This window comes from Collinsella sp. CLA-JM-H32 (assembly GCF_040098165.1).
Taxonomy (GTDB): domain Bacteria; phylum Actinomycetota; class Coriobacteriia; order Coriobacteriales; family Coriobacteriaceae; genus Collinsella.
Genome location: NZ_JBBNMZ010000010.1, coordinates 1 through 56,518, shown reverse-complemented (window position 1 = coordinate 56,518; position 56,518 = coordinate 1). Strand labels below are relative to the sequence as shown.

Here is a 56,518-nt window from a genome sequence, read left to right as displayed (position 1 = left end):
GCTGGTCGATGCGGGTCTGGAGCTCATCGGACGTCAGGCCGTCGAGGGTTGCGCGCCGCTTGGCCTGTGGGCGTTCGTTCGATTTGTCGGCACCCATAAAACTTGCGAAGGTGGCCTGCTTGGGCCGCGGTGCGGGTGATGCAAAGTTGCGATCGAGCGCATCTTGTACCGTGATGGGCTTGCCCCAAAGTGCAATGATGGACGAGGGGCTGAGCGGCTCTCGCGCCGTCGCCTGACGTTGCTCGCGCTGGGCAAGTCGACCGATAATCCAGGCGCTGTTGCGCTTCACAAACGCTTCGATACGCTCGCGGCTGGCGCCGAGCGGTGCGCTGGCGTGGACCTCACCGCTCGATGTGACGCGCAGGTTGAAGTTTTTGACGCGCTTTTTGGTAACGACGACGGGGATGGGAGTCCCATCCGGTTGGGGTAGGAAAAGCGTAAATTGCTGCGTCAAAAGTGGTCCTTCAGATTGGGGACGGGGGCCTGGAGTGGGAAGGATAAACTGGACTTTCTTTTAAGGATCCTCAAGCGTATTGCCGCTCGTATTCCGCTGGAGACATGTAGCCCAGGGTGGAATGCATGCGCACCCTATTGTAATAGAGCTCTATGTACTTGAAGATGTCCTGCTTGGCCTCGTCCCTCGTCCCATAGCTCCTCTCTTTCACCAATTCCCTTTTCAGCGTCTTGAAGAACGACTCGGCCACCGCGTTGTCCAGCGGCGTGCCGGGCCTTGATACCGACTGGACTATGCCATGCGAGTCCAGACACCGCTGGAAGGAACGGGAGGTGTACTGCGCGCCCTGATCGTCATGGAAGACGAGGCTGCCGTCATCTGGCGGACCCTCCCTGCCGACCGCCTGCTCCATCGCGTCGATCGCGACCTTCTCGGTGATGCGCTCGGACATCGACCAGCCCACGACCTTGCGGGAGAAGGCGTCTATCACGGCTGCGAGATAGAGCCACCCTTCTCTTGTGGGTATGTAGGTGATGTCGCCCACCCAAAGCCTGTTGCGCTCGCCCACGGTGAAAGCGCGCTCTACCAGGTTCAACCGAGGGTCTCCCGGCTCGACCTTCTTCTGGATGCGGTGTTTTCGGGTCGCGCCCTTTCCGGCAAGTCCGAGCTTCTGCATGATGCGGAGCACGCGCTTCTCGCTCACGACGATGCCGCTTTTTCGCAGTTCGCGGTTGATGCGCCGGTAGCCGTAACGGCCCTTATGCCGCTCGAAGGCCTCGACGACGAAACCTTCGATCGCCTCCCGCTCTATCTGGGCGTCGGACTTCTTCCGGCCGAGATACTCGTAGAAACCGGATTTCGAGACTTTCATCAGCCCGCATGCCTTCTTGATGGGGCCAATCTCGCCCCTATGCTCTTTGAGGAACTCGAACCTCACGCATGGTCTTGACTCAAGAAGGCCCGGAAATTTTTTAGTATCTCGTTCTCGCGCTCGAGCTCCTCGACCTTCTTCTTGAGCTTCACGATCTCGTAGTCCTTGTTGATCTTCGGGGAGCCGTTTCCGGGGAACGCGCCGTCTCCCATCTCCTCGTATTCGCGGGCCCATCTTCCCAGCGTCGAATCCTTTATGCCGAGTTCCTCCGATAGGCCTTTGACCGTCATTTCCCCGGACAGGACCACCTTTGCCGCCGAGACCTTGAACTGCCTGTCGTATCGCTTTCTTCTTTGGGTCATCTTGAACACCTTTCGCTCTTAACTAGGTGTCCAATTCATCATACCCACTCCAGGCCGGCATGTCGACCGTTCGGCATGCCGGCCCGCTCAGGGGATGTGAAATTAATAACGCTCAAAGAAGGCAAGGGCATTATCGCTGCAGAGCTTCTGCATCACGGTCTTGCCAAAGTGCTTGGAGAGCATGTTCTGGAACTCGGGCATCTTGCTGGCATCGGAGAGGAAGGCGGGCACCGTGGCACCGTCCCAGTCGCCGCCGAGCGCGATGACGTCCTCGCCGCCCAGGTCGAGCCAGTGCTCGATATGTGCCGCCAGCTGGTCGAAGGTGACGTCTGCGGCTGTCTTGTCGGTTGCGTCGTTGGAAAGGAACTCGCTGCAGTAGTTGAGGCCGACGATACCACCCATGTCGCGAATGGTGCGGAACTGGTCGTCGGTGAGGTTGCGCTTAACGCCGCAAACTGCACGAGAGTTGGAGTGGCTGGCGACGAAGGGACGTGTGGCGTGGGCGACAACCTCGTCAAAGCACTCATCGTTGAGGTGGGAGACGTCAAGCACCATGCCGGCGTGCTCCATCTGCGTAAGTGCCTCGATGCCGGCGGCGGTGAGGCCGGCGTGGGTATCGTGTCCGCTCGCGAGCGGTCCCTGCGCATTCCAGCTGAGCGATGACATGAGTACGCCCAAGCTCTTGAGCACCTCGATCAGCGCGGGGTCCTCGGCAAAGAACGTGGCGTTTTCGATGGTGTGGATGCAGGCGACCTTGCCGTCTTTGAGCGCGGGGCGAATGTCTGCCGCGCTGCGTACGTTGACCATGCGGTCGTGGTTGAGCATTGCCTGGCCGCTCATATGCGCCATGAGCTGCGCCTGGAAGCGCGCGGCGTGGGCGGTGGGAATCTCATCGGGGACAAACGTGGCGAAGCACTGTGCCCATGGCGTGTTGCCGATCTTTGCGAGCGAGATGGCGCAGGCGTTGCCCTCGATGAGGTCGAAATCTTGCGGATGCGTTTCGTCGCCGGGGAAATAACCGTCGGTGCCGGCGGTAAAGCGCAGGTCGAGATCGAGCGTGGCCCAGCCGATTCGGTCGGCGGTGTCGCAGTGTAGGTCAAATACGGGATATGCCATGGTTCCTCCGGTTGCAGCGTTTCTTTGCAAACTGTCTTCAAATTGTATGACTAGGGTATAGTTAGCGCCATATGTTCATGGCGGCCCGTGTTGTGCGCCGCCCTTATCACGGAGGTTTCCATGTCCAACCAGGGCAAGAAGGTCAAGACTCATTATCGCGGCACGCTCGACGACGGCACGCAGTTCGATAGCTCCTACGATCGCGGTGAGCCGCTGGAGTTCACCTGCGGCGCCGGCCAGATGATCAAGGGCTTCGACGCCGCTGTTGTCGACATGCAGGTGGGTGAGAAGAAGACCGTGCACATTCCTGCTGCCGATGCCTACGGCGAGCACAATCCCGAGATGGTTCTGACCTTCCCGGCCGAACAGGTTCCCAACATCGAGCAGATTGAGAAGGGCATGAAGCTCTTCTTGTCCACGCCGAGCGGTATGCCCGTCCCCGCCGTGGTCATCGATGTAACGCCCGAGGCCGTGACGCTCGACGCCAACCACGAGCTGGCCGGTAAGGACCTCAACTTTGATATCGAGCTCGTCGAGGTCGAGGGTTAGAGTATGCCTGAACGCTTGGTTTCGACGACATGCTTGGGAAATCTCAACGATCCGTCCTATGAACTCCTGCTTCGCCGGAAGTTGGGCGGCGTCTTTGAAGTTGACGATCTGCTGCTCGATTGGGACCAGGCTGATGTATACGCGTTTGTGGGCGTGACGGAGCTGGGGCGCACGGTCGATGTTCGGCTGGATACTGCCAACGGCGGTCGTCTTGCCGACGGCGACGTGCTCGCCATTGACCGTTCGGGCATGGTGCCCGTGGCGGTTGTCGTGCGCTTGCGCAGCGCCGAGGTTTATTTGGTCGAAGTTGACCGCATGGACCCGATTGCGCTCGCGCATTCGTGCTGGGAGATCGGCAACATGCATGCGCCGCTCTTCCGGGGCGACTCGGACGAGCATACTGTGCGCATGTATACGCCGGTGCAGCCTGTTTTGGGCCGCATGCTCCGGGGTGTCGAGGGTGTTCGGCTCTCGCTGGTTACCCGTGAACTCGATGCGGACCGGCGCTTTGCGTCGAGTGCGGCGGAGGTCGTCGTGAGCATGGCTCCCGACTTTACCATCGTAAAAAAGGCGCGCGGCTAAGCGCGCGTATGCGCAAGACGGGCTTTGAGGGGCGACCGATCAAGGTCCGTCTTGCTGTTGATATGAGGCTTTGGGGGAAGCATATGGGTCTTGAGGGAATCAAACTGATTGCATGCGATTTGGACGGCACGTTGCTGCATCCGGGGGAGCGCGAGCTGCGTTCCGAGGCCTTTGAGCTTATCGATGAGCTGCATCGTCGTGGTATCGTGTTTATGCCGGCGAGTGGCCGTCAATATGCGAGCTTGCGCTACCTGTTTGCCCCGGTGGCCGATGAGCTCGCCTATGTATGCGAAAACGGAACCCTGGTGATGAGCGAGGGGCGTGCCGTCGTCAAGCGTTCCATGGAGCGTAGCCTTGCTATGGTTATCGCGAATACCGTGGTTGCGTATCCCCATACCGACATGACCCTTTCGTGTGAGGGGCACATCTACACCATGAGCGGCAACGATGCGTTCGTCGACCATTTGCGCTATGTGGTCCACTGCGATGTGGCGGTGGTCGACCGTCCCGAGGACATCGACGAGGATGTCATTAAGATTGGCTTCCAGACGCCCGAGGTGGATTATCCGGCGGCCCGGGAGTATTTCGAGCGCCTCTTTGGCGACCGTGTCGATGTGATGACGTCAGGAACCGCATGGACGGACCTTATCGGTTTCGGTTCGGGCAAGGGCTCCGCGCTTGTCGATTACGGTCGTGTCCTGGGGATTTCGCCCGATGAGATGATGGCATTTGGCGACAATGAGAACGATCGCGACATGCTCAACGTCGTGGGCCATCCCTATCTGATGGAGAGCTGCAACCCCACCATGCGCGGTATCAACGATCGCGTCCGTTACGTGCACACGGTCGAAGAAGAACTGCACCGCCTGCTCGCCGAGTAGGTTTTCGGGACATGCCTAGAAATGTACTGTTTGCTGCAAAGCGCGGAAAGGTGGATTTTAAGGCATGTCCCGAACATCTACCGGCAGTCGGGGCAGAGACCCTCGAAGATGGTGTAGTGCGACGTGACGTGCCAGCCGATTTGCTCGGACGCTTTGGCGTCGAGCTGGGCATCGAAGGGGAGCGGTACGTCGATGACGCGGCTGCACGAGGTGCAGATGATATGCGCATGCGGCTCGATCGTGCGATCGAAGCGGCTGCCGCCCGGCGTCTTGATGGAGAGGATCTCGCCGGCGTCGGCCAAGAGATTGAGATTGCGGTAGACCGTACCGCGGCTGATTTTGTCATCCTGCGCGCGCACGGCGTTGTAGATTTCGTCGGCGGTGGGATGGTTATAGCTTTGGCGCACGACGTCAAGAACCAGCTTTCGCTGCCTGGTATTCCTTCTTTGCACCGCCATGCGCCTCGCCTCTTTTCTATCAACGGTCGTAGGTAAATGATACCGTATTTAGCACACAATACTAATAATGAGGACTGAAACCGTCTTCATTGGCAAGTGGGGCTCGGGCCTGAGCGTCTATGAGGCGAAAACGCGTTCCCATGCGCTCGTAGGAGGCATGAAGCGCCTCGAGATGAGATAGGATATTTGCCGGAGCTCCCTGTATCTCCATCTCGACTGAGCCGTCTTCCATGTTACGCACCCAGCCGGTGAGTGCGCGTGCCTGCGCGAGGTTGGTGTTGGTAAAGCGAAAACCAACGCCTTGGACTTGCCCCTCCCAGCGCAGGAAATAGCGCAGGGGAGTGTCTTGAGTGGCCTCGTCGCTTGCGAGCACAGTAAGCCTGCGGCGCAGCTCGAGCTCGACGTTTGATGGTTTTTGAGGCTCTCGACTGCCGCCGGTGACGCTGGAGAAGAACGTATCGAAGAGGCCCATCGCTATGCCTGCTTGCCTGCGTCGGCCGGGAAGGTAATGCCGGCCTGCTGGCGCACGGCATCCATGATGCGTAGTGAGACGAGCGTGACATCGCGGTAGTGGCCAAGCTCGTGGCGTCCCGCCGGGGTCTCCCAAATCTCTTCCTTGACGTTATCGATGCCGCCGATGGCGGTGATGAAGTCTGTGAGTTCGTATTCCATAGTGTTGCTCGATTTGGGCAGGTCGAGCACGCGGCCGTTGTCGCCCTGTTCGCGCGGCGCCTCGGTCGCCGAGCCGCGTACGACGTCGCCGCGATAGTCGATGCGGACGTTGCGGGGCGTGGACAGATGGTCGATCTGGATAGTGCCACGCTCGCCTTCGATCTGCGAGGGCAGCAGGTCATTCGTAATTTTGGAGTGCGCGAGCTCGACGGAGATACGGCCACCGCCGTAGCTGGCGAGGATGGAACCGCAGCCGTCGATGGGGCCGTGCGTGAGCTGTCGCGTGGTGGGATCGAGCAGGGTGGTCATGCTCGTAAGGCCGGAGGGCATGCCGAAAATCTCGACCATGGGCTCGACGGTGTAGACGCCAATATCCATGAGGGAACCCGAGGCCATATTGCAGTCGAAGATATTGGTGGCGCGTCCCGCGAGAATCTCGTTGTAGCGCGAGGAATATTTTCCAAAGCGCAATGAGGCGCGGCGGATGGGGGCGATCTCACCCAGGGCGTCCTCGATGGCGTGGAAGGCGGGATCGTGGAGGGGACGCATGGCCTCGAGGGCCACGACACCTGCTGCCTCGGCAGCGCGGAAGACTTCCAGCGCTTGCGCCTCGGTGGCGCAGAAGGGCTTCTCGACGATGACGTGCTTGCCACCGGCGATGCAGGCAAGGGCCTGCTCGTAGTGAAGTGCGTTGGGGCTGCCGATATAGACGGCGTCGACGTCGGCGGCTGCCGCGAGCTCATCGAGTGAAGTAAAGTTTCGCTCGCCACCGCGCTCGGCGGTAAAGGCAGTACCGCGATTGGCGTCGCGTGAAAGCGTGCCCACAAACGCGGCTTGGTCGTTGGCGTTGACGACCTGGATAAAGTCGTCGGTAATCATGGATGTGCCGATGGTTGCGATACGCAACATGTGTCCCCCTTGCGTTGTTTGGCTTACAGGACGAGTGTAGCGCGGGAGGACACAAAAGCGTGCGAAAACGCCGTTACAGGTCGCTCTCGTTAAAGCCGGCGTCGATATCGAGGTTGCTGCCGTCGGCCGCCGTGGTGGCAAGCTCGTCGCAGCGCTCATTGAGCTCATGGCCGGCGTGGCCCTTAACCCAGATGAACTCCACTTTGTGTTTGCTCTTTGCGGTGAGCAGGCGCTCCCACAGATCGCGGTTCTTGACAGGCTGCTTGTTGGCGGTCCTCCAGCCTCGTTTTTTCCAGCCGTCAATCCAGTGTTTGTTGAAGGCGTTAACGACGTACTGCGAATCGGAATGGACCTCGACCTCGCAGGGGCGGTTAAGTGCCTCGAGCGCCACGATGACCGCCATGAGCTCCATGCGGTTGTTGGTGGTCTTGGCGTAACCGCGCGAAAGCTCGGAGGTGAAGGTCTTGCCGGCGGGGTTGGTGTATTTGAGCACGGCGCCGTAGCCGCCGCGTCCCGGATTTGATCGGGCCGAGCCGTCGGTATAGATGATGACCTTCACGGGCTTCCTTTCGTTGGGTACGTTTCGTGTGAGTGACCATTGTAGCGCCATGCCCGCCGGGGGCTAGCAATCTACGATTTCTATCCCGTCTTCCGACAGTTAGTTGGCATGGACGATGCGGTTGAGCTCGTCGAGGTATTGCTGCAAGAGGGGAGAGGGCTTGCGCTCGTTGTGCATGATATAGCCTACGTGCATCGTTGGGGCGTCTGCTAACGGGATCGATGCCATACCCCATTGCATTTCATTGGAGAGGACACCGGTCGACAGGGTGTAACCGTTCGACGTGATAAGTAAGTTAGTAAGTGTTCCGCGGTCCGAGATTCGTATGTTGCGGTCGCAAGGGATATAGCTAAAAGGTTCCTCGGCGTAATAGAAGGAGTTTGAGGTTCCCTGCTCAAAGCTGTAGCGCGTATAGGGTGTGAGGTCGGCAAGGGACAGCTGCGGGCGGCGGGCAAGCGGGTGGCGCTCGCTAACGAAGACGTGGACCGTCGCGTCGAATAGGGGATGGAAGCTCGCGCGCGCATCGGCAAAAGCCTTCTGCAGAACACGGGCGTTAAAGTCGTCCAGATACAGGATGCCGATGTCGCTGCGAAACGCGCGGACGTCATCGATGATCTGCGATGTGGTAGTCTCGCGCATGATGAACTCGAACTTGCTGTCGCGGCAGCGCTCGACCACGTTGACAAAGGCCTCGACCGAAAAGGCGTAGTGCTGGGCGGAAATGGCGAGGCGGGCTTGCGGGGTGCCGCCGTCCTCGTAGCGCGCCTCGAGCATATCGGCCTGCTCTACGACCTGGCGCGCATAGCCCAAAAGCTCGGTGCCGTCGTTGGTGAGCGTGACGCCGCGGCTGGAGCGCGTAAAGATCTCCAGGTGGAGCTCCTGTTCCAGGCTTTTGACGGCGTTTGAGATGCTGGACTGAGCGGTATAGAGGCGCTGAGCTGCGGCATTGATTGAGCCGGACTCTGCTACGGCGATCAGGAAACGAAGCTGCTGGAGGGTCATCGGCGCCATCCTTTCGAGTGTTATCTATATAACCGATAACAGGTTAGCGCTTTTAAGTGATTGACCGAGGGAAACAATGCTCGTACTATTCAAAACACACAAAGGCGGTAGGTAATTAAGCCAAACACGGAACCGGGATGCGAAAGGAGGCCCGCATATGAATTGCTTACCAAGACGAATGCCGGGCTCCTGTTTGCGCCCGTCGGCGTGATCAGGAGACAGCGACTTACTTCTCTCTAATTTATTAACTTTTGTTCGATCAAGGAGATCATCATGAGCCAGTTCATCAACAACCCCGAGCACACCTTTGGTTTCGATACCCTGCAGCTTCACGTTGGCCAGGAGAGCGCCGATCCCGCATCCGACTCCCGCGCCGTGCCTATCTACCAGACCACGAGCTATGTGTTCCGCAACTCCCAGCACGCCGCCGATCGCTTTGGTCTTGCCGACGCCGGTAACATCTACGGCCGTCTGACCAACTCCACCCAGGGCGTCTTCGAGGACCGTATCGCCGCACTCGAGGGTGGTGTGGCAGGTCTTGCCGTCGCCTCCGGTGCTGCTGCCATCACCTATACCCTGCAGGCTCTTGCCCAGGCCGGTGACCACGTGGTGGCTCAGAAGACCATCTACGGTGGCTCCTACAACCTGCTGGAGCATACGCTCTCCCAGTTTGGCGTCGAGACCACCTTCGTCGATGCCCACAACCTGGACGAGGTCGAGGGCGCCATCAAGGACAACACCATGGTCATCTACCTCGAGACGCTTGGCAACCCCAATTCTGACATCCCCAATATCGACGCCATCTCCGAGATCGCCAAGAAGCACGGTTTACCGGTTGTCGTCGACAACACCTTCGGCACCCCGTATCTGTTCCGTCCGCTGGAGCATGGTGCCAACATCGTCGTCCACTCCGCAACCAAGTTCATCGGCGGCCACGGCACCTCGCTGGGCGGTGTGATCGTCGACGGCGGTAACTTCGATTGGAAGGCGAGCGGCAAGTATGAGCAGATCGCCGAGCCCAACCCCTCCTACCATGGCGTCTCGTTTGCCGAGGCTGCCGGTCCCGCCGCCTTCGCAACCTATGTCCGCGCCATCCTGCTGCGTGACGAGGGCGCCTGCATCAGCCCGTTCAACGCTTGGATCCTGCTCCAGGGCACCGAGACTCTGTCGCTGCGCGTTGACCGTCATGTCGAGAACACCAAGAAGGTCGTTGAGTTCCTGGCTGGTGACAGCCATGTCGCCAAGGTGAACCACCCGAGCCTGTCTGAGCACCCCGATCACGAGCTCTATCAGAAGTACTTCCCCAACGGCGGTGCCTCGATCTTTACCTTTGAGATTAAGGGTGGCCAGGAGGCAGCTTGGAAGTTCATCGACCATCTGCAGGTCTTCTCGCTGCTCGCCAACGTGGCCGACGTCAAGTCGCTCGTCGTGCACCCGGCTACCACTACGCACTCCCAGCTCTCTGCCGAGGAGCTCGCCGAGCAGAACATCACGCCCTCCACGATCCGTCTTTCCATCGGTACCGAGAACGCCGAGGATATCATTTGGGATCTGAAGCAGGCCTTCGCCGCGCTGGACGAGTAAGGCGACTTGTGCAAGGACCCCTTGCGACTCGATAGGTATAACTGCATAAAATGCCTGCTCAAGGCGCCTGTGCGAACAATGGTTGCACAGGCGCCTTTTTTGCATAGAGCGGGTGCAAAAACAGGGTTTTTGGCATGCTTTATGCAATCGAGATGTGGAAAACTCCTGTTAAGAGGATGTGAGTTTTACGCAATTGACGTGCGCCTTTTGAGTAAAACCGCAGGTCGCGATTTGCTCGGGGTACTATGCAGCGCGATCGAATCACACGCAGCTCAAACGCAGCAAAAACGCACTACGGAGGTTTCTAGCTACATGAGGATCGATTCACGAAAACCGAAAGCCGCCGCCCTTTCCGCCGCTCTGACCGTGGCACTTTTGGCGGGCGCCGGTGCAACCGATGCCCACGCGGCAACACTATCCGATACGGTTGGACCTACGCCGTCCGAGGCGACGCTGGTGCAGCCCGTTGACTATCGCGGCGATGGTTATGGTTCCATGCAGGAGTGGAACGCCTCGATGGAGGCCAAGCGCGATTCCCTTGAGATGCGCGCTCAGATCATTATGAATATGTATGGCGACTATGCTACCGATGACGAGCGTGCTGTGCTGCAGGGTTGCATCGACGGTGCGGGTAGCCTGTTGACGATGGGGGAGGTCGACGCCAAGTCGACCGAGCTCGATGAGCTGCGCGCTGCGCTTGAGGATGCCAAGCGCGAAGCGCTCGAGGCTGCCGCCGAGGCGGAGGCTGCCGAGGCCGCCCAGGCTTCGTACTACAACGCCGGTTACACTCCGTCTTACGCGTCTGCCGCGTCCTACGCGAACGGATCGGGCCTGACGCGCTCTGCGGGTGTCAATAACTACAACGGGCGCCGCGAGACCTATTACAGCAGCAATGTGCTTTATCACTATCGCACGGGCGAATGGACTCAGGATTCTGAGGGCTTCTGGCGCGATTCCGACGGCTATTACGTTGTTGCCGCGGGCGATATGGCCCAGGGCTCGACCTTTACGGGCTCCAAGGGTGATTGCAAGGTCTATGACTCCGGCTGCGCTGCCGGAACCACCGATTACTACATCGGTTGGTAATTTTTCTGCATCACGGATATTTGGCGGACGGGCGTCTTTACCGAGCTTTAGGGCAACGTAAAGACGCCCGTTCTATGTATGCGTTTGAGTTAACAGAGCCCTTACCGTGGCGGTACGCTGGGCGTATGGATGCGGGGCACACTGGTTCTTGAGAAATAAGGTCTTTCTCTTGGAGGAAGTGGTCTTGTGAATGCTCGAGATATTGCCGTTGCCGCCGTCGCGTTGATGCTTGGCTGCCTTGGTCCCACGGCCGCGCTCGTCGCGGGCATGCAGGGGACATGCGGGGCTGCTCCTATCGTGGTCGGCGCGCTGATCGCGGCCACGCTGCTGGGAAGCGCAGGCGTGGTTCTTTGCCGCGACGATGAGGACGAGGTGCCGGGGTCGCAACGCTAACTGTTGTGAGATCGGCCGCCGGTCATAGACGAAGATGAAGGCCGCCGCAGGGGAAAGGTTCCCTTGCGGCGGTTTTGCTGTTAAGGCTGTTGAATGCGGCGCGTCGGCGCTACCAGCTTTTCTCGATATCGCGGATGCGCCGATAGAGCCACTCGTTTTGCGGTGCCTGGATATCGTGTTTGGCTGCGAGGCGGCAGATGGTGCCCGCGAACTCATCAACCTCGGTTTTGCGCCTTGCGATGCGGTCTTGAGCCATCGAGGGCATACCGGCGGGGTCGATTCCCTCGATGAGGTGCATCATTTGCGTCAGGTCTGCCTCGGTCAGTTCAACGCCCTCGGCGTTGGCGACCGCAAGCGTTTCGCGCATGGCGGAAACAAAGCAGCGACGCTGCTCGGAGCCCGGCTCCGTGGCGCTTCCGTAGGTCCCGCCGTAGGCCATGCAGGTCTGGTTGATGCCGTCGTTGAGCATGAGTTTGGCCCACATGCGGTGGGCGATGTCGTCCTCGACGGTATGGGCGATGCCGCAGCGCGTATAGAGCTCGTCGATTGCGGTGATGGTTGCGGGGTTCGTGCCGGCCGCCGCGCCAAAGCGGATTTCGCCCGCATTGGTAAAGGTGAGCGCGCCGTTGAGAAACACGGCGTCCATGCCCTGGCAGATACCAAGAACGGTATGCTCCCAGCCAAAGCATTCGGCAATCTTTTGCTCGCTCGTAATGCCGTTGCACAGCGAGGCGATGAGCGTGTTGGGTCCCACGACGCGCTCCATAGTCTTGAGTGCTTGGTCGAGACCGGTGGTCTTGACTGTCAGGATGACCAGATCGGCGGGCGTCGCCTCGCTGGCACGGACGGACGTGAGATCGCAGGGCTTGCCGTTGACGGTGAGCGCGTCGTTCGCGTGACGCTCAAAACGGGTGTCATCCATAACGTATTCGACGGCGTCATTGCCGAGGGCCTTGGCAATCATGCTGCCGTAGAGCAGGCCGACGCCGCCCTTGCCGATAAAGGCGACCTTGTTGATCTGCATGTGAATCATCTCCCCATGTAAAAGGCGCCCGCGTAAGGGGCGCCTGATGGATTGTATGCTGCCAGGGTGATTGGTGGGTGCGCGGGGCGGCTGTTATGAAAAAGAAACTATTGCGCTGTGCGCTTATGCCGCGGGGCAGACCGCAAAGACGCGGGCGGGGTATCCGACGCCATCGCGGACCTTGGGGAAGGTGCAGAAGATGACGGCGCCTGTGGCGGGAAGCTCGTCCAGATGGTCCATGACTTCGATTTGATGGCGGTCGACCGAGAGGATGTATTGCTCGCCGGGGTAGGGGTAGGCGTCCTCGCACGTGGTGATGCCCGGCTCCTTTCATCGGGCTTTTTGCTGATGTTAAAGCGGTGCCGTGACGGCTCGATTTCTGCTGCGTTACGATACGTTCTCAATTGCGATTCCGATGTGTTTCGATGACGTGACGGGTTTGTTTCGCCTTGTCAGGGCTTCGATGGGAGGGGAGGGGCCGTGCAATACCGCGTTGACCCTAAAAGTGGTAACCGAATATCCGCTCTGGGTCTGGGCTGCATGAGGTTTCCCGGTGCGCCGGGACGTCCGGATGCGAAGACAGCCGATGCCATCATTTCCCGTGCGGTGGAGCAGGGGATTAACTACCTGGACACGGCCTATCTCTATCCCGGCAACGAGGCGTGCGTGGGTGCGTCGCTTGAGCGCCTGGGCTTGCGCGACCAGGTTTTGCTCGCAACCAAGCTGCCGCATGCTTCGTGCAAATGCGCGGAGGATTTCGACCGGTTCTTCGACGAGCAACTGCGTCGCCTACGGACTGACCATATCGACTATTACCTCATGCACAACATTACCTCGCCCGCCCAGTGGGAACGTGTGGTGGCGTTGGGCATCGAGGACTGGATCGCGCAGCAAAAGGCTGCAGGGCGTATTCGTCAGATAGGCTTTTCGTACCACGGCAGCGCGGCGGACTTCCTTACGATGCTCGATGCGTATGAGTGGGACTTTTGCCAGATCCAGTACAACTACGCTGGAGAACGATATCAGGCGGGAACGGCGGGGCTCATGGCCGCCGCCGAGCGAGGTCTCGCGGTGTTTGTGATGGAGCCGCTTTTGGGCGGACGCTTGGCAGGCAAATTGCCTCCGCGGGCGCGCGCTGTTCTCGATGGTGCATGCGATCGGCATTTGCATACGCCTGCCGCTTGGGGGCTCTCGTGGGTGTGGAATCATCCCCAGGTGACCATGTTGCTTTCGGGTATGACCGATACCGCGCAGGTGGACGAGAATTCGTCACTGGCAGACCTCGCGTTGCCGAATTCGATGACGGCCAACCAGCTCGACACGATTGCGCGCGTGTTGATGGAGTTTGAGAAATCGAACCGTGTGCCCTGCACGGGATGCGGCTATTGCATGCCGTGCCCTAAAGGCATCAATATCCCTGGATGTTTTGCCGCCTACAACGCAAGCTATGCGCACAGCTGGTTTACGGGGCTGTCTCAATACTTTACGGCGAGCGCGGTGCGCACAAGCGAGCCCAAGTTGGTGAGCAATTGCGTCAAATGCGGCAAATGCGCGCGGCACTGCCCGCAGCACATCGATATTCCCGAGCGTCTCGACGATGTGCGCCGACGTTTCCAGCCTGGTCCCGTGACGGCGGTGCTTAAGGCCTTCGGCAAAACGCGCTCCTCATGACCCTTTTATAACTTGCGGTGGAATAGTTCCTGTTTGCGGCAGAATAGGGGCCAAACAGGAACTATTTCACCGCAACTGAAGGGGGCTGTCGTGGGTCATCGAGATTCATGTGATGATTTGCGTGAGGTTCGTTGGGGCGTTTTAGGCGCCGGGCACATTTCGCATCGATTTGCATCGTCGCTCAAGGAGGTGGACGGGGCACGGCTTGTGGCTGCGGCCGGCCGCACTCCTGCACATGTCGAGGAATTTTGCCGAGCGTTTTCGATCGATGCTGCGCATGGCCATGCCTCGGTCGACAATAACGGCGACGCGGCTTATGGCGCGCTGATTGCCGACCCCGATGTCGACGCAATCTACTTGGCTCTTCCGCATGGCATGCATACGCGTTGGGCCTGTCGCGCGCTGCGCGCCGGAAAGGCCGTGCTGTGCGAAAAGCCGGCCGTTTTGAGTGAGGAAGAGGCTCTCTCGATTGCCTCCATCTCTCGCGAGCGCGGCGCGCTGTTTATGGAGGCGATGAAGAATCGGTTTTGCCCGATGCGCACTCGCGTGAAGGACTTGCTTGCGTCGGGTGAGCTTGGCCGTATTGTCTCGATTGAAAGCGTGCAAAAGCTCGATTACGGCGAGTCTCCTTCGGGCTATCTGCTTGATCCGTTGCAGGACGGCTGTCTATATGACATGGGCTGCTATGCGGTCGGTTGGTTTGAGGATTTGCTCGCGGGCGCGTGCGAGGTTTCGTCCCGTGAAGTTCGCTGGCGTGACGTATCGGGCGGTCGCGTCGATTGGGCCGACGAGATCCATATGAGCGTCGGCGGTATACCCATTCATATGGTGTGCGACGGCAAAGCAACATATGAAAGCCGCTTAACGATTGCCTGTGAGCGGGGTTCGTTGGAAATCGAGCGTCTCCATCGCCCCGAGCTCGCCCATGTGAAGTACTCCGACGGGCGAACGCTCGAAATAAATGCCCCGTTTGAGGTCGATGATTTCTACGGCGAAATCCAGCATGCGACGCAGCTCATTCAGGCGGGGAAACTCGAAAGCCCCATCATGTCCCTAGCCGCCACGCAGCGCTGCGCGCACATCATCGATGCAATCCGTCTAGCCCTCTAGGACTTGGCGCTGACGCGTAGGGGATCATGACGCCGGCGCCCGTGGTGCCTGGCGGCCCACATCTCTGATGCCCCTTTTATAACTTGCGGTGGAATACGGTCTGTTTGCGCCAAAATAGGGCACCAATAGACCGTATTTCACCGCAACTGATGAGGAGGGAGCTGGAGATGCTGACGATCGGGTGTCATCTTTCGACGACGAAGGGCTATCGGGCAATGGGGGAGACGGCGTTGTCCATTGGCGCCAATACCTTTGCGTTCTTTACGCGCAACCCGCGCGGTGGCAAGGCAAAAGAACTTGACATGGATGACGTGGCGGCTCTGCGCGAGCTTATGTCGCAAAACGACTTTGGACCGCTGGTGGCGCATGCCCCGTATACCTACAACCCCTGTTCTGCCAAAGAGCGGGCGCGCGAGTTCGCCTTGGAGGCTATGGCAGAGGACCTGCGGCGCATGGAGGCGCTGCCCGGCAACTACTACAACTTCCATCCCGGTGCGCATGTGGGGCAGGGCTCCGACGCCGGCATTCAGATGATTGTCGACGCCCTGTGTCAGGTGATGTTTGAGGGCCAGCAGACGACGGTGCTGCTCGAGACCATGTCGGGCAAGGGCACCGAGGTGGGCCGCAGCTTTGAGGAACTGGCGCTCATCATTGAGGGTGTTGCCGGCAAACGCCCCGAGCTGTCGGCCAAGCTGGGCGTTTGCCTAGACACCTGCCATGTGAGCGATGCCGGCTACGACATCATCCATGATCTGGACGGCGTACTCGACGAGTTCGACCGCGTGGTGGGTATCGATCGCTTGCATGCCGTACACATCAACGATTCGAAGAACTCTTGTGGCGCCCATAAAGATCGTCACGAGTGCATCGGCAAGGGATACCTTGGCAGTGAGGAATTTGGTGGAGGTATGCAGGTTATGCAGAATATTGTATCGAATGGCCACTTGCGTTCGCTGCCGTTTATTTTGGAGACTCCGAACGAACTTGCAGGTTATACAGCTGAAATTAGACTATTAAGGTCATTGCAGCAGTAATGACTGTCACAAAGTAGAGTATTCCATTCACGTTATGGGTTTGTTTCAATCAGTTTTCTCATTGCAGATTCGTAATTCCGGGTGCATAATAGCCAACAGTTTTTGCAGACCTCTGAATCAAACGAGGTCACCGGAAGGAGACTGATTATGAAGCTGAAGAAGCTTGGCGCATTTGCCGCCACGGGTGCTATGGCGCTCGCCCTTGCTCTGACGGGCTGCGGTTCGTCCAACGCCACCTCTGGTTCTGATGCCGGTTCCAGCAGCTCTGACGACGCTAAGGTCGAGAAGGTCGACGGCTCCAAGGAGTACGCGCTCGTCAAGGACGGCACGCTGACCGTCGGCACCTCTGCCGAGTACGCGCCGTTTGAGTACAAGGATGACAACGGCGACTACCAGGGCTTTGACCTTGAGCTCATCAAGGCTATCGGTGACAAGCTGGGCCTGGATGTCGAGTACGTCAACAATGACTTTGACACGCTGGTTCCGGGTGTCGCTTCGGGCGCCAAGTACGACGTCTCCATCGCGGCTATCACCGACACGCCCGAGCGTGAGAAGGAAGTCACTTTCTCCGATTCCTACTACATGGACGATCAGGCTATCGTGACCAAGGTCGATAACACCGACATCACGGCCGACAACTACAGCGAGAAGCTCAACAACGCCGACGCTACCATCATCGTTCAGTCTGGCTCGACCGCCGAGTCTTTTGCCCAGGAGAACTTCCCCAAGGCCAAGATCGTCCCCTACAAGGACGCTACCGAGTGCTTCAGCGCCCTGCAGTCCGATAAGGGCGACGCCGTAGTCACCAACCGCTCCGTTGCCAGCCAGCTGACCGCCGAGCAGTTCAACACCTGCCAGACCATTAAGCAGATCAGCACCGGCGAGGAGTACGCCATCGCCATCAACCAGGGTAACACCAAGCTCAAGGAAGACATCAACCAGGCCATCAAGGACCTGACCGACGACGGTACCATTGACGCCCTCATGGCTAAGTACAACATCAAGTAAAATAGCTACTTGATTGCTCGCGGGCCCTTTCCGTTTTGGCGGAGAGGGCCTTTGCGCTTCTCTTGACGGAGAGCGTTTCCGTCTCGTTTTGCCGGCAACTTCTACGATAGGAGCCACCTTGTCTCGACTGAACAAAGGGGCCGCGGAGCAGCGTTTTCCACTGCCCGCCTTGCTCCAAAAGCTAGCCTGCGCCATGGCCGTGGCGCTCGCGCTGGTGTGCGCAGGGGCATATGCGCCCACGACCGCCCAGGCGCTTGAGACCGCAAAGATTACCGCCCGACCCAACACTGGTTCGGGCAGCGCTGTGGTCGGCGGTACCGAGACGCGCATTACCTGGGAGGTCCAGGCCGATGCCGACGAGGAGCTGAGCGGTCTTTCGCTGACGTTTGTCGACGGCACGACGTTTGGTACCGATGACACGCGATTGACGATGCTCTCGGGCGAGGACCTCATGGATCGTACGCCCATGAAGCCCACGTGCAAGGCTGACGGCCAGACGCTCAAGATCGACTTTGGCGAGACGGCGCCTGCCGGCGGCTTTTTCCGTGTCGAGGTTTACGGCGTGACCTTCCCCGTCGAGGGCGGCGATGAGGCCTTTAGCGGCACCTGCACTTTGGCCGATGGCTCGACCAAGAAGATCTCCAAGATTCCGTCGGTGGAGATCAAGGGCGTGACGGCATTCGATAACTTCCTGGCCGATCTTAAGGAGCAGCCGTGGGTCGAGGCCTGGAACTCCAATATGTTCCTGCGCCTGTTCTTAAACCCAGTCATTTTGGTCCAAAGCCTGCCGATCGTCTTTAAGGGCTTCCTTATGTCGCTCTCGATCGTGCTTGTGGCGTTTCCGCTGGCAATTCCCTTTGGCTTTGCCTTGTCGCTCATGCGCATCTCCAAGTCGCGCATCCTGCGCTGCCTCGCCGGCATCTATGTGAATATCATCCGCGGTACGCCGGCGTTCCTGCAGATCTATATCGCGTTCTTCGGTCTGCCGTTGGCCGGCGTCAAGGTTGATGACTACGTGCTTGGCGTTATCGTCATGGCCATGAACTCGTCTGCGTACCTATGCGAGATCTTCCGTGCCGGTATTCAATCGATCCCCAAGGGCCAAAACGAGGCTGCGCGTTCGCTGGGCATGAACGCGTTCCAGACGCTGCTCTATGTCATGATTCCGCAGACGTTCCGTAATGTTTTGCCTACGCTGACCAGCGAGTTTATCTTGCTTTACAAGGATACGTCGCTGCTTGCCGCCGTGGGTGTGGTCGAGATCGTCATGAACGCCCGTACCATCGTGGCCACGACGGGCTCCATTACACCGTACGTGGTTGCCGCCCTGTTCTATCTGGTCATCACCCTGCCGCTCGCTCGCTTGGTGAGCGGTCTTGAGGCGAGGCTTTTGGGCACGGCCGAGACCAAGAAGAAGCGTCCCGCCAAGAGCGCCGGACAGGTTGTCGCGACGCCCGCCGATCACATCGCCGGTCTGTAAGGAGGTCCTATCATGAGCGAAACCAATAACTCGAACGAGGTCGTCGTCAGCATCAAGAACCTCCAGAAGGCCTTTGGGGACAACGTGGTCCTGCGCGATATCGATCTGGATGTGCACAAGGGTGAGGTCGTTGTGGTCTTGGGCCCCTCAGGCTCGGGCAAGTCGACGATGCTTCGCTGCATCAATCGCCTGGAGCATCCCACGAGCGGCTCGATTGTCGTCGAGGGCGTGGATGTGTGTGCCAAGGGCGTCGACCTCAACAAAGTGCGCACGCACCTGGGCATGGTGTTTCAGCAGTTCAACCTGTTCCCGCACCTGTCGGTCAAAAAGAACGTCATGCTTGCGCAGCAAAAGGTGCTCAAGCGCAGCAAGGAAGAGGCCGAGAAGATCGCCGTCGAGGAGCTGACCAAGGTCGGCCTGGCCGAGCGCATCGACTTTATGCCGAGCCAGCTCTCGGGCGGCCAGCAGCAGCGCGTGGCCATCGCCCGCGCCCTGTCGATGAACCCGCACGTGATGCTCTTTGACGAGGCCACCTCGGCGCTCGACCCTGAGCTCGTGCGCGACGTTCTGGGCGTCATGCGCGACCTGGCGCACGACGGTATGACCATGATCGTCGTGACGCACGAGATGGGCTTTGCCCGCGATGTCGCCGACCGCGTCGTCTTTATGGACGGCGGCGTCATTGTGGAAGAGGGTACGCCGAGCGAGGTCTTCGACCACCCCAAGAGCGAGCGCACCAAGGCGTTCTTGGGCAATATCTCGTAGCCGCTTTATATGACTGACATAGCAGAAAACGGGAGCCGGATGTGATCCGGCTCCCGTTTTTGTTGGGACGCGAATGTGTTTTGTTGCAATGCGCGTTGCAGGCGGAGCTCATTGCCGCTAGGCGAGCTCGGCTCCAAGGGCGCGGCAGGCCGCTTCGCTCTCATCATCGGGGGCGTCGTAGCAGATGACGGAATCGACGACGTTAACACCCGCCTCGTCGGCGTCCGCCTTCCAGTTGTCCATCCATTCGCCCTCGGCCCACGAATAAGAGCCAAAGAGGACGACCTTCTTGTCGCCGAGAGTCTCCTTGACCTCGTTCCACATCGGCTGGAACTCATCGTACTCGAGTTCCTCGGAGCCCATGGCGGGGCAGCCGAAGGCGAAGGCGTCGTAGTCGGCGGCCCTGTCGGTAGAGAAGTCGGCGCAGGGGATGACCTCAGTTTCGGCACCCGCGGACGTGGCGCCTTCGGCGACGAGATTTGCCATGACCTCGGTGTTGCCTGTACCGCTCCAGTAGACGACGGCGATCTTGCTCATGTTGAGTCCTTTCAGTTGTGCGGCAGGTTGCCGCGGCTTCTATGTTCTATCGGGTTGCCTGGGCAAGTTGCGCCAGGCTGCAGCCCTGCTGATAGACAAAGGTGAGGTATTGAGTGCAAGCGCGGTAGGCGTCAAACATCGCAAGCGCTTGCTCGACATTCGTGTAGACCTTCCAAGCTCCAAAGACCTTGTAGTTCTCGCCGCGCTGGGCGATAAACTCGTGCACGTCGTCGTAGGGATATCCGAGGAAGTAGCCTATTTCGTGCGGAAACTCGCAGGTGCAGTTGTTGCTGCAGCTAGCTTGCTGGGGTAGTGCGCATCGAGTCTGGCTACAGGCGCATTCCGCGACGTTATTGCTCGCGAGCGTGATGCGTGATGCCAAATGCACAAGGCATGTCGAAAGGTCTCTCGTGTCGTAGCCTTCCGAGGCGAGCGCCGTTTGGGCGCGAGGGTCTGCGAAATAGGTGGTGAGGCTTTTGGCTCGGTACATATACACGAGCGCTCCGCAGGGCCGCCAGACCAAAACACTCAGGTGGATACCGAACGGGTCAAGCTCGCGATTGCACTGGGCGATAACGTTGAGCAGGCGTGCTCGGCGCTCTGCGATGGTTTCGGTTGCGACCGAGCCGTCCCCGTGGGCGTAGGTGCCTGGATAGGTAAAGAGCGATGCCGGCTTGATGCCCGCGAGCGTGGGAGAGCAGTTGCGCACGACTGCCGCCTGAAACGTTGAGATGTCTATGGTTCGAGTCACGGCGCTCCTTACGGATCTAAACTGTTAGCCTAGGAAAACTTATACACGAAAGTAAGCCATGGTCAACAAAAAAGTTTGAAGAGGGAAACTAATTGACCGAACGGACATGAATTTGGGTTAAGATGGGGACACCCCATGGGGGTATCTAGATAGTGCTACTTGAAAGGGGAACGCATGAGTGACTTGCTCAACTCTGCGAATCTCATCGTGCTGGCCGTCATTGCCGTCGGCATGTTTTTTGGACTGCGTCGCATTGCCGCTTCGACACACGGGAAGAGTTGCTGCAGCGATGGTGCGAGCGGCAAGAAGGCCAAAAAGGTTGTTGTGGTGGATACCGACGAGTCCCACTACCCCTATCGTGAGGAACTCCTTATCGGCGGCATGAGTTGCGACGGCTGCGCCCGGAATGTGACGAATGCCCTCAATGCGCTTGATGGCGTGTGGGCTACGGTAACGTACGCGGACCACACGGCACGCGTGCGCTCGAAGCGCCCGGTTGATCGCGACACACTCGAGACGGCGGTGAGGGGTGCGGGCTATTACGTTATGAAAATGTAGGCGTTGCCCTCTCCGGTGGGTACCAGCCTCCTGCCCATTGTGACTATCGGCATCCAAAAATTTGCGCAAAAATAACCTTTAGATGCGGCAAAAGTGGAGTTTGGTGACGGTTTGCGCGGAATTCGCTACCAATCGAGCATCTATGAACCCGTCAAAAAAATTACAGGTGTATATTTATACACTGATTATTGCTGTGCTCAGATTGCAATTAACCGTGGACAGAAATGAAGAATGCTAAAACTGGGCTTTAGGACAGGGGAGGCTATAACCTTATGAGATGGGTGGGAACACTTGGCTTGGTGGCAGCGCTTGCCGCTATCTTGGTATCGCCGCTGCCGGCGCACGCCGAAGACGCATCGGGTGCCGTTACCTACAATGCGGGAAATGGGTATTCCTTTGAGAAGCTCTCGCATCCTACGGTAGGAACGTCGCAGCCGGATGGCATCGTCGACTACCAGGGTAACGGTGCCGTTGCCGTTCCGGGCGCCGATGGTAATACGGCCAACAACGAAGGCGATCGCGGCCAGAGCTACACTTGGGCGGCTGCGAGCTATGGTGACTGGCTTTATGTGGGCACCTGCTATGCGGCGATGGGCAACACGCTGACGCTCATGAACAGCACGCTGGGCGATTCCTTTGATGTCGAAACCATGCGCCTGACGCTGGAGGCCATGTTTAACGGTACCTTCTTCTATGGACAGCAGAAGGAGGACGGCACGGCCGACAAGGACAGCGGTGGCATCTTGGTCAAGATCAATACCAAGACCGGTGAGACCAAACTGCTACTCTCTGAATCGCTCAACGGCGTCGCTCCTTTGTTCCGCAACGCCGTGAGCTATAAGGGTAAGCTCTATTTCTGCGGCAGCGTCAGGACCAATGACGGCAAAGGCGGCCTGCCTGCTGTATACGAGATCGATCCTAAAACGGATGAGTGCAAACCTGTCTATCGGGGCCTTTCGAGCATGCAGGATTACGGTGCTGCCTACAAGCAGGGCATTTCTACCGGTATCCGCGGCATGTGCGTCCATGATGGCCAGCTCGTCATCAGCAATGTGGGTAAAGATGCAGCCGGTAAGTTTGTGGCGACGATCTTGACGTCGTCTGACCCCTCGAAGGGCCAGGACAGCTTCACCGAGATTGCCAACTCGGACACGCTGTTTGGCTATCCGGTGATTCGCTATAAGGACAGCATCTACGGCGGCGCCATTTGGGATATGGTCTCGTACAATGGCCATCTCTATGCGACCATCTGCACCGGTACGCCCGAGAACGCTCCCGATGATAATTCCATGCAGTCGTTTGCCATGGTCCGTGGCGACAAGAATGCCGACGGCAGTTATTCGTGGACTCCCATTGTCGGCGATCAGAAGACGGACGGTGCAAAGTACTGCTTTGGCATCGATCCTGCCCGTACCCGTTCTGGCGCTGCCAACCTCATCGTCTACAACGACTACCTCTATATCGGTGAATACAACGACGAGGAGATTGCCCTCGAGCGCATCCTGTTCAACAAATCCAACACCGAAGAGGGCGGTAAGAGCAGCATGGGCGGCGTTGACTGCTCGTTTGTGAATGCCAATCTTGAGCAGTCGGTTAACATCTATCGCATGGACAAGGACGAGAACATGGAGCTCGTCGTTGGCGATCGCACCGACATGTTCCCCGAGGGCGGTATTTCCGGCCTGACTTCGGGCTTTGGCCGAAACGAGAACCAGTACATTTGGCGCATGCAGAAGTTCGACGGCAAGCTGTATATCGGTACCTTTGATACCGCGAGCCTGCTTGAGCCGATCGGCCAGTTCTCCAATGGCGACATTATCGATATGACGCCCGAGGAGTGGGACTCTCAGGTTCAGCGCCTTAAGGACCTGCTCGATCACCTGCTCGACAAGAAATCGCCTGACGACCCCATCGTTCCCGTGAACACGCTTGCGGACGATGATTCAAACGAGGCCGTCGAGGTCGATGATTCGAACGAAGCTGCCGAGGTCGATGATTCAAACGAGACCGTCGATGTCGATGACGAGAAGACCGAGGTTGCTAAGGGCTTTGGCGATCTGAGCGATGCGCTGGAGGATGCCGCGGGCGGTCTTTGCGATCAGGCCGCGACGATGCCCCAGGACTTTGAGGACGATGCCGCTTATGTCCAGAAGATCGATGGCGAGATCGCGTACTTCAAGTCCTTTGCCGACCAGTATCAGGACATGCTCGATAGCTATGAGAGCCTTAAGCAGCAGTACGAGGATGCCTATGGCACCGAGCTGCCGAGCGATATTCAGGATGCGCTCGATAAGCTGCTGAGCGAGGAGAACCTCAAGAAGTTGCAGAGTGTCCTTACGTGCATGTGTTACCTGCGCGATGCCGAGCGCGGCTTTGATATGTATGTGACCGAGGACGGCGTGAACTTTACGACGCTGACGACTAATGGCTTTAACGATCCGTATAACCATGGTCTGCGCACCTTTGCGGTGACCAACCAGGGTCTGTGCCTTGGTACCGCCAACCCGTTCTATGGTTGCCAGGTCTGGATCCAGCGCAAGGAGAATTCGGAGAATCCGGTTGATCCCGGTACTCCGGATCCGACGGAACCCACCGATCCTTCGCAGCCGGGTGGCGGCGATCAGCCTGGCGGCAGCCAGACGGGTGGCAACGACCAGTCGAGCAGCACCACGACCACCGCCACGACGACCGCTAAGAAGACTCCGAAGGACGGCTCGCTGCCTCGCGCTGGCGACTCGACCCTCACGCTGGTCTTGGGATTGCTGGTTGCAGCTGCCGCAGTGCTTGGCATTGCTCTCGTCTTGCGCAAGCGTTCTCGTCGCTAGGCTCGACCACGCAGCTCGATGCCTTGGATATCGTCGAAGTTGATGGCGATATCCCTGAGTTTGAGCAGCTTGAATGCGGGTAATACTTCGTCGAGAATGCCCGTGCGGCTACGATAGCCGTACATATCGTAATAGGTGACGCGCACCAGGTCGCCGCGTTTGAGGCCCTCGAGCTTTTTCGAAAGTTCGAGGGCTTTTTCTTCCGTGAGCTCACGTTTTTGCTCGACGGTGATTTCCTGCTTGCGCACGAGTTCGTAGTATCCCGTGAGGGCGGCAAAGGGCATAAACTGTGCGGCGCGGTTGGCGCGCACGGCACCGTTGGCAGTGAGGTTGGGGTCGGCTGCGCGGCGTCTGCCCTCGGGGTCCGCCAGGCGCTCGAAGGCGGTCGGCGGGCGCATGGGCTGTTGTTTGGGTTTAGGCACGGTGTCCTCCAACTTGATCGTTGCGCTCGCGCGCGGTGGCGCCGGCGGTAAAGCTTAATCCCTTGACGAGCGCGTTCTTGCCGTACTTGCCTTTCACGGCCAGGACGGCGCGCGCCAGGTCGCGCTCGCGCTCATCGGCCTCGATATCGCTGAACAGATCGATGGTGGCAAATTCCTCGGGCACAAGATTGCTAAAGCCCAGGTTGATGCGCTTGACCGGTCGTTTGGGATCGACAGTCTGCGCCCAGAGCTCATCGAAATAGCCCATGATCTTCTTAAACGAATTGGTACGCTCGGGCAGCTTGCGCGAGGCGTTGGAGTGCGCAAAGAGCGCGGCATAGCCACCACGCGGTTTGCCACCATGCTCTCCCACAAAGATGCCATCGATTGCCTGCGCTTCGCGCACCAGGCGGCGCCGTTCGTCATCGCGCTGGACGGGCTTGGGAGCACGGGGCGCGAGCTCGGGGCCGGCGGTTGCGGTGGGTTCGATGCTCGACGTACTCGAGCGCAGGTGTCCGCATCCGTCCACATATTGTGCAGTACCGCTGGCATCAAGCCTGCGTATGTCGGCGCGCTCGCTCGCGTAGCCCACAAAGAGCGAGATGCTGTCGCAGACCACGTGCTTATCGATCAAGTCCAACACGGCGTTGTCGACCATCTCGCGCAAGACGGTGTAGGCCTGCTCGTAGGCATAGCCCTTCGAGAGCACCTGTCCTGTGGTGGTCGAAGTTGCTTGCGGGCGATAGGCTTGGATATCGGCGATGGTTGTCGGCTCGCGTCCGAAGGCGTGGTCGATGAGATACTCGGCATTGACGCCGAGCTCGTCGTAAAGCAGGTTTTCGTCGAGCGCCGCGACGCCCATCAGATCGTAGACGCCGTATTTTTCGAGTCGTGCTGCCATGCCGGGGCCGATGCCCCAGATATCGGTGATGGGACGATGGGGCCAGATTTCCTTGCGAAAGGTCTCATCGTCGAGTATGCCGATGCGGCTGGGTACGTGCTTGGCGGTGATATCGAGTGCAACTTTGGCCTGGAATAGGTTGGGGCCGATGCCGACCGTCGCCGTGATGCCGGTGCGCGCCAGGACCTCGTCGCGCAACATGCAGGCGAAGCCTTCCGCATCGGTGTGATAGAGGTCCAGATAGGGTGTCACGTCGATAAAGCACTCGTCAATTGAGTAGACGTGAACGTCTTGCGGACTGACGTATTCCAGGTAGATACCGTAGATCTGCGCCGACACCTCCATGTAGTGCTGCATGCGCGGTACGGCCTTGATGTAGTCGATGCCGTCGGGAATCTCGAATAGGCGGCAGCGGTTGTGAATACCTAAGTCCTTCATGGCCTGCGTGATGGCGAGGCAGATGGTCGTGCGTCCGCGCGATTCGTCGGCAACGACTAGGTTGGTGGTGAGCGGATCGAGCCCACGGTCGACGCACTCGACGCTGGCATAAAACGTCTTGAGGTCGATGCAGATATAGGTGTGACGCTCGTGCCCCACGCGTCCTCCCATCAAACACATGTTCTTATCGAATATCTGTTCGATAATACCCGCTCGTCCGGACATCGTCAAAACCTGTCAAAAAGGGACTGGTTTGTTTTGGTAGGTATGGTCGTGCGGTTGGATCGGGTTTTTAACGCAGCTCTAAAGAGTGCGAAACAGCTCGGAAAACCTTGCTTCGTAGCATGAGCCTAACGATTGATACCGCCTATGCGCACGGAAGGGTTGTGGGAAAGATGGTCAATTACGGGTTTGGTATGCCGACGCGCCTTGTTGTGGATGGAGACGTGGCTCGCTGGTGCGGACGATTGGTCGCTCACTACGGTGGCACTAAGGCGCTGGTCGTGTTGGGCGGTGACAAGCATACGCGCGATGAGCTTGTCTCGGCGGCACTTGGCTCGCTTGATCGAGCCCTACTCGAGCGCGTACTTTTCCGCTGCGGCTCGGTTGGGGGCGACGGGGGAGACGAACTGATCGACGAAGCCGTGGCCCTGGCGACCGACGAAGGCGTGGACTTTGTCCTGGCGATTGGCGATGCCGATACTGCTGGCTTTGCGCGCGAGCTCGCGCGTCGCATGGCTGCGCTCGATGCCGGCGAAGACGGTTTTGTCCCTTATGGATGCATTCTCTCGGAGGGCAAGGCGCCTGCTGTCGTGGGCACCGGTGAGGTTCCCGTTTTTGCCATTATCGCGCCCGAACTGCTGGAGGGCATCGGGTCTCCTCTGCGTGAGTTGCTCGGTAGCATCTGCGCCGCGGCCTAATATTTGCCATAAAAGGACGGGTTATTTTTGGTTGGTAAAGCGTTTGACCTGCCAAAATAAGCCTGTCCCTTTTTAATCGGTTGCCGTTTGGGGGCCGATTGGCAACGCTCGCTGATTGTAGTCTTGACCTGCGCTAGAATAGTGGCATCTGAATGTCCGGGCGCATGGAGGCGTGCGCCCGTATGCTGAGGAGGACTCTATGGCAACTGTTGCCGCACCTATCGATGCTACGTCGACTGCCGCTTGGAAGGCGCTCGAGGCTCATCAGGAGAAGCTCGAGGCCGAAGGTATCGACCTCAAGGCCTGGTTCGCTGCTGACGCCGACCGCGTGAACAAGCTGAGCTTTGACGCCGGTGACCTGCACTTCGATCTGTCGAAGAACCTGGTGACCGATGAGACCGTCAAGCTGCTGTGCGATCTTGCCCGCGAGGTGAAGCTCGAGGAGCGCCGCGACGCCATGTTCTCTGGCGAGCACATCAACACTACCGAGGACCGCGCTGTCCTGCACACCGCGCTGCGCCGCCCGGCAAGCGAGAAGGGCCAGCTCATCGTCGACGGCCAGGACGTCGTCGCCGACGTGCACGAGGTCCTCGACCGCATGTATGCCTTCGCCGAGCGCGTGCGCTCCGGTGAGTGGAAGGGCGTTACCGGCAAGAAGATCGAGCATCTGGTGTCCATCGGCATCGGCGGCTCCGACCTGGGCCCGGTCATGGCCTACGAGGCTCTGCGTCCCTATGCCGACGCCGGTATCGACTGCCGCTACATCTCCAACATCGACCCCAACGACCAGGCCGAGAAGCTCAAGGGCCTGGATCCCGAGACCACGCTCGTAATCATCGTCTCCAAGACCTTCACCACGCTCGAGACCCTCACCAACGCCCGCGAGGTCAAGACCTGGATGCTCGAGCAGCTCAAGGCTCAGGGCGCCATCGACGGCTCCGATGAGCAGAACGCCGAGGCCGTGGCAAAGCACTTCGTCGCCGTCTCCACCGCACTCGAGAAGGTCGAGGCCTTCGGTATCGACCCCGCCAACGCCTTCGGTTTCTGGAACTGGGTCGGTGGCCGCTATTCCGTTGACTCCGCCGTGGGCCTGTCGCTGATCGTCGTGCTCGGCCCCGAGCGCTTCCAGCAGTTCCTCGAGGGCTTCCACGCCATCGACGAGTACTTCTGCAATACCCCGCTCGAGAACAACGCCGTCGCGCTGATGGGCCTGCTCAATGTCTGGTACGTCAACTTCTTCGGTTCCAAGAGCCACGCCGTGCTGCCGTACTGCCAGTACCTGCACCGCTTCCCGGCCTACCTGCAGCAGCTCACCATGGAGTCCAACGGCAAGCATGTCCGCTGGGACGGCAGCGCCGTGACCTCCGACACCGGTGAGATCTTCTGGGGCGAGCCCGGCACCAACGGCCAGCATGCCTTCTATCAGCTGCTGCACCAGGGCACTGTGGTGGTTCCGGCCGACTTCATCGCCTTCGCCAATACCGCCAACCCTGCGACCGACGGCGGCCAGGATGTCCACGAGCTGTTCCTGGGCAACTTCCTGGCCCAGACCAAGGCGCTCGCCTTTGGCAAGACGGCCGATGAGGTTCGTGCCGAGGGCACGCCCGAGCAGATCGTCCCGGCCCGTTGCTTTGAGGGCAATCGCCCGACGACCTCGATCTTCGGCGACACGCTGACCCCGTTCGCACTCGGCGAGCTCATCGCCCTGTACGAGCACATCACGTTTGTCGAGGGCACGGTCTGGGGCATCGACTCTTACGACCAGTGGGGCGTTGAGCTGGGCAAGCAGCTTGCCAAGCAGATCACCCCTGCCTTCCACGACGATGCCGCCAAGGCCGAGCAGGACGCTTCGACCCAGGCGCTCATCGAGTTCTACCGTGCTCACCGCAAGTAGTCGCTGCTGTTAACGCATCGCGCCTTATAGCCAGGGGTCCGTATCCTATCGGATGCGGGCCCCTTTGCTTTGCCGTGGTCCCAGGGCGCACGGCCTTTGTGGAACATCGCCGGGGCGCCGCGCGCTGCGAGAACCCTGCGCCTAGATCTTGGCCTCCGCATGGCCTCGCTGCGCCTCGGGCAGCTCCCCGTAGAGCGGATGGTCTTCGAGCCTAAAGCGCTCGACCTGTTCGGGAGTGCGACCGCGTACAAAGAGCCACGAGCGATCGATCGGCGTCGCCATGAGCGTGCTGGGCAGCGCGTCGGCGCGGTCGGAAAACACCCGGGCACTCTCGGGATCCTGGAACGCCAGCACCAGATGCGTGTCGCAGTTGCCCATGATGGAGCGTGCGCGTGCCTCGCCATAGAGCGCATCGAGCTGGTTGGTCGACTGCAGCAGCAGCGTTGCCCAGATGTTGCGGCTTCGGATAATCGAGAGCACGTTGTCGATCTGGGGGATCTGCAGATTTGCGAAGTCATCGAGCATAAAGCGCACGGGCACGGGCAGGCTGCCGTCGGGCTGCCTATCGGCCTCACGAATGAGGCCCATAAACGCCTGCGAAATAAAGAGGCCGGTCAGCGGATCGAGATTGCGGTCAATATCGCTCACGGTTACAAACAGGGCGCAGGGGGTGTGTCCCATGGAAGCGAAGTCCACCTGATGGCACTCACGATAGAGCTGTGCCGCACCGTCGAATCCCAGACACATGACCTTTTCGGCAAGGATGCCGACGATGCTCGCGTGCATGCGCTCGGCATTTTGCGTAATGGCGTAGCGCCGCCATAGCGAGAGGGCATAGCTTTGGGGGTCGGTCGTGATCAGGTCGTCAAACAATCGACCCGTGGCACCGTCCTGCAGGTGCTCGATCAGCTTGATGACCGAGCTGATCGTCTGCTCGTCGGCGGGTAGCTGTTCGGTGACGTAGGCGATAAGACACGACAGCAGGTTTGCCGCCGCATGATCCCAAAAAGGCTGGTTGTTGTCCTCGATGGGACAGATGGCCTTTGCCACCGAGAGGATGTCCTGCTGGTTGGGCCTGCCGTCCGCCTTGCGGCGAATGTGCCTCAGGGGGTTGTAGCCGCAGCGCTCGATGCCGGGCGCAAGGGCCGGGACGGTGTTGAGGTCGGCGAAGTTGAGACATTGCACGCGGTAACCGTGGGCTGCCAGCACGGGTCCCACTTCGCGACAGAGCGTGCCTTTGGTGTCGAGCACGATGTAGCTTGCGTTCATTTGCAGCAGGTTGGGCTTGAGGACGTTTCGGGTCTTGCCGGCTCCCGAGGGGCCGATCACAAGTGCATTGTTGTTGAGTCCCGTTTGGCGGGTGTTGCAGGAAAGCGTTCGATCCTTGGCGAGGATGGTGGACGATGCGGACTCAGATGCGGCGAGGCGGCTGGCGAGGTTAGACATGGGCGACCTCCTTGGTGGTCGAGAGGATTTCGTGGGCAAAGCCGAGCTCGACGGCGCGCTCGGCCGAAAGGTAGGTGTCTTTTGCAGTGAGGGACTGGATGCGCTTGGGCGTGAGGCCGCTGCGGTCCGAGAGGATTTGCGTGAGGGTCTTGCGGGTCTGCATGAGACGCCGGCTGGTTTCCTGCAGCGCAAGTGCCGAGCCGCCTGCCCCCTGGGGGATCAGCGGGTCGTGAATCATGAGCTCTGCATGGGGCGCCATACGGCGATCGTCGCCGCCCATAAAGATCACGGCGCCCATGGACGCGGCGAATTCCAGGCAGACGGTGCGGATGGGGCACGATGCGAGGCGCATGGCGTCATAGATCGCAAGACCCGATCGCACGCTTCCGCCGGCGCTGGCGACAAATATGGTGATGGGGCGGCTGGGGTCGGTGGCATCGAGCAGGCGGATCTGCTGGCATAGGTCGTGGGCCATCGGGGTTTCGATATTTCCCATGACGGAGAGCTCGCGACGGGCGAGCATCTCATCGTAAATGCTGGTGAGCGTGATACCTCGGGCGGATTCACGCATGGTGAGGGGGCTGATGATGGGGGAATGATTGGTGTCCATGAGGACTCCTTTCTGTTGGTGGTGTTGTGGAATAGAGTCGCTGCCCGCGGAGGGGCTGGCGGGCTACAGGGTTCGTCCGAGCCTGAGATCGAGCTCGGTTGTGGGGCAGGCTGCCTGTCCGTGCGGCTCGCAAGCGCCAAGGGCTCCAAAGCGATGGAGCGTTGCGACGGGCGTGGTGTAGGCGAGCCGCAGCTGATGCTCGATAGGGGCACATCCGTCATTTTTGTAATGAGCCGCGTAGTACTGCGCGATGCTGGCGTTCATCTCGCTGCCATTGCGATGGCGCTCAAACTGGCGTCTGCAGGTCTCGATGATCTTTGCTACCGACTTGGGTGCCGTCGCGGGAACAAGGGCGAGATAGCCCTCAAATAGCTCGTTGATGTTCAGGAGGCACAGCAGGTCGATCAGCGTCCTTATGGCTGCTCCCTCGGCAGAAAAGTGCGCGGTCATGCGGTTATATCGGTTGCGGTCGACGATGGCCGCATGGGGTCTTGGAGTTTTCTGCCCCGTGGTCCCGGGCTTTTGCAGCACCTGTGTATTGAGCTCGACGTTGCAGCGCTTGAGGCCGTCCAACGGAAGGAACAGTGCGGTGCGCAGGGTGTTCCGCTTGCTTTCGAGTTCATGACGCTCGTCGGGTTCCCATTCGAGCTTGAGTTTCGTGTCGAGCGCCGTAAGCATATGGGCTAGGCAGCCTACGGTAAGAACGTACGAATCGTTGTCGCGTTTTGGGGCATAGGGGTCTGTCAGCTTGCGAATGTCGGGGTCGCCCATGATCTTTGTGCAGCGCTTCAGCAGTTGAGGGTGGTCGGCCAAGATCGTCGCGAGCGGTAGCGACGCGTAGTTCTTGATGGTCGCGGCGGCAAAGGCGGCGTCATATTCGTTTGCATATGCTCGCTCAATGCGGGCATCCAGAATGCTTTTCTTATCGCCGTCTTCAGCGTGGTGGTTTGTCATAGCTTCTCCAATCGGTTGATGTTCGTGCTGTTTGTTGATGTGTTGGTTGTCGTGAGTGATGTGCTTGCCGTGGGTAATGTGCTGACGTTGGGGTGCTATGCGGTTTTCAATGAGCCCGTGAGGCAGTTGCTGCAGGGGCGGGATGGAACGGCCCATGCAAGGCGGAAGGCATCGTGCTCAAAATCGAGACAGCAATGCCCTGGGTGCCTCACATGTGGCAGTTACCTCATTAAGTTGTCATTGCGTTTGGGGCTGTACTTTGCCGATCTTCCTTCTCTTACACGCTGAAAACTGAAACTGAATATGCTCGATCTACTTAAAACCGCAACGGCGGTCTTTTATCAACTTATATGTCGGAACGCGTCTTTGCAAGTACTTTTTTGCCTTTGTTTCAAATGGGGTGGTTTTGCAACCGTCATACGCGCGCTGTGCGAACGTGCCCCGGCTCGGATAAGATAGTGCAATCGAGTTCTACCGCGCTCACCGCAAGTAGTTTTTACGGCTGAGTTGGCTTATGCCGAAAGGGGCCCGTATCCCAACAGATACGGGCCCCTTGCTATTTAAATGGGCATGAGGGTGTATTGAGGGGGGGGGGATGTCTTGCTGTCGGCATCCGCGTGCGGTGCCATTCGCTGTCCGTAAATATACGTTTACGGCTAATTTCATACCACTTGTCGGAATGCGGACGCTGTCCTTGCATGTCGGGCGTACATTGAACGTGGTTTTTCGCGTGAAACCACGAATCGGTTGTCAGCCCCGAACAAGGAGGCCCAGCATGACGCTTGCCAAACCCATCAATAAATACATCGACTATATCGATGCCCCCGAGGACACGTTTGAGCAGTATGTCGAGAAGGCGTTAAAGTACAACTTTCGCTGCGTATTTGCGAACCTGCAGGAGTACGAGACGGGCCGCGCCATGCTCGAGGGCTCTGACATCATCCTTGCCGGCGCTATCGACTTTCCCCAGGGCACTATGACGCTTGAGGAGAAGCTTGCGAGGTTTGAGGAATACGCTGCGTGTGGCTTTACCGAGATTGACTACGTTTTGAATCAGGAGTCGGTCGAGAACCGCGATTTTGATGCCATCGAGCGCGAGATGACTACCATTGCTGATTTTTGTCGCGCGCATGGCATCACTGACAAGGTGATCGTCGAAATGTGCAAGCTGGACGGCGACGACGCCGCCAAGCGCCGTGTATGCGAGATCGCGCTGGAGGCCAAGCCGGGATTCCTTAAGACATCGACTGGCAGAAGCTTTGGCGGTGCTAAGCTCGAGGACGTGCGGCTGATGCACGAGGTGCTCGGCGATGCCGTGGCAATCAAGGCGGCGGGCGGTATCCATAATTACGAAGAGGCTTGCGCATTCATCGAGGCCGGCGCCAGCGCGTTGGGTGCCTCGGCGGGCATCGCGATCGTCGACGGCGCACCGACGGATGAGCGTCGCTAGCAGACGTATTTGACCTGAGCGATAAAGCTTCACGACTACGCGTCGTTCATGTTCGAGACAATTTGACTTTTTGCCCGTTGTAAACGGAGTCGCGATGGGTGTTCTGTATGATGGCTCAGACAAGGTTGTTCAATGACAGGGAGGCATATATGGCAATCAAAGCCATCGCGATGGATATCGACGGTACGCTCACCAACGACCAAAAGGTCATCAGCCCGCGCACGCGCGAAAAGCTGCTCGCGGCGCAGGAGTCGGGCATTAAGCTCATTTTGGCTTCGGGCCGTCCCGCATGGGGACTACATGCTCTGGCGCAGGAGCTCGACCTTCAAAACCATGACGGTCTGCTAGTCGCTTTCAATGGCGCGCATGTGGTCGACGCTCAGACCGATGAGGTTCTTTTTGACCAGGCCATGCCGGCTGACGAGCTGCACCGTCTGATTGATCACCTGCGTAATTTTGACGTGATTCCTATGATTTCGCTTGGTCGCGATCTGCACGTCGAGGATTCGTACCGCTGCATGATCACGCTGCCTGACGGCTCGCAGAAAAACATCGTCAAATACGAGCGCGATGCGTGCGATCTTAAGATCCGCGAGGTCGAGAGCCTGCATGAGGTCGCTGATGCTTATCCCGTGGACAAGCTGCTGACGGCGGGCGATCCGGCCTACCTGCAGGCGCATTACGAGGAGATGTATGCGCCCTTTAAGCAGACGCTTTCGGGCATGTTTACGGCCGACTGGTACTTTGAGTACACGGCGCCCGGTATCGACAAAGCCCGTGCGCTCGAGGGTGCCCTGCCCAAGCTCGGCATCGATGCCAGCGAAGTCGTATCGTTTGGCGACGGCCAGAACGACAAGTCCATGATTGAGTGGGCGGGTACCGGTGTTGCCATGGGTAACGCCGTCGATGAGGTTAAGGCGGTAGCCCAGATGGTGACCGCCAATAACAACGAAGACGGTATTGCGGTGGCGCTGGATAAGCTGCTGGGCTAGAATCGCCGATTAATGCATGGTTCGGGCGCCTGCTCGCGGGCGTCCTTTTGTTAGGGAGGGTGCCGTGTCCGCATTTCCGTTCGACGCCGTTATCTTTGACATGGACGGTGTCATTGTCGATACCGAGTATTACTACCTGGGCGAGACTGCCGCGTTTGCCAAGGAGCTTGGGCTTAATCTGACTCAAGAGGAGTTGAATGGGCAGGTCGGTACCTCGCATCAGTTCTTCCTGCATATGCTGGTCGATTGGTTTGAGCGCGCCGGTAAGGGGCATTTCACTGGGGAGGAAGCGTTGGCCCGTTGGGACGAATGGGCCCATAAGCGTCCGCGCGACTATCAGGCTTTGATTAACCCAGGCGCCGTGGATACGATTCGAGAGCTGCCGCGCCGCGGCGTTCGCGTGGCGCTTGCCAGCTCGTCTCCCATGGATAGCATCGAAGAAGTGCTCAACGCATGCGGGCTGTCGGATGCCTTTGAGTATGTGGTGAGCGGCGAGCAGTTTAAGGAGAGCAAGCCCGAGCCCGACATCTACCTGCATGCGCTGGATCTGCTGGGGCTGCCCGCGAATCGCTGCTGCTGCGTTGAGGATTCGGTGCCTGGCATCACCGCTGGCAAGCGAGCCGGCCTGACAGTCATTGCCAAGCGCGAGGAGCGCTTTGGCTTTAGCCAGGATGCCGCGGACAAGATTATCGACCAGCTGCCGGAGCTGCTCACGCTTTCTTAGGAGCGCGGTAGTTGCGCGTTTTTCGGGTCAGATGAGTAAATATCCGACATTTTGGTGCGGCAGCAAGCATACTTTATGCTAATGCGGGCTTAAGGACTTGTTGAATGCCCTTAAGCCCGTTTTAGACTTAATTGTGCTTGGAGAGGGTATATGCCACCGACTGAAGGGCTAACTGACGGTAAAGCAGCGATACCGCTGTACCAACAGGTTATTGATATCATCAAAAACGAAATCAACTCCGGCGCCTACAAGTCAGGCGCGCGGATACCCAACGAATTCGAATTGGCTGAGAGCTATGAAGTTGGCCGCGTTACCGTGCGACGCGCTATTGAGGAGCTCGTCCAGCAGGGCTATCTAACGAAGCGGCAGGGGAAAGGCACGTTTGTCAATGCCCCCAAGCTTAAGCGCAAGATTCGCCAGAAGGATGACGTCCAGAGTTTTTCGGACGCATGCCGCGTTAACGGAATGGAGCCGGGGGCGTGCGTCATTTCGAGAAAGATACTGCCGGCGGATTCCACCGAAGCGCAGTTCTTTGGTGTTCCCGTTGGAACTGACTTGATTTGCGTTGAGCGCGTGCGCACTGCCGATGGCGTCCCTGTCATGCTCGAGAACAACATATATGTTTACGAGGACAACGCCTATCTATCAACGGCACCTCTATCTAACCAATCCATTTTTGAGTTCGTGCGCAACCGGACGGGCCGCACGCCCGCGTTTACCGACCCGTGCACGCTCGAGATCGCGTGCGCGTCGCCCGAGGTCGCTCGACTGTTGGCGGTTCCCGTTGGCGAACCCTTGTTTTATATGGAAGCCTTCTTTTTCGATGAGCAGCGGCGGCCGTTTATCATCGGTCGTCAGCGGATCGTTGGGTCTCGCTACGTTTTTGACATCTAGGACATTGCGAATGGAAGCGCCCGGTGGATCATCTCACCGGGCGCTTCCATACCGTTCACGGCGCGAACGCAACCGTTCAACCGCGTTGCGGCAATCAGTTTGAAATTATCTTGATGAAGGAAAAAGCTGCTGGTAATCTATGGGACGTCATAGAACGTTTGCATTGTGCAAATGTTGAAGCGAGATGCGATGCAGCCTCGAGTTCTTTGGAGGTATCTATGTCAGATACGAAGGCGAAGAAGACAAACAGACGTTTTAAGTTCAAATTACCGCATGTCTATACGATCATGTTCTTGCTGATCGTTGTCTTTGCGGTCCTGACTTGGATCGTTCCCTCTGGCCAGTATCAGCGCAAGACGATTTCGACAGCGGCGGGCGAGCGTGAAGTCGCCGTTGCTGGAACCTATGAACAGGTCGATAAGAACTACACCGATTCCGAGACCGGCGAGACCATCAATCTGGGCCAGGATATCTTCGCGGTCCTGCAAGCGCCCACCAAGGGTATCCAGGAGGCTGCCGACGTCGTTGCGTTCGTCTTATTGATTGGCGGATCGTTCGCAATCATCACCAAGACCAACGCTTTGAATGCCGGCATGAGCCGTGTGGTTAAAAAGCTCAAGAACAAGGACATCCTCATCATTCCCATCACGATGACGTTGCTGTCCATTTGCGGCACTACGTTTGGTATGTCTGAGGAAGCCCTGCCGTTCTATGCCATCTTCATTCCCATCATGATGGGTATCGGCTATGACTCGATGACGGCATTCATCATCTGCTTCCTTGGTCCCAACCTGGGATATTGTGCTTCGACCATCGACCCGTTTAATGTTTTGATTGCCCAAGGCATCATTGGCATCGAGGGCAATCCGCAACTGTGGCTGCGCGCCGTTTCTTGGGTCATCTTCACTGCCGTCGGTATCGCATGGGCCATGCGCTACGCCATGCGCGTCAAGAAAAACCCCGAGTCGTCCATTACGTACGAGGACGATAAGCTCAAGCGTATTGAGTTTTCCGTGACCGATGCCTCCATCGAGGAAGAGTTCACTATCCGTCAGAAGCTCGTGCTTATTGATTTTGCCTGCGGTATGGGCATTATCGTCTGGGGTCTTGTTACCCAGGGCTGGTACATGAATGAGATTTCCACCGTGTTCCTTGGCATGGGCTTGCTTGCCGGTATCCTGGGCGGTCTTGACCAGCAGACGATCGCTGAGGAGTTCGTTAAGGGTCTCGCCGACTTTGCGTACGCTGCCATCGTTATCGGTATCGCTCGCGGTATTCTGGTCATCGCCGAGGGTGGCATGATCATCGACACCATCCTCCAGGCGCTCGCTACTGCGCTCGCCGGTGCACCAGCCGCCGTCTACACCACGTTTATGTATATCGTCCTTGGCCTGCTCTCTTTGCTGGTTCCCTCGAGTTCTGGCCTGGCGGCGCTCACCATGCCCGTTATGGGCTCCCTGACCGAGCTCATGGGCCTCAATCCCGAGGCGGCCGTCACTGCGCTCCAGTTTGCCAACCAGACCATCAACACCATCAGCCCCGTGGCGGGCATGACGGTCGCCGGCCTTGCCGTGGCTAGGATTTCGTTTGGCCAATGGTGGAAGACCATTTGGAAGTTCTTCATTTTCATGGTCGTCTTTGGCCTGATCGTAACGGCAATCTCTGGCATGCTTCCGGTGTAGGTGGTTGTGATGTCTGATCGTTTGACGGTCCTGACGTCTAAGAGCGTCTTTACCGGTACGGGGGACCTGCCGTTTGAAGGTTTCGTAGCGGTCCGTGGCAATCGAATTGAGGCTGTTGGCACCAAGTGTGAGGTGGCTTCGTATTTGACCCAGGCGGACGAGGTAGTTGACCTGGGCGACCGCACTGTCATGCCTGGCCTGATCGATGTGCATACCTTCTATACAGGTTGGGCGCTGCGGACGTTGGGGTCTGATCTGTCCGGCGTCGCTGATGCCAAAGAGGCCGTGTCGCTCTTGCGTGCATGGAAAGAAGATCATCCGGATTGCGCGGCGGCTTTTGGCCACAACCTGCCCGAAACGTTGGCATCGGATGCCGAGAACGCAAATACGGCAGCTGTGTTTGACGATTGTTTTGGTGATATCCCTGTCGTCTGCTTTACACCGGGTGCGGAGACCTGCGTTCTCAATGCTGCCGCCAGTGCGCAATACGGCTTTACGCCCCAGGCGTGCTATGCCGAGAAGATCTGGCGCATGATGAGCGATTTCCTCGCGCTGCCCGAGGTGCGTGCCGGGTATTCGGACTACATGAGCATGCTTAACGAGCGCGGCGTTACCGCCATCAAGGAGATGGCGTTTGATAACTACTACGGCTTTGCCGATGAAATGGCTCGCCGTGAGGAATCTGGTGAGCTGACGGTTCGCGTCTCTATGATGTCGCAGCCGGTGGGTGCCGGTGCAAATCTGTCATATGCCCGCGAGGCACGAGAGCGCTTCCGGGGACCGTTCGTTCGTTTTTCTGGCTTCAACCGTATGACCGATCGCGGCGTATGGGCGGGGCTTGCCGAGATGATTGAACCCTATGAGGACACGGCCGATGCGGGCGCTGCCGGCAAGACGGTCGTCGAGGAGCCAGAGTGGGATCTGATTGAGAGCGAGCTGCGTGCAATTGATGCTGACGGTTTCCGATATTCCTTGCATTGCCAGGGCGATGGCGCCGTTCGTCGCACCGTGGCGCTCTATGCCTCGCTGCCTCGAGACGAGCATGGACGGATGCTTCGCCGCCATGCGATTACCGATCTCGAGAACTCTGACCCGACCGATCTTGTCGAGTTTGGCAAGTTAGGTGGAATTTGCGAGGTCTATCCGCAGATTCTGACGCTGGACCGGCGCGAGGATTGCCTGTCGATGATGCGTCGACAAATTGGCGAGACGCGACTTTTACACAGCTGGAATCGCCGCGGCATGGAAGATTCCGGATGCACAGTGTGCTGTGGAACGGATTTGCCGCTGCTGATTCCGAGCCTGGGCGAGTCAATTTACAGCGCGTGCGGCGGATTCTTCGCCGACGGACTGCCCGTGAATGAGGTCAACGCGCTGACGCTTGTCGAGCTCTTGCGCGCTTGGACTGCCGGGGGCGCGTACGACCTGATGCGCGAAGACGAGCTGGGTACGCTCGAGGTCGGCAAGCTTGCCGATATCTGCGTGCTCGATCGGGATGTGTTTGACCTCGATTATCGCGACGCACGCGATCTTGCGGTTGATATGACGATGTCGGACGGACGAATCGTGTTCGATCGAAATAAGGAGGCATAAGATGCCTGAATCCAAACCGACGCTGCGCCGCGAGCAGATTGCGGGCATGAATATCCACTACATCATGTGGTCGCTCGATTACTTCCTTGATGTGCAGCAGCGTTTGGGCTTTGAGTCCATTGAGCTGTGGTGTGCGGAGCCGCATGTGACACTCGACCACACGGGCTACTTTGAGGCTGAGGTCCTGGCGAAAAAGGCTGCAGACCGTGGGCTTAGGTATCGTACTCTGTGCCCCGAGAATGTTGTCTATCCTTGGCAGTACTGCGCACGCAAACCGCTGCATGAACAGCGCAGCCTGGCGTACTTTAAGCACGGCATTGAGCTTGCCGAGGTACTTGGGTGCGACCGCATGTCCATCAACTCGGGCTGGGGCGACTGGGACGAGGACCGCGAGGAAGCCTGGAAGCGCAGCCGCGAGCACTTGTCCATTCTGGCGGAGTATGCCGGCGAGCACGGTCTGGTGCTTACGATGGAAAGCCTGCGTCCCGAGGAGAGCAACCTTGTGACGACGGTTTCCGATGCGAAGCGCATGATTGACGAGGTCGCGAGCCCGTACTTACAGCCCATGGTTGATACAACCGCGATGGGCGTTGCAGGCGAGACGCTCGAGGACTGGTTTGCCGCCTTTGGTGATGGGGCAATTCACGAGATGCACTTTATCGACGGTGACCCGTATGGCCATCTGGTGTGGGGCGATGGCAAGCACGATATGGACGCCTTCGTCGCCACACTCAACGCCCATGGTTTCGACGGCATGCTGGGCCAGGAAATCACGGACGGTCGTTACTACGATGACCCGGCGGCGGCAGATGCCAAGAACATGGCCGCATTCGAGAAATATCTGATTGACTAAAACAACCATCGGCCACGCAACCAACGTCATTGATTGCGGGCCAAACAAGAAAGGAACTGGATATGAACGCACACGATCTGATCAAAGAGGCAATTGCCGAGAAGGGCAAGTTCGACAGCGTCTACTGGATTGCTTGCGGTGGCTCCATGATCGATTTGATCCCGGCTCATGAGCTTCTGCAGCGCGAGGCAACCACCTTCACTTCGTATATCTATACGGCTCGCGAGTTCGATATCATGCGTCCGCGTCGTCTGGGCGAGAAGTCCCTGGTCATCGCTTGTAGCCACAGTGGCAACACCCCCGAGGTCGTCGAGGGCTGCGAGATTGCCCTTGCTGCCGGCGCTACGGTGATCGCCCAGACCGACAACGCTGGATCCAAGATTGACTCCGGCAAGTGGACCACGTGGGTCTACCCGTGGGGCGAGGGCGTGCCGCAGGCCGAGGTCCCCGCTGGCATTTCGCTGTCGCTTGCGGCCGAGCTGCTCGATCAGCAGGAGGGCTACGCCGATCTTGCCGATATGTATGCCGGTATCGCCGAGATGGATAAGATCCTTCCCTCGGCACGCGAGAAGGTAAATGCCGAGCTGGGCGATCGTTTTGCCAAGCTTTGCCAGGAGCACGAGTTCTTCTACATTCTGGGCAGCGGTCCCAACTTTAGCCAGACCTACGGTTTCGCTATCTGCTCTCTTATGGAGATGCAGTGGCAGCACTGCAGCTACATCCACTCTGCCGAGTACTTCCATGGCCCCTTCGAGGCTACTCAGGATGGCGTTTTTTACTTCCTGCAGATGGGCTCCAGCGAGTGCCGTGCCATGGACGAGCGCGCCCTGGCGTTCCTTAAGACGCATACCGATACGCTGATGGTGCTCGATGCCAAGGAGTACGGTATGGAAGCCGTGCCGGCGAGCGTCCGTGCCTATCTGGACCCGGTGCTGTTCTACGCCATGAACTGCGAGCTGCGTGCTGCACGCGGCAAGGTGTTTGATCACGATCCCGATTTCCGTCGCTATATGGGTGTTGTCGAGTACTAGAAGGGACAAAGGCCATGGCATTTAACGTTAACGCGCTCGGATTTGGCGACAACGTCGTCGATCGCTACGAGCATATCCACACCATGTATCCCGGCGGCAATGCGGTGAACTTCGCCGTTTATGCCAAGAAATGCGGTGCCGCACGCTCTGCATACATGGGCATTTTTGGTAATGACGCCGCTGCCGAGCATGTCATTGCAAGCCTCGAGGATGAGGGTATCGAGCTTGACAAGTGCGAGCAGATGATTGGCGAGAACGGAGCGGCTCGCGTGACCGTCGTTGACGGTGACCGTGTCTTCCTTGGCTCCAACGAGGGCGGTATCCGTGGCGATGCGCGCTATGTTCTCGATCGCTTTGATCTTGCGTACATGAAGCAGTTCGATGTGGTTCATTCGGGCAACTATTGCTTTACCGAGCGCGAGCTGCCCAAGTTGAAGGCTGCGGGCGTCACGGTCTCTTTTGACTTTTCGGACGACTCCACCGACGAGTACTACGAGCAGATTGCGCCCTACGTCGATTTCGCTTTCTTTAGTGCGGCGGATGCTGCGAGTGAGGACGAGATTCGCGAGCGTCTGGCATGGGTGAAGGGCCTGGGTCCGCGTTTTGTGTCGGCTACGGCGGGCGCCGAGGGCTGCATTGCTTACGACGGCGAGCGTTATTACCGCCAGCTGGCTAAACCGGTAACGGACATGAAGGACACCATGGGGGCGGGCGACTCGTTCCTCACCTCGTTTTTGATGTGCTATCTCGATTCCGCCAAGCGTGGTGAGGATGGCGCCGAGGCCATCGAGCGCGCGCTCGACTTTGCTGCCGGGTTTGCCTCGACCGTGTGCGGCATGGAAGGTTCTTGGGGCCACGGAGCACCAATCGTCGAATAGCCGAGCTGTCCCGGGGAGCTGTATTGGTGCCTTCCCGTGACTCGGTGGTTAAAAAAGCCAAATATGAGTACTGTGACTAATTTAGTCGCAGCAAAATCGACCCCTTCAGACGTGATTTGAGCGTTTGGAGGGGTTTAAGATTGCGAAAATGCAGGATGAGTGACTGTAAAAGTGTTAGTTAATGGACAATCGTAGATTATTCTGGTGGTCGGAAAGCTCAGAGTAATGTATCCATTTCGCTAGCAGTACTCATATTTGACGTTTTTTGACCACAGGGGTTAGCGAAGGCTAAAAACAGAGTGTGCATTCGCTAAAACCGCCGACTCAATATGCTTTGCTTCGCATTTTTTGAGCGAGGCGACGTGTTCTGAGGCGCTTTCGAGCGATCTGATGAGTGACTGTGCGCTTATTTCTGCGTTTGCCTCCGCTGGTGCATCGGTCTCGAGCAGTAAACGATCGAGTGGAATTTGTCGTACGTATTCGCGTCCTCGTTTAGATGCGAGCATGCGTTCGTTGACGGAAAAATAACAGCCCGCATTACGCGCGCGGACGAGTTCGTCCGAAGTACCGCTAAACCAGTGGAAGATGATAACGGGGGAGTCGGGGTTTGGGATGAGTAGTCCATGCGATTCGAGGACGTCCAGTACGGCTCCTGCCGAACGAACGGCGTGAATTGATATCACGCGCCCGGTAAGAGGATGCTGCACGAGCGCATCGCAGAGCCGGTTAAGTGCCTGTATTTGTAGCGGCTCACTTCCAGCAAAGCGCGCGGAAAAGTCGAGTCCGACTTCGCCGATGTAGCGTTCTTGGGCAGCAACTTCGCAAAGCAGATTGACTTCGACAAAACCGCAGTGGCCATCGGCGAGCCACCAGGGGTGAAGCCCAACGCCGGCGATGATGCCTGGTTGGCGACAGGCGCGCTCGTTTGCGGCCGAAAAGTCGCGCGGATTGACGCCGCAGTCAAATAGACCCAAGCCCAGCGCCGTCGCCTCATCAGCAACGGCGTCCGGGTGAGCCATTAAATCAAGATGGCAGTGTGCATCAAATAGCCGGGGCTCCATCTCGGCGCGCTCCGCTAGTCTAGGCGCTGGCCATCGGCGCGCACGCGCTCGGTGCCGCGGCCGCTGATCTGGCGGATAACCTCGCCGGCAATCATCTGGCCCATGATGGGCGGCATAAAGCTGGCGGTTCCCAGCTCGGTGCGCTCGTGGATGTTGGAAGGGTCGCGGGGCTGTGTCTTAACCGATTCCTCGCAGCTAAACAGTACATGCAGGCTCTTGATTCCACGCTTCTTGCATTCTTTGCGCATGATGCGGCTCATGGGGTCACGTACCGTATCGAAAATGTCGGCAAAGCGGAGGCACTCGGGATGGAGCTTGTTGGCCCCGCCCATGGAGCTAACCAAACGAATGTCGTGGTCCTGAGCATATTTGGCAATGGTGAGCTTGGCCGAGATGGTGTCGATGGCGTCGACGACGTAGTCGAGCTTGCCGTCCGTCTGCTCCAAAACGCTCGCGAAGAAATCATCGATGTTGTCGCTCAGCAGGTATTCGGTGCGCTTGATGACGGTAGCGGTAGGGTTGATGTCGTGAATCATAGCCTCCATGACGTCGACTTTGCGCTTGCCGACGGTGCTGTGAAAGGCGATGGCCTGGCGATTGATATTGCTGGGCGCGATGATGTCCTTATCCAGAATGACGAAATGACCGATGCCGCCGCGGGCGAGTGCCTCGCAGCAGTTGGAGCCCACGCCTCCGCAGCCGAGCACTAGCACCGTAGCATCGGCGAGCTTATCGAGTGCCTCGCGGCCCATGATAATCTCGAGCTTGGTGTCGCGTGTCTCGATGGGAGTTGCGGCTGTGGTTTCGGTCATAGATATCCTCCGATGGGGAAGCGAATCGTGTTTTAGCTATCGTCATTATAGGTAATCGCCCATAGGTTGCGATGGCGTTTGCTTTGATGTGGTTTGAAGCATTGCGATTAGATAGTTAGACAAACATCTAAATATCAAGTATAGTGTGCACGTCATGAGAGATGATGAGAGGAGGTCTTATGCCGGGAGAGGGTTTTAAGGCGCTTGCCGATCCAACGCGACGGCGCATTTTGGAGTTGCTGCGCGAGGGCAATTGCACGGCGGGGGAGCTTGCCGAGCATTTCGATATCAGTAAGCCGTCGCTGAGCCATCACTTGGCGACGCTCAAAAACGCCGGGTTGGTGACCGACGAGCGCCATGGCCAAAACATCGTATACAACTTAAACACCACCGTCATGCAGGATTTAATTGGCTGGTTTATGGGCTTTACAAACACTGAAGGTGATAAGGATGAATAACGAAAACAAGGGCATTCACCCCACGGGGGTATCGTCGCGCGTGTGGATTGCGCTGGTCGCTCTGTGCGTCGCCAATGTCGTAGCGCACCTCATGGTGATGCCGAGCTTGCCTGCGCAGATTCCCACGCACTGGGGCGCGAACGGCGCCGTCGACGGTTGGGGTCCTAGCTGGATGGCCTCCGCGCTCGGCGTGCTGCCTCTGGCGCTTCTCGCAATGTTCCGCATGGTGCCGCGCATCGACCCCAAAGGTGAGGCATATCGAACCTCGGGCAAGTTCTACCAGGGCTTCGTAATCGCCTTCACCTTGTTCATGTGCGCCATAAGCTGGCTGGGAGAGCTTACGGTCTGGGGCGTGGTGCCGGCGGTCGGTTCGGTTAACGTGCTGATTTCCGGTGTTGTCGGTTTGCTGTTCATCGGCGTAGGCAACTACTTGCCGCGTGTGAAGCAGAACTATACGCTCGGTATCAAGACACCCTGGGCGCTTGCCGATCCCGAGAACTGGCGCCGTACGCAGCGTTTTGGCGGCGCCTGCTTTATGGTGCTGGGTATTGGCCTGATTGTGATGGGCGTGGCAGGCAGCGTGCTTTCGAGTGAAGTCGTCGCCGCGGTGATTGCGGCTCTGGCGTTTGGTTCGGTTGGAGCCGTTTACGTCTACTCGTATCTGTTGTGGCGCAAATCGCAGCGAGCCGCTCGTTAAGGTTGCGGAAAACTAGCGTACGCAGTTCATAGTATGTTCCGGGGGACTTTTCCCAGGTAGTATTAGGGGGTGTGGGCAACCATGCCCCTTTTTCGTTACGTTTCAGAGCTGGTTCCCTCATTTCGTTTCCACTAAAGCGAATCAAGAATAGGGAAACAGCAGGTAGAAAGGATAGAACAGACATATGGCGGAGTTTATCTACCAGATGTATCAGGCTCGCAAGGCCCATGGCGACAAGGTAATCCTTGACGACGTGACCCTGAGCTTCTACCCCGGTGCCAAGATCGGCGTCGTGGGTCCCAACGGCATGGGTAAGTCGACCCTGCTCAAGATTATGGCCGGCATCGAGGAGGTCTCCAACGGCGATGCCAGGCTCACCCCCGGCTACACTGTGGGCATCCTGCAGCAGGAGCCGCCGCTCGACGACGACAAGACCGTCATCGAGAACGTGCGCATGGCGTTTGGCGATATGATCGCCAAGGTCGATCGCTTCAATAAGATCGGCGAGGAGATGTGCGACCCGGATTGCGACATGGACGCCCTCATGGCCGAGATGGGCAAGCTCCAGGACGAGATCGACGCCGCCGACGGCTGGGATATCGATTCCAAGCTCGGCCAGGCCATGGACGCCCTGCAGCTGCCCGATTCCGACATGCCGGTCAACGTACTTTCCGGCGGCGAGCGCCGTCGCGTGGCCCTGTGCAAGCTGCTGCTCGAGGCTCCCGACCTGCTGCTGCTCGACGAGCCCACGAACCACCTGGACGCCGAATCGATCCTGTGGCTCGAGCACTTCCTGCACAACTACCAGGGCGCGGTGCTTGCCGTCACGCACGATCGCTACTTCCTGGATAACGTTGCCGAGTGGATCTGCGAGGTCGACCGCGGTCACCTTTATCCCTACAAGGGCAACTACTCCACGTATCTGGAGACCAAGGCCGCCCGTATCGAGGCGCAGGGCAACCGCGACGCCAAGCTCGCCAAGCGCATGGAGGCCGAGCTCGAGTGGGTACGCAGCTCGCCCAAGGCTCGCCAGGCCAAGAACAAGGCCCGTCTGGCTCGTTACGAGGAGATGGAGGCCGAGGCCCGCGCAAGCCAGAAGCTCGACTGGACCGACATCCGCATCCCCGTGGGCCCGCGTCTGGGCAACAAGGTGCTCGAGGCTCATCACCTGCACAAGGAGTTCGATGGCCGTGTGCTCATCGACGACCTATCGTTCACCCTGCCGCGCAACGGTATCGTGGGTGTCATCGGCCCCAACGGTGTCGGTAAGACCACACTGTTCAAGACGATTGTGGGTCTGGAGCCGCTGACTTCGGGCGAGCTCGAGGTGGGCGAGACCGTCAAGATTTCTTACGTCGATCAGAACCGCTCTGGCATCGACCCCGATAAGAACCTGTGGGAGGTCGTCTCGGATGGCCTGGACCACATGATGGTCGGCGAGACTGAGGTTCCGAGCCGCGCTTATGTGGCGAGCTTTGGCTTTAAGGGCCAGGACCAGCAGAAGCGCGCCGGCGTACTCTCCGGTGGCGAGCGCAACCGTCTGAACCTGGCGCTTACGCTCAAGCAGGGCGGCAACCTGCTGCTCCTCGACGAGCCCACGAACGACCTCGACGTCGAGACGCTGTCCTCGCTCGAGGCGGCGCTGCTCGAGTTCCCTGGCTGTTCGGTGGTCATTAGCCACGACCGTATGTTCCTGGACCGCGTTGCCACGCACATCCTGGCGTGGGAAGGCACCGACGAGAACCCGGGCAACTGGTATTGGTTTGAGGGCAACTTTGAGGCCTATCAGGCCAACCGTATCGAGCGCCTGGGCGAGGACGCAGCCCAGCCGCATCGTATCCACCGTAAGCTGACGCGCGATTAGTCGAGCTCAGGTGACCTAACGAGAAAGGGACGATAACCTTGGGGTTATCGTCCCTTTTTGTTACTTGGTAGAAGGCTCGACTTTATCGATGGCCCAGGTGGATCCGAGGCCACCGGTGGTATTGCGGCGGATGCGCACGGCAACCTCGCGGCGCTCGCCGGCCTGCGTGTAGCGCAGGGGGAAGCTTGCGCGGTTTCGCGCGGCCTCGATGGTACCGCGCTCGCGGGCGATCCAGTAGTACTCGCCGACAATGCCGAGGATATCGGCGCCGTAGGGGAGATAGGTCGACAGCTGGTGCAGAAGCGGGCCGGGGCAGAAGACCTCGGTTGCGAAATCGACGGGGAAGTCCTCGGGGATGGCGGGCGCTACGGGTGCGGGGGTTGGGGCCTCTGCGAGTACCGAAGCCGGTGCCGGTGCGGGAATTTGGTCGCAAGCAGAGGCGGGCACGGATTCGATGACGGGTGCGAACTCCAGCGTCGTCTTCGGCTTGATTGTGGAATCTGCGGGCTTCACGGTGACGGGCGCGTCTGCAGCTTCAGTTTCAACCTCAACCTGCGTCGCGCTCTGATTCTCGACGCTCGACTTTACCTCGATGGGCGTGGATGCCATGGTGATGATGCCGGCGTTGGCGTTCTCGGGGTCATAGACGACCGTGAGCGAGATGGCGGGCTGCGGCGTCTCGGGCTCCGGCGCCGACTCGGTAGCGTCTTGATCTGCGGGCTCGTCGGACTGATCGTCTTCGGCTTCGTTGCCAAAGACATCGCTGTTTTGGAACGCAGGCGTCTCGGGTTGGTCAGCAGCTTCTTTGGTTGTCGACTTGGGCGCTTCATTGAGCTCCACAGTGGCTTCCTGCTCGGATATGACTTTGGGATCGGTCGTGGCGGCGATTTCGGTTTCGGCTTCTGCCGTTACCTCAATAGCGACTTCGATCTCTGTCTCGGGCTCGGATTCCGGCACGGCTTCAACCATGGCTTCGGGCTTGGGACGCTTAACGTGCTTGGGACGCACGGCCTTGAGGTCCTTCTCACCGCGCTTTTTCTTTTTGTAGGACTGCTTAGCGCCCTTGGCTGCCTTGGGCTTGTCCTCGTCCTTGGCAAGGGCGGCATCCCAAGCCTTGTTGGCGATGACGGTGGCATACAGGCGACCGCCCTTAAAGACGGTCAGCTTAATGCAGTCGTCGAGCTCCTCGAGCAGCTCGCGCGTGGACTTGAAGCCCAGGTCATAAGCGGTCATGTCGCCGGCGGCGAGCGCCTCCTCGACCTGTGTCATAAACGTTTGCTTGCCGCACCCAATCGCGTCGCGCAGCAGGCGATACAGATAGATGTGGTTGCCCAGCGAAAGCGTGGGCCTAACTATTGTCTTGCTCATGGCAAATCTCCTCTTTACACATGTAAAGCATCTTACCATCGCATGGCGTTCGCCATGGCGGCGCCCAAGGCAAACGGGCGCGAACCGCTTTCGATTCGCGCCCGTTGTACAGGTCGGTTATCTATGAGAGACAAATGTGCTTAGTTGCCCGATGCCGTGCCTTGGCTCGAGTTGTCAGATGCCGTGCCGGACGCGGTTCCGCTCGAGCTGTTCGAGCCGTTGGTGTTGCTGCTGTCTGCTGTGCCCGTTCCCGACGTGGTGTCACTCGTCTGGCCGCCCGTGCTCGGCTGCGAACCGTCAGTCGTTTGACTTGAGTCGGTCGTGCCGGACGGCGTGCTACTGTTGGCCGTAGAGGAATCGGTGCCCTGCGATTGGTTTTGGGTGTTCGAGGACGAATCGGCAGAGGTGGAACTGTCTTGCGTGCCGTCCGCCTGTGTCTGCTGATCTTGCGACTGGGTGTTGCCATTTGCATCGCTCTCGGTCGTGCGCGACGAAAGGATTGGCTCGGGGCGCTCGCCCAGACCCTCACCGGCAGTGGTGATAAGGATGGCGCCAGCGCAGGCGATGACTGCGACGATGGCGATGGCGATCGAGAAGACGATGACCTTCTTTTGCGTCTGGCTGCGCTCTGCCGCGGCCTTGGCGCGCAGGCTGTTGGGGGCGACACGCGCCGTGGTCGCGCGTCCCGCAACCTGGCGCATCTCCTGCGTGGTCGCGGCGCCACCTAGGTGCTCCTCGACATCGGGCTCAACGGGCTCGTAGGCGCCGGCAGGGTAGTCGACAGCGGCATGCGTGCCCTTGATTGCTTCGGCGCTGGCGGAGATAAAGTGGCGATAGACCTGCGAGGACACAACAGTGATGACTGAGCTCACAGCGGCACCAATCACCGAGCCGGCAATGCCGATCTTTGAAGCAAGCGCCACGCTCGTGGCGGCAGCTGCGGCGCCGGCGATGATCTGGGGAATGGAAATGTCGTCGAACAGGCCCTTTTTGGGCGCGATGGCCATGGTCTGTCCAATGGAATGGTTCTCGTGTACGCCGTTGTTGAGCGATGCCGGCGTCATGACGCGCGTGCGCGGCGCGTCGGTGTACTTGGTTGTCATACGGGGTCCTCCCGGTGTAAATCTGCTTCGTTTCGTGTAGCCATCAGGGTACCCACCAGATGTGAATCGTACGTGACATTTAACAGATACCATCAACTCATCAATTGCTCACCAAGTTGGTGGGATGCGGTTCCACCCGGCGGTTGAACTACAATAGGGCTTGCTAATTGTGTTGAATATCGTTTACGCACGGGAGCATTCTTATGAATCTTCACCTTTCTCAGTCTGATGGCTTTTTGCGTGTGGCGGCGGCCTCGCCGCGGATTCGCGTGGCCGATGTCGAGGGCAATGCCGAGGTTGCGCTGGCGGCTGTTCGCGAGGCTACCGAGCGCGGCGTTCGCGCGCTGGTGCTGCCCGAGCTTAACCTGACCGGCTATACCGCGGCCGACCTGTTCCATAACCGCACGCTGCTGCATGCCTGCGAGGCTGCTCTGGTACATATCCTCGACGAGACTCGTGAGCTGCCGATTGTCTTTACCATCGGTCTTCCCGTTGCAGTTGCCGAGAATATCTACAACTGCGCCGCCGTGTGCTGCGCGGGCGAGCTTTTGGGTCTTACGGCCAAAAAGTATCTGCCCAACTATGGTGAGTTCTACGAGCGCCGCTGGTTTGCTCCGGCGCCTGCGGATCCCGTGTGGGTTGAATTTGCCGGTCAGGGTCCGGTTCCGCTGGGTTCGGGGCTTGTCTACCGCTGCTGTGATGAGGGCGCCGAGGACCTGGTGCTGGGCGTTGAGGTCTGTGAGGACCTGTGGGTGCCGGCGCCGCCTTCGACCGAGATGGCGCTTGCCGGTGCGACGGTGATTCTCAACCCGTCGGCCTCGGATGAGATTATCGGTAAGGCAGACTATCGCCGCAGTCTCATCTCCAATCAGAGTGCGCGCCTGTACTGCGCCTATGCCTATGCGGATGCGAGCGAGGGCGAGTCCACGACCGATATGGTCTTTGCAGGCGAGAACCTTATCTACGAAAACGGCTCCAAGCTCGCCGCCACCAAACTGCTTACCTGCGATATGGCCGTCGCCGATGTCGATCTTGACCGTCTGGTTGCCGAGCGCCGTCGCTCGACGACGTGGACGCGCGCGGACGATGCGCCGGAGGCCACGACCGTTGAATTTTCGTTTGAGGGCGTGCTGGCAGACGAACCTGTCCTGCGCGATGCCTGCGATATCGACCGTGTCTTCCCCCGTGCGCCCTTTGTGCCGGCCGACCATGGCGACCTGGCCGAGCGTTGCGAGACCATCCTCGACCTGCAGACCGCCGGCCTCAAGACCCGCCTTGCCCATACGGGTACCAAGGCTGCAGTCATCGGTCTTTCGGGCGGCCTGGACTCCACGCTGGCACTGCTCGTGACAGTTCGCGCCTTCGATGCACTGGGGCTGCCGCGCACCGGTATCACAGCCGTGTCCATGCCCGGCTTTGGCACGACGCATCGTACTAAGTCCAACGCCGAGTCGCTCGCTCACGACCTGGGTGTGAGCTTCCGCGAGGTTTCGATCCACGCGGCTGTGGAACAGCACTTCAAGGACATAGAGCACGATCCGACCGTGCAGGACGTGACCTACGAGAACAGCCAGGCCCGCGAGCGTACGCAGATTCTGATGGATCTGGCCAACCAGGCTGGCGGTTTTGTCATCGGCACGGGCGACTTGTCGGAGCTGGCACTCGGTTGGGCTACCTATAACGGCGACCACATGAGCATGTATGCCGTCAACGCGAGCGTGCCCAAGACGCTTGTGCGCCATCTGGTGCGTTATGCTGCCGATGTCTTTGGCGGGCGTATTGCCGAGACGCTGCTCGACATCCTCGATACACCGGTGTCCCCCGAGCTTCTGCCGCCCACGGGCGACGGCGAGATTGCGCAGAAGACTGAGGATTTGGTGGGCCCGTACGAGCTGCACGACTACTTCCTCTACTACCTGCTGCGTTTTGGCTTTGAGCCGGGCAAGATCTACCGCATGGCGCTCAAGAGCTTCGAGGGCGTCTACGACGCCAAGACCGTCCACACGTGGTTGCGTACGTTCTACCGTCGCTTCTTTGCTCAGCAGTTTAAGCGCAGCTGCCTGCCCGATGGTCCCAAGGTGGGCTCGGTGACGCTCAGCCCGCGCGGCGATTGGCGTATGCCGAGTGACGCCAGCTCGCGTCTGTGGCTTGCGCAGATCGATGCGCTCAATGCAATTGACTAAGGTTGGCTAAATTGAACCAATACGAGGGTTGCAAGCGTTACACTTTTGCAATCTGATGGCCCGTATCGCGCGGCGCTCTTGTCGGAGCGCCGCGTTTTTCATATCGAAAGGTGGCACCATGCAGGCATCGCAGCGTCTCGACCGCTTTGGCGCGGAGGTCTTCGCCTCGCTCAACAACAAACTGCTCGCGCTGAAGGCTCAGGGCAAGACCATTTACAACATGAGCGTGGGCACGCCCGACTTTAAGCCGTACGACCACGTGGTCGAGGCGCTCACGCAAGCAGCCAAAGATCCCGAGATGTGGAAGTATGCCCTGCGTGACCTGCCCGAACTCAAGCAGGCCGTGTGCGATTACTATGAGCGTCGCTTTGGTGTCTCCGGCATTACGCCGTCCATGGTGCAGTCGTGCAACGGCACGCAGGAGGGCGTGGGCCATTTGGGCCTGGCCCTGCTCGATCCGGGCGACACTATTTTGGTTCCCGATCCGTGCTACCCGGTCTTTGAGGCGGGTGCCAAGATCGCCGATGCCAAGCTCGAGTACTATCCGCTGGTTGCCGAGCACAATTACCTGCCCTATGTGGCGGGCATCGATCCCGAAGTGGCCGACCGCGCCAAGTATATGATCGTGTCGCTGCCCGCCAACCCGGTGGGCTCGGTGGGCACGCCCGAGATCTACGAGGAGATCATCGCTTTTGCTCGCGAGCACGACCTGCTCATCGTCCATGACAACGCGTACTCCGACATCGTGTTCGACGGCGAGCCGGGCGGCAGCTTCTTGCAGTATCCCGGTGCGCTCGAGGTGGGCGTTGAGTTCTTCTCGCTCTCCAAGTCGTTTAACGTCACCGGTGCTCGCATCGGCTTTTTGGTCGGCCGCGAGGACGTGGTCTCTGCCTTTGCCAAGCTACGCAGCCAGATCGACTTCGGTATGTTCTTCCCGATCCAGAAGGCTGCTATCGCCTGCCTGAACGGTCCGCGTGATGAGGTCGAGGCGCAGCGTTTGAAGTACCAGGAGCGTCGCGATGCCCTGTGCGACGGTCTTGAGGGCCTGGGCTGGGAGCGTCCCAACGCGCATGGCTCCATGTTTGTGTGGGCCAAGCTTCCCGGTGGTCGCACCGATTCCATGACGTTTTGCGAGGAGCTCATGGAGAAGGCCGGTGTTGTGGTGACGCCGGGCGCGAGCTTTGGTCCTTCGGGCGAGGGACATGTGCGTATGGCGCTGGTTTTGCCGCCCGACCAGATCGCTTTGGCTGTCGAGGCCATCCGCGAAGCGGGCCTGTATTAGAAAGCTATTTCGGCTCGTCAATAGCTCGAAACCGATTTCGTGCAGTTATTTTACGAATTCTGCAAATAATTTCGGCAAACGTCGATATTTGGCTGCGAATAGGAGCATAATCAAAGTCCCGATTGGATGTATTGGGATTACGGCAAGCCGCTCGGGTCGTTCCCGGGCGGCTTGTTTGTGGAGAGAGATGGGAGTTTCTAATGGTTAACGAGAAGAAGGTCGCTATTGTCGGCTGCGGTTTCGTCGGTTCGTCTTCGGCGTTCGCGCTGATGCAGAGTGGTCTGTTCTCCGAGATGGTTCTCATCGACGTGGACAAGAACCGCGCTGAGGGTGAGGCTCTGGATATTGCGCACGGCATGACGTTTGCCGAGCCGATGAAGATCTACGCTGGCGATTATTCCGATGTCGCCGACGCCGCCATGATCGTCGTCACCGCTGGCGCTGCCCAGAAGCCCGGCGAGACCCGCCTGGACCTGGTCAACAAGAACGTTAACATCTTTAAGTCCATTATCCCCGAGATTAAGAAGTCCGGCTTCGACGGCATTCTGCTCATCGTCTCCAACCCGGTCGACGTTCTGACCTACGCCGCCATCAAGATGTCCGGCCTGCCCGAGGGCCATGTCATCGGCTCCGGTACCGTGCTCGACACCGGCCGTCTGCAGCAGATGCTCGGCGCTCACGTCGAGGTTGACCCGCGCGACGTTCAGGCTTATGTCATGGGCGAGCACGGCGACTCCGAGTTTGTCGCTTGGTCCAGCGCCCAGGTTGCCGGCGTGCCGCTGAACACCTTCTGCGAGCTTCACGGTCATCTGGAGCATGAGGCTGCCGAGAAGCGCATCGCCGAGGACGTCAAGAACTCCGCCTACACCATCATCGAGAAGAAGCACGCCACCTACTACGGCGTCGCCATGGCCGTTAAGCGCATCTGCACTGCCGTCATGCGCGATGAGCAGACCGTTCTGCCCGTTTCCTCGCTCATGGTGGGCGAGTATGGCCTGTCCGATCTTGCCATCTCCATGCCGACGGTCGTTGGCCGCGACGGCGTCGTCTGCCGCGTCCCCGTGCCGCTGAACGATGGCGAGCAGCATGAGCTCACCGCCTCTGCAAAGGCCCTCAAGGACATCATCGACAGCGTCGACTTCTCCTGCTAAATGCGGCTCGTTTGAGCAACAGGCTACAATGAAGGCGCCCGGATCCATGTGACCCGGGCGCCTTTTTGGTGCAAGGTAACCTGACCCCAATGCACCATAGTTGATGGGAGGGCCATGTCGGATTCGCCTAATTTTTTAACCTATGCCCAGACGGCGTTTGATCCGTTTGAGGAGAGGCCGTTCTGCGCGGTGGATAGCCTCGTCTTTGCGTGGTTGTCCTATTTGCGTTTGCCGGGTGATATGGCGGAGCTGACGAACTGGCAGGGCCTAGACGTACGCGAGCTGCTGCGTGCCGAGTGCTACCGGGACATGATTGACGACTTGTGGGATCCAGAGGGGAGCAGGGCCTTGTTGGAGGCCGTGGCAGCAAGCCCTCGCTACCGTGGCGTGCACGTTTGCGGCTATCGTGCCGTGAGCGATGTGGTGGCGACAGAGCAGTTTGCAGCCATGGCGTTCCGGTTTCCGGCGGGGTTTAGCTATCTTTCCTTCCGGGGGACCGACAGCACGATTGTGGGCTGGAAAGAGGACTTTAACATGGCGTTCCGGTGTCCTGTGCCGGCCCAGGAATCCGCGGCGCGTTATGTGGACGAGGCGGCGGATGCGATTGACGGGCCGCTCTTGTGCGGAGGCCATTCCAAGGGCGGAAATCTGGCTGTGTATGGTGCAGCGATGTGCTCAAGCGGTGCTCGTAACCGGATTGAGCGGGTCTTCTCCCACGATGGCCCTGGCTTTGTCGAGGAGTTTCTGAACGGAGACGCCTTTGCGAGCCTTTCTGGTCGTATCGATAAAACCCTGCCCCAGTCTTCGATCTTCGGCATGATGTTCGAGACGCAAGAGGACTACGCTATCGTCGAAAGCACCGAGTTTAGCCTGCTGCAACACAATCCCTTTAGCTGGGTGGTCGACGGCTGCGATTTTGTGTATTGCGAACGCCTGTCTGCTGGCGCGCGATATGTTGATGGCTCTATTCGCGAGATGCTGCTTGCAGTGTCACCTGGCGAGCGCGAGCGTTTTGTAGAAGCGTTGTTCTCCGTGTTTGAGGCTACGGGCGCCGAACGTTTTGCGGATATCGCCGGGAACATGCGCGAGAACCTGCCTGTGATGCTCCGGGCCGCCCAAGGCTTTGACAAGGATACGCGCCATTTTGTTTCGCAGACCATCGCGGCAATCCTTAGATGTGCATTGCTGCCCAAACGCCCTCAGATCGACATGTCCGCTGCCGGTAAGAGTCTGGCAGAACAACTCGAGGCCTGGCAGTCCGAGCTCCTGCGTTAACCATTGGTGCAGAGAAACCTGGCCCCAATGCAGCAATCTTCGATGCGCTTGGGGCGGGCTCGACCGCTATACTGGTTCGTGCCGAAATCGATCTAGAACGGAATGCCGTATATGAAAATCAATCACGCGATTCTGCATATCCTGGACTTTGACTCTGCCGTTAACGTTATGAGCCAGCGCGAGCTCGATATCGAAAGCCGTACTGTGCGCAACTTCGTGACCACGCATCTGCGCCGCGCACGAACCTCGGCCGACAATAAACGTGCCACGTTTGCCGAGAACTCTGCGTTTGGCGGCGAGCTCAAGGGCTATTTCTTTGGCGAGCGCGAGTTCGTGGACCTGTCGCAGCAGATTGCGGAGTTCATCTCTTCCGAGCTCACCAAAGCCGAGAAAGCCGAGTCCACCGACGTGCTCGTGGCCGATTTTGACGACGATGAGGATGCCCGCTGGTTTGCCGTGATGCTGCTGGGCTCCAAGCAGGCTTTTATGCACGAAGTGGGCCGCGAGGAGGGGGAGGTACGCAACGACATCGCGCGCCACTACGCCATTCTGCCGAACCCCTCGCAAAAGGTGCCGAGCTATGCCATCGTGCGCGCGAGTACCATGGAGATCGGCTACGTGGACAAGAAGCGCAAGATTGCCGGCGAGGACCGTATGCTTATCCCCGATGGCCTGCTGCAGTGCGACACGGGTGTATCGGGCAAGGAGGTCATCGACACCGTGACGCGTGTGGTCGAGGAAGTCGCCGAGGAGCATGGTGCCAATACGGCCGTGGCACTCGCCAAGGTTAAGGTTGCCGTTGCCGAGAAGGTTGAGGATGACGAGGAGCTGCCGCCTTGGGATATCGTCGATGAGGTCTTTGAGGACGAGCCGGTTATCAAGGAGAACGTGCGTGCGGCGCTGACCGAGGAGAAGGTGCCCGAGCGCGTGCCCGTGGAGCGCAAGCAGGTCGAACGCGCGGCCGTGCGCAATCACAAGATTCGTACCGACACGGGCATCGAGATCAGCTTCCCGGCCGAGATGGGTTCGAACTCCGAGTATATCGAGTTCGTCAACGAGCCCAACGGCCTCATCTCCATCGAGCTCAAAAACATCGGGTCAATTGAGAATCGATAAACTGCGCTTGGGCGCTGCTGAAAAACAAAGGCCGAAGCCTCGGATGAGGGCTTCGGCCTTTTTACTTGGGGCTTAATTACGCCACTGGTTGAACATACGTCAGACACTATGACCCAATCCAGGGGCACGGAAACGACAGGAGCCCCCGCTCGTGACCGCGGGTCGGGGCTGCGACAATGTTGTTGAAGTGCCAGAGGCGCAGCCGCGCCGCAACGAGGTTGGGAG

53 protein-coding genes and 1 pseudogene (1 of these 54 cut by a window edge) are annotated in these 56,518 nt (G+C 58.9%); 33 read left to right on the top strand and 21 right to left on the bottom strand.

Features of this window, described 5'->3' with window-relative positions; all coding sequences use genetic code 11:
- The 4 genes and pseudogenes from AAA021_RS07385 to AAA021_RS07370 form a co-directional block, all read right to left on the bottom strand.
- Positions 1–454: the 5' portion of a SprT family zinc-dependent metalloprotease gene (locus tag AAA021_RS07385; protein ID WP_349088671.1), read on the bottom strand. The gene continues 323 nt to the left of window position 1, outside the view; the window shows 454 of its 777 coding nt (coding positions 1–454); the start codon lies at positions 452–454; its stop codon lies beyond the left edge, outside the window.
- A gap of 70 nt (positions 455–524) precedes the next feature.
- Positions 525–1,559, bottom strand: coding sequence for an IS3 family transposase (locus tag AAA021_RS07380; RefSeq protein WP_349088669.1), 1,035 nt, complete (start codon positions 1,557–1,559; stop codon positions 525–527).
- Positions 1,448–1,687, bottom strand: a pseudogene (locus AAA021_RS07375) (transposase); the annotation flags it as partial. The gene AAA021_RS07380 and the pseudogene AAA021_RS07375, both read right to left, overlap by 112 nt.
- A 102-nt stretch (positions 1,688–1,789) precedes the next feature.
- A complete protein-coding gene (locus AAA021_RS07370) occupies positions 1,790–2,803 on the bottom strand; it encodes a membrane dipeptidase (protein ID WP_349088668.1) in 1,014 nt (337 codons plus the stop codon).
- 120 nt (positions 2,804–2,923) lie between these two features.
- Here AAA021_RS07370 and AAA021_RS07365 point away from each other — a divergent pair, with 120 nt between their 5' ends.
- From AAA021_RS07365 to AAA021_RS07355, 3 genes are all read left to right on the top strand, one after another.
- Complete coding sequence (locus AAA021_RS07365; protein WP_035138874.1) at positions 2,924–3,352, top strand: peptidylprolyl isomerase; 429 nt, start codon at positions 2,924–2,926, stop codon at positions 3,350–3,352.
- A gap of 3 nt (positions 3,353–3,355) precedes the next feature.
- Complete coding sequence (locus AAA021_RS07360; RefSeq protein WP_349088666.1) at positions 3,356–3,934, top strand: hypothetical protein; 579 nt, start codon at positions 3,356–3,358, stop codon at positions 3,932–3,934.
- Positions 3,935–4,017: 83 nt separating this feature from the next.
- Complete coding sequence (locus AAA021_RS07355; RefSeq protein WP_161115752.1) at positions 4,018–4,815, top strand: HAD family hydrolase; 798 nt, start codon at positions 4,018–4,020, stop codon at positions 4,813–4,815.
- 77 nt (positions 4,816–4,892) lie between these two features.
- Here the strand turns inward: AAA021_RS07355 and AAA021_RS07350 are convergent, their stop codons facing one another.
- The 5 genes from AAA021_RS07350 to AAA021_RS07330 form a co-directional block, all read right to left on the bottom strand.
- Positions 4,893–5,273: a transcriptional repressor gene (locus tag AAA021_RS07350; protein WP_349088664.1), complete on the bottom strand. Its 381-nt coding sequence runs from the start codon at positions 5,271–5,273 to the stop codon at positions 4,893–4,895.
- Positions 5,274–5,334: 61 nt separating this feature from the next.
- Positions 5,335–5,745, bottom strand: a complete 411-nt coding sequence (locus AAA021_RS07345; protein ID WP_161115753.1) for an acylphosphatase — start codon at positions 5,743–5,745, stop codon at positions 5,335–5,337.
- 2 nt (positions 5,746–5,747) lie between these two features.
- Positions 5,748–6,854 carry a Gfo/Idh/MocA family oxidoreductase gene (locus AAA021_RS07340; RefSeq protein WP_349088662.1) on the bottom strand — a complete coding sequence of 369 codons (1,107 nt, stop codon included), beginning with the start codon at positions 6,852–6,854 and terminating at the stop codon, positions 5,748–5,750.
- Positions 6,855–6,927: 73 nt separating this feature from the next.
- Complete coding sequence (gene rnhA, locus AAA021_RS07335; protein ID WP_148332744.1) at positions 6,928–7,464, bottom strand: ribonuclease HI; 537 nt, start codon at positions 7,462–7,464, stop codon at positions 6,928–6,930.
- A 48-nt stretch (positions 7,465–7,512) separates the two neighbouring features.
- Positions 7,513–8,415, bottom strand: a complete 903-nt coding sequence (locus AAA021_RS07330; RefSeq protein WP_349088661.1) for a LysR family transcriptional regulator — start codon at positions 8,413–8,415, stop codon at positions 7,513–7,515.
- Positions 8,416–8,688: 273 nt separating this feature from the next.
- Between AAA021_RS07330 and AAA021_RS07325 the strand changes: the two genes are divergently transcribed.
- The 3 genes from AAA021_RS07325 (at position 8,689) to AAA021_RS07315 (ending at position 11,478) form a co-directional block, all read left to right on the top strand.
- Positions 8,689–9,999 (top strand): O-acetylhomoserine aminocarboxypropyltransferase/cysteine synthase family protein, encoded by a 1,311-nt coding sequence (locus AAA021_RS07325; RefSeq protein ID WP_349088660.1) that lies wholly within the window; start codon positions 8,689–8,691, stop codon positions 9,997–9,999.
- Between the two features lie 312 nt (positions 10,000–10,311).
- Positions 10,312–11,085, top strand: coding sequence for a hypothetical protein (locus AAA021_RS07320; protein WP_349088659.1), 774 nt, complete (start codon positions 10,312–10,314; stop codon positions 11,083–11,085).
- Between the two features lie 186 nt (positions 11,086–11,271).
- Positions 11,272–11,478: a hypothetical protein gene (locus AAA021_RS07315; RefSeq protein ID WP_238022794.1), complete on the top strand. Its 207-nt coding sequence runs from the start codon at positions 11,272–11,274 to the stop codon at positions 11,476–11,478.
- Between the two features lie 109 nt (positions 11,479–11,587).
- Here AAA021_RS07315 and AAA021_RS07310 read toward each other — a convergent pair whose 3' ends face one another.
- Entirely contained in the window at positions 11,588–12,502 is a 915-nt protein-coding gene (locus AAA021_RS07310) for a ketopantoate reductase family protein (protein ID WP_349088658.1), read from the bottom strand.
- Positions 12,503–12,982: 480 nt separating this feature from the next.
- On the opposite strand from AAA021_RS07310, the gene AAA021_RS07305 reads away from it, so the two are divergent.
- The 6 genes from AAA021_RS07305 to AAA021_RS07280 all read left to right on the top strand — a co-directional run bounded on the left by AAA021_RS07305 (position 12,983) and on the right by AAA021_RS07280 (position 19,570).
- Positions 12,983–14,173: an aldo/keto reductase gene (locus tag AAA021_RS07305; RefSeq protein WP_215693590.1), complete on the top strand. Its 1,191-nt coding sequence runs from the start codon at positions 12,983–12,985 to the stop codon at positions 14,171–14,173.
- 90 nt (positions 14,174–14,263) lie between these two features.
- Positions 14,264–15,283, top strand: a complete 1,020-nt coding sequence (locus AAA021_RS07300; RefSeq protein WP_349088657.1) for a Gfo/Idh/MocA family oxidoreductase — start codon at positions 14,264–14,266, stop codon at positions 15,281–15,283.
- A 167-nt stretch (positions 15,284–15,450) separates the two neighbouring features.
- Complete coding sequence (locus AAA021_RS07295; RefSeq protein ID WP_349088656.1) at positions 15,451–16,317, top strand: deoxyribonuclease IV; 867 nt, start codon at positions 15,451–15,453, stop codon at positions 16,315–16,317.
- Positions 16,318–16,464: 147 nt separating this feature from the next.
- The gene (locus AAA021_RS07290; protein ID WP_148345627.1) at positions 16,465–17,325 is read left to right on the top strand and encodes an ABC transporter substrate-binding protein; all 861 of its coding nucleotides are present in this window, start codon (positions 16,465–16,467) and stop codon (positions 17,323–17,325) included.
- A 118-nt stretch (positions 17,326–17,443) separates the two neighbouring features.
- Complete coding sequence (locus tag AAA021_RS07285; RefSeq protein WP_229055681.1) at positions 17,444–18,805, top strand: amino acid ABC transporter permease; 1,362 nt, start codon at positions 17,444–17,446, stop codon at positions 18,803–18,805.
- Between the two features lie 12 nt (positions 18,806–18,817).
- Positions 18,818–19,570, top strand: a complete 753-nt coding sequence (locus AAA021_RS07280) for an amino acid ABC transporter ATP-binding protein (protein ID WP_006234381.1) — start codon at positions 18,818–18,820, stop codon at positions 19,568–19,570.
- A 117-nt stretch (positions 19,571–19,687) separates the two neighbouring features.
- Here the strand turns inward: AAA021_RS07280 and AAA021_RS07275 are convergent, their stop codons facing one another.
- Positions 19,688–20,107 carry a flavodoxin gene (locus tag AAA021_RS07275; protein WP_349088654.1) on the bottom strand — a complete coding sequence of 140 codons (420 nt, stop codon included), beginning with the start codon at positions 20,105–20,107 and terminating at the stop codon, positions 19,688–19,690.
- Between the two features lie 46 nt (positions 20,108–20,153).
- Complete coding sequence (locus AAA021_RS07270) at positions 20,154–20,858, bottom strand: DUF3793 family protein (protein ID WP_349088652.1); 705 nt, start codon at positions 20,856–20,858, stop codon at positions 20,154–20,156.
- A 174-nt stretch (positions 20,859–21,032) separates the two neighbouring features.
- Between AAA021_RS07270 and AAA021_RS07265 the strand changes: the two genes are divergently transcribed.
- Together AAA021_RS07265 and AAA021_RS07260 are read left to right on the top strand one after the other, a co-directional pair.
- Positions 21,033–21,416: a heavy metal-associated domain-containing protein gene (locus AAA021_RS07265; RefSeq protein ID WP_349088650.1), complete on the top strand. Its 384-nt coding sequence runs from the start codon at positions 21,033–21,035 to the stop codon at positions 21,414–21,416.
- A 272-nt stretch (positions 21,417–21,688) separates the two neighbouring features.
- Positions 21,689–24,241: a hypothetical protein gene (locus AAA021_RS07260; RefSeq protein WP_349088649.1), complete on the top strand. Its 2,553-nt coding sequence runs from the start codon at positions 21,689–21,691 to the stop codon at positions 24,239–24,241.
- Here the strand turns inward: AAA021_RS07260 and AAA021_RS07255 are convergent.
- Positions 24,238–24,663, bottom strand: a complete 426-nt coding sequence (locus tag AAA021_RS07255) for a hypothetical protein (RefSeq protein ID WP_349088648.1) — start codon at positions 24,661–24,663, stop codon at positions 24,238–24,240. The two genes, AAA021_RS07260 and AAA021_RS07255, sit on opposite strands and share 4 nt — an antisense overlap.
- Positions 24,656–26,173 (bottom strand): DNA repair protein, encoded by a 1,518-nt coding sequence (locus AAA021_RS07250; protein WP_349088706.1) that lies wholly within the window; start codon positions 26,171–26,173, stop codon positions 24,656–24,658. Before AAA021_RS07250 ends, AAA021_RS07255 begins: the two co-directional genes overlap by 8 nt.
- Positions 26,174–26,397: 224 nt before the next feature.
- Here AAA021_RS07250 and AAA021_RS07245 point away from each other — a divergent pair, with 224 nt between their 5' ends.
- Entirely contained in the window at positions 26,398–26,922 is a 525-nt protein-coding gene (locus AAA021_RS07245; protein ID WP_229066775.1) for an iron-containing alcohol dehydrogenase, read from the top strand.
- Between the two features lie 199 nt (positions 26,923–27,121).
- Positions 27,122–28,816 carry a glucose-6-phosphate isomerase gene (pgi, locus tag AAA021_RS07240; RefSeq protein WP_035138859.1) on the top strand — a complete coding sequence of 565 codons (1,695 nt, stop codon included), beginning with the start codon at positions 27,122–27,124 and terminating at the stop codon, positions 28,814–28,816.
- Positions 28,817–28,957: 141 nt separating this feature from the next.
- Here the strand turns inward: pgi and AAA021_RS07235 are convergent, their stop codons facing one another.
- The 3 genes from AAA021_RS07235 to AAA021_RS07225 form a co-directional block, all read right to left on the bottom strand.
- A complete protein-coding gene (locus AAA021_RS07235) occupies positions 28,958–30,262 on the bottom strand; it encodes a VirD4-like conjugal transfer protein, CD1115 family (RefSeq protein WP_349088647.1) in 1,305 nt (434 codons plus the stop codon).
- Entirely contained in the window at positions 30,255–30,872 is a 618-nt protein-coding gene (locus AAA021_RS07230; RefSeq protein ID WP_022094432.1) for an ATP-dependent Clp protease proteolytic subunit, read from the bottom strand. The genes AAA021_RS07235 and AAA021_RS07230 overlap by 8 nt, the downstream gene beginning before the upstream one ends.
- A 63-nt stretch (positions 30,873–30,935) precedes the next feature.
- Complete coding sequence (locus AAA021_RS07225) at positions 30,936–31,826, bottom strand: hypothetical protein (RefSeq protein ID WP_349088646.1); 891 nt, start codon at positions 31,824–31,826, stop codon at positions 30,936–30,938.
- 775 nt (positions 31,827–32,601) lie between these two features.
- On the opposite strand from AAA021_RS07225, the gene deoC reads away from it, so the two are divergent.
- The 9 genes from deoC to AAA021_RS07180 all read left to right on the top strand — a co-directional run bounded on the left by deoC (position 32,602) and on the right by AAA021_RS07180 (position 41,923).
- The gene (deoC, locus tag AAA021_RS07220) at positions 32,602–33,276 is read left to right on the top strand and encodes a deoxyribose-phosphate aldolase (protein WP_349088645.1); all 675 of its coding nucleotides are present in this window, start codon (positions 32,602–32,604) and stop codon (positions 33,274–33,276) included.
- Positions 33,277–33,425: 149 nt separating this feature from the next.
- Positions 33,426–34,268 (top strand): Cof-type HAD-IIB family hydrolase, encoded by an 843-nt coding sequence (locus tag AAA021_RS07215; RefSeq protein ID WP_349088644.1) that lies wholly within the window; start codon positions 33,426–33,428, stop codon positions 34,266–34,268.
- Positions 34,269–34,332: 64 nt separating this feature from the next.
- Positions 34,333–34,992 (top strand): HAD family phosphatase, encoded by a 660-nt coding sequence (locus AAA021_RS07210; protein WP_328291069.1) that lies wholly within the window; start codon positions 34,333–34,335, stop codon positions 34,990–34,992.
- 150 nt (positions 34,993–35,142) lie between these two features.
- The gene (locus AAA021_RS07205; RefSeq protein ID WP_349088643.1) at positions 35,143–35,886 is read left to right on the top strand and encodes a GntR family transcriptional regulator; all 744 of its coding nucleotides are present in this window, start codon (positions 35,143–35,145) and stop codon (positions 35,884–35,886) included.
- A gap of 218 nt (positions 35,887–36,104) precedes the next feature.
- Positions 36,105–37,568 carry a YfcC family protein gene (locus AAA021_RS07200; protein WP_349088641.1) on the top strand — a complete coding sequence of 488 codons (1,464 nt, stop codon included), beginning with the start codon at positions 36,105–36,107 and terminating at the stop codon, positions 37,566–37,568.
- Between the two features lie 9 nt (positions 37,569–37,577).
- Positions 37,578–39,161: an amidohydrolase family protein gene (locus AAA021_RS07195; protein ID WP_349088640.1), complete on the top strand. Its 1,584-nt coding sequence runs from the start codon at positions 37,578–37,580 to the stop codon at positions 39,159–39,161.
- A 1-nt stretch (position 39,162) separates the two neighbouring features.
- Complete coding sequence (locus tag AAA021_RS07190; RefSeq protein WP_195568319.1) at positions 39,163–40,014, top strand: sugar phosphate isomerase/epimerase family protein; 852 nt, start codon at positions 39,163–39,165, stop codon at positions 40,012–40,014.
- Positions 40,015–40,076: 62 nt separating this feature from the next.
- On the top strand, positions 40,077–41,045 hold the full coding sequence (locus AAA021_RS07185; protein ID WP_349088639.1) for an SIS domain-containing protein: 969 nt from the start codon (positions 40,077–40,079) through the stop codon (positions 41,043–41,045).
- Between the two features lie 14 nt (positions 41,046–41,059).
- The gene (locus tag AAA021_RS07180; protein ID WP_006234359.1) at positions 41,060–41,923 is read left to right on the top strand and encodes a PfkB family carbohydrate kinase; all 864 of its coding nucleotides are present in this window, start codon (positions 41,060–41,062) and stop codon (positions 41,921–41,923) included.
- Between the two features lie 278 nt (positions 41,924–42,201).
- Here the strand turns inward: AAA021_RS07180 and AAA021_RS07175 are convergent, their stop codons facing one another.
- Positions 42,202–42,984: a TatD family hydrolase gene (locus tag AAA021_RS07175; protein WP_349088638.1), complete on the bottom strand. Its 783-nt coding sequence runs from the start codon at positions 42,982–42,984 to the stop codon at positions 42,202–42,204.
- A 14-nt stretch (positions 42,985–42,998) separates the two neighbouring features.
- Entirely contained in the window at positions 42,999–43,796 is a 798-nt protein-coding gene (locus tag AAA021_RS07170) for a tRNA threonylcarbamoyladenosine dehydratase (RefSeq protein WP_055287198.1), read from the bottom strand.
- 179 nt (positions 43,797–43,975) lie between these two features.
- Here AAA021_RS07170 and AAA021_RS07165 point away from each other — a divergent pair, with 179 nt between their 5' ends.
- The 3 genes from AAA021_RS07165 to ettA all read left to right on the top strand — a co-directional run bounded on the left by AAA021_RS07165 (position 43,976) and on the right by ettA (position 46,815).
- Positions 43,976–44,254 carry an autorepressor SdpR family transcription factor gene (locus AAA021_RS07165; RefSeq protein WP_349088637.1) on the top strand — a complete coding sequence of 93 codons (279 nt, stop codon included), beginning with the start codon at positions 43,976–43,978 and terminating at the stop codon, positions 44,252–44,254.
- Positions 44,247–44,951: an SdpI family protein gene (locus AAA021_RS07160; RefSeq protein WP_349088636.1), complete on the top strand. Its 705-nt coding sequence runs from the start codon at positions 44,247–44,249 to the stop codon at positions 44,949–44,951. Before AAA021_RS07165 ends, AAA021_RS07160 begins: the two co-directional genes overlap by 8 nt.
- 184 nt (positions 44,952–45,135) lie before the next feature.
- On the top strand, positions 45,136–46,815 hold the full coding sequence (ettA, locus tag AAA021_RS07155; protein ID WP_055251458.1) for an energy-dependent translational throttle protein EttA: 1,680 nt from the start codon (positions 45,136–45,138) through the stop codon (positions 46,813–46,815).
- Between the two features lie 60 nt (positions 46,816–46,875).
- Here the strand turns inward: ettA and AAA021_RS07150 are convergent, their stop codons facing one another.
- Positions 46,876–48,183, bottom strand: coding sequence for a hypothetical protein (locus AAA021_RS07150; protein ID WP_349088635.1), 1,308 nt, complete (start codon positions 48,181–48,183; stop codon positions 46,876–46,878).
- A 140-nt stretch (positions 48,184–48,323) separates the two neighbouring features.
- Positions 48,324–49,286 carry a hypothetical protein gene (locus AAA021_RS07145; protein WP_349088634.1) on the bottom strand — a complete coding sequence of 321 codons (963 nt, stop codon included), beginning with the start codon at positions 49,284–49,286 and terminating at the stop codon, positions 48,324–48,326.
- A 203-nt stretch (positions 49,287–49,489) separates the two neighbouring features.
- On the opposite strand from AAA021_RS07145, the gene AAA021_RS07140 reads away from it, so the two are divergent.
- The 5 genes from AAA021_RS07140 (at position 49,490) to AAA021_RS07120 (ending at position 56,293) form a co-directional block, all read left to right on the top strand.
- Positions 49,490–51,469, top strand: coding sequence for an NAD(+) synthase (locus AAA021_RS07140; RefSeq protein WP_349088633.1), 1,980 nt, complete (start codon positions 49,490–49,492; stop codon positions 51,467–51,469).
- A 118-nt stretch (positions 51,470–51,587) separates the two neighbouring features.
- The gene (locus AAA021_RS07135; protein WP_349088632.1) at positions 51,588–52,751 is read left to right on the top strand and encodes an aminotransferase class I/II-fold pyridoxal phosphate-dependent enzyme; all 1,164 of its coding nucleotides are present in this window, start codon (positions 51,588–51,590) and stop codon (positions 52,749–52,751) included.
- A 200-nt stretch (positions 52,752–52,951) separates the two neighbouring features.
- Complete coding sequence (locus tag AAA021_RS07130; protein ID WP_195544157.1) at positions 52,952–53,902, top strand: L-lactate dehydrogenase; 951 nt, start codon at positions 52,952–52,954, stop codon at positions 53,900–53,902.
- A 114-nt stretch (positions 53,903–54,016) separates the two neighbouring features.
- Positions 54,017–55,177 (top strand): DUF2974 domain-containing protein, encoded by a 1,161-nt coding sequence (locus tag AAA021_RS07125; RefSeq protein ID WP_195544158.1) that lies wholly within the window; start codon positions 54,017–54,019, stop codon positions 55,175–55,177.
- A gap of 111 nt (positions 55,178–55,288) precedes the next feature.
- Positions 55,289–56,293, top strand: coding sequence for a nucleoid-associated protein (locus tag AAA021_RS07120; RefSeq protein WP_349088630.1), 1,005 nt, complete (start codon positions 55,289–55,291; stop codon positions 56,291–56,293).
- Positions 56,294–56,518: the final 225 nt, after the last annotated feature.

Bases quoted from the DNA above. Each gene is read 5' to 3' on its own strand.
- AAA021_RS07380 (WP_349088669.1), bottom strand. From the start codon at position 1,559: ATGGGCCCGCGAATACGAGGAGATGGGAGACGGCGCGTTCCCCGGAAA.
- AAA021_RS07370 (WP_349088668.1), bottom strand. From the start codon at position 2,803: ATGGCATATCCCGTATTTGACCTACACTGCGACACCGCCGACCGAATC.
- AAA021_RS07365 (WP_035138874.1), top strand. From the start codon at position 2,924: ATGTCCAACCAGGGCAAGAAGGTCAAGACTCATTATCGCGGCACGCTC.
- AAA021_RS07360 (WP_349088666.1), top strand. From the start codon at position 3,356: ATGCCTGAACGCTTGGTTTCGACGACATGCTTGGGAAATCTCAACGAT.
- AAA021_RS07355 (WP_161115752.1), top strand. From the start codon at position 4,018: ATGGGTCTTGAGGGAATCAAACTGATTGCATGCGATTTGGACGGCACG.
- AAA021_RS07350 (WP_349088664.1), bottom strand. From the start codon at position 5,273: ATGGCGGTGCAAAGAAGGAATACCAGGCAGCGAAAGCTGGTTCTTGAC.
- AAA021_RS07345 (WP_161115753.1), bottom strand. From the start codon at position 5,745: ATGGGCCTCTTCGATACGTTCTTCTCCAGCGTCACCGGCGGCAGTCGA.
- AAA021_RS07340 (WP_349088662.1), bottom strand. From the start codon at position 6,854: ATGTTGCGTATCGCAACCATCGGCACATCCATGATTACCGACGACTTT.
- rnhA (WP_148332744.1), bottom strand. From the start codon at position 7,464: ATGGCGCTACAATGGTCACTCACACGAAACGTACCCAACGAAAGGAAG.
- AAA021_RS07330 (WP_349088661.1), bottom strand. From the start codon at position 8,415: ATGACCCTCCAGCAGCTTCGTTTCCTGATCGCCGTAGCAGAGTCCGGC.
- AAA021_RS07325 (WP_349088660.1), top strand. From the start codon at position 8,689: ATGAGCCAGTTCATCAACAACCCCGAGCACACCTTTGGTTTCGATACC.
- AAA021_RS07320 (WP_349088659.1), top strand. From the start codon at position 10,312: ATGAGGATCGATTCACGAAAACCGAAAGCCGCCGCCCTTTCCGCCGCT.
- AAA021_RS07310 (WP_349088658.1), bottom strand. From the start codon at position 12,502: ATGCAGATCAACAAGGTCGCCTTTATCGGCAAGGGCGGCGTCGGCCTG.
- AAA021_RS07295 (WP_349088656.1), top strand. From the start codon at position 15,451: ATGCTGACGATCGGGTGTCATCTTTCGACGACGAAGGGCTATCGGGCA.
- AAA021_RS07290 (WP_148345627.1), top strand. From the start codon at position 16,465: ATGAAGCTGAAGAAGCTTGGCGCATTTGCCGCCACGGGTGCTATGGCG.
- AAA021_RS07280 (WP_006234381.1), top strand. From the start codon at position 18,818: ATGAGCGAAACCAATAACTCGAACGAGGTCGTCGTCAGCATCAAGAAC.
- AAA021_RS07275 (WP_349088654.1), bottom strand. From the start codon at position 20,107: ATGAGCAAGATCGCCGTCGTCTACTGGAGCGGTACAGGCAACACCGAG.
- AAA021_RS07265 (WP_349088650.1), top strand. From the start codon at position 21,033: ATGAGTGACTTGCTCAACTCTGCGAATCTCATCGTGCTGGCCGTCATT.
- AAA021_RS07260 (WP_349088649.1), top strand. From the start codon at position 21,689: ATGAGATGGGTGGGAACACTTGGCTTGGTGGCAGCGCTTGCCGCTATC.
- AAA021_RS07250 (WP_349088706.1), bottom strand. From the start codon at position 26,173: ATGGGAGGACGCGTGGGGCACGAGCGTCACACCTATATCTGCATCGAC.
- AAA021_RS07245 (WP_229066775.1), top strand. From the start codon at position 26,398: ATGGTCAATTACGGGTTTGGTATGCCGACGCGCCTTGTTGTGGATGGA.
- pgi (WP_035138859.1), top strand. From the start codon at position 27,122: ATGGCAACTGTTGCCGCACCTATCGATGCTACGTCGACTGCCGCTTGG.
- AAA021_RS07235 (WP_349088647.1), bottom strand. From the start codon at position 30,262: ATGTCTAACCTCGCCAGCCGCCTCGCCGCATCTGAGTCCGCATCGTCC.
- AAA021_RS07230 (WP_022094432.1), bottom strand. From the start codon at position 30,872: ATGGACACCAATCATTCCCCCATCATCAGCCCCCTCACCATGCGTGAA.
- AAA021_RS07225 (WP_349088646.1), bottom strand. From the start codon at position 31,826: ATGACAAACCACCACGCTGAAGACGGCGATAAGAAAAGCATTCTGGAT.
- deoC (WP_349088645.1), top strand. From the start codon at position 32,602: ATGACGCTTGCCAAACCCATCAATAAATACATCGACTATATCGATGCC.
- AAA021_RS07215 (WP_349088644.1), top strand. From the start codon at position 33,426: ATGGCAATCAAAGCCATCGCGATGGATATCGACGGTACGCTCACCAAC.
- AAA021_RS07205 (WP_349088643.1), top strand. From the start codon at position 35,143: ATGCCACCGACTGAAGGGCTAACTGACGGTAAAGCAGCGATACCGCTG.
- AAA021_RS07200 (WP_349088641.1), top strand. From the start codon at position 36,105: ATGTCAGATACGAAGGCGAAGAAGACAAACAGACGTTTTAAGTTCAAA.
- AAA021_RS07195 (WP_349088640.1), top strand. From the start codon at position 37,578: ATGTCTGATCGTTTGACGGTCCTGACGTCTAAGAGCGTCTTTACCGGT.
- AAA021_RS07190 (WP_195568319.1), top strand. From the start codon at position 39,163: ATGCCTGAATCCAAACCGACGCTGCGCCGCGAGCAGATTGCGGGCATG.
- AAA021_RS07185 (WP_349088639.1), top strand. From the start codon at position 40,077: ATGAACGCACACGATCTGATCAAAGAGGCAATTGCCGAGAAGGGCAAG.
- AAA021_RS07180 (WP_006234359.1), top strand. From the start codon at position 41,060: ATGGCATTTAACGTTAACGCGCTCGGATTTGGCGACAACGTCGTCGAT.
- AAA021_RS07175 (WP_349088638.1), bottom strand. From the start codon at position 42,984: ATGGAGCCCCGGCTATTTGATGCACACTGCCATCTTGATTTAATGGCT.
- AAA021_RS07170 (WP_055287198.1), bottom strand. From the start codon at position 43,796: ATGACCGAAACCACAGCCGCAACTCCCATCGAGACACGCGACACCAAG.
- AAA021_RS07165 (WP_349088637.1), top strand. From the start codon at position 43,976: ATGCCGGGAGAGGGTTTTAAGGCGCTTGCCGATCCAACGCGACGGCGC.
- AAA021_RS07160 (WP_349088636.1), top strand. From the start codon at position 44,247: ATGAATAACGAAAACAAGGGCATTCACCCCACGGGGGTATCGTCGCGC.
- ettA (WP_055251458.1), top strand. From the start codon at position 45,136: ATGGCGGAGTTTATCTACCAGATGTATCAGGCTCGCAAGGCCCATGGC.
- AAA021_RS07150 (WP_349088635.1), bottom strand. From the start codon at position 48,183: ATGAGCAAGACAATAGTTAGGCCCACGCTTTCGCTGGGCAACCACATC.
- AAA021_RS07145 (WP_349088634.1), bottom strand. From the start codon at position 49,286: ATGACAACCAAGTACACCGACGCGCCGCGCACGCGCGTCATGACGCCG.
- AAA021_RS07140 (WP_349088633.1), top strand. From the start codon at position 49,490: ATGAATCTTCACCTTTCTCAGTCTGATGGCTTTTTGCGTGTGGCGGCG.
- AAA021_RS07135 (WP_349088632.1), top strand. From the start codon at position 51,588: ATGCAGGCATCGCAGCGTCTCGACCGCTTTGGCGCGGAGGTCTTCGCC.
- AAA021_RS07130 (WP_195544157.1), top strand. From the start codon at position 52,952: ATGGTTAACGAGAAGAAGGTCGCTATTGTCGGCTGCGGTTTCGTCGGT.
- AAA021_RS07125 (WP_195544158.1), top strand. From the start codon at position 54,017: ATGTCGGATTCGCCTAATTTTTTAACCTATGCCCAGACGGCGTTTGAT.
- AAA021_RS07120 (WP_349088630.1), top strand. From the start codon at position 55,289: ATGAAAATCAATCACGCGATTCTGCATATCCTGGACTTTGACTCTGCC.